The sequence below is a fragment of the Pseudomonas sp. rhizo25 genome, from assembly GCF_031931935.1.
Classification (GTDB): domain Bacteria; phylum Pseudomonadota; class Gammaproteobacteria; order Pseudomonadales; family Pseudomonadaceae; genus Aquipseudomonas; species Aquipseudomonas synxantha.
Genome location: NZ_JAUJXA010000003.1, coordinates 518,570 through 575,198, shown reverse-complemented (window position 1 = coordinate 575,198; position 56,629 = coordinate 518,570). Strand labels below are relative to the sequence as shown.

The window sequence follows — 56,629 nt, the reverse complement described above, 5'->3', positions numbered from 1 at the left end:
CTGCCAGCATCGGCGCTACCCAGTGGTTGAGCAGTGCAGTGGTGCAACTCAAGCGAATGACCCCACGCGGCTCTGACTTGTTGAACGCAATCACGTCCTCGGCCGACTCCGCCTCGGCAATCATCGCAACACAATGCCGGTAATAAGCCTGGCCGATATCGGTGACCTGGAATTGCCGGGTGGAGCGCTGTATCAGCCGGGCCCCCAGCCTTGCTTCGAGTTGGCCGACCCTGCGGCTCAAGGTCGACTTCGGCAGGTCGAGGGCACGACCGGCCGCGGCAAAGCCGCCATGTTCGACAACCTTGGCATAGAGGAAGAGTTCGTTCAGGTCGAACATCGGCAGCGTTCCAGTTTTGAGATGGTGAAGCTTAATTCAGCCACTACCGAACGGCCAGTGTGGTGACTAAGGTGGCCCCTCCACGTAAGAGGACATGCCAATGAGCGCATCAGGTAACACAGCAAACTTTAATGGGCAAAAGCCGACCATTGACGCTGCCGATACAGCCATGCTGCTGATCGACCACCAGAGCGGTCTGTTCCAGATCGTCAAGGACATCGAAGTGCCGCAACTGCGTGCCAATGCCATCGCGTTGGCCAAGGCGGCCACCTTGCTGAACATTCCGGTCATCACCACCGCTTCTGTGCCCCAAGGCCCCAACGGCCCGCTGATTCCGGAAATCCACGAAGCAGCGCCGCACGCCCAATACGTCGCCCGCCGTGGTGAAATCAATGCCTGGGATAATCCTGAGTTCCACGCCGCCGTCAAAGCCACCGGCAAGAAAACCCTGGTGATCGCCGGCACCTTGACCAGCGTTTGCCTGGCTTTTCCGTCCATTGCAGCGGTGCATGAAGGCTACAAGGTATTCGCCGTAGTGGACGCTTCGGGCAACCACTCACGCTTGGCCACCGACCTGACCGTGGCGCGCCTGGCACAAGCCGGGGTGGTGCCGATTGACATCATGGGCACGCTGTCAGAGCTGCAAGGTTCGTGGAACCGCCCGGATGCCCAGGCGTGGGCGAATGTCTATACCCAGGCCATGCCGCACTACCAGCTTTTGATCGAGAGCTACATCAAGGCCCAGGAAGTGGCAAACAACCATGAAGCACTAGACTCAGAGCGCAAGTAAACACGCTGGGTTCTTTGCGGTGCGCACATTTCGATGGGCACCCTTTCTATCAGGAGCATCATGATGTCTACACCTTACGTTCGCTTGGACAAAGACAACGCCGCTGTGCTGTTGGTCGACCACCAGGCTGGCTTGCTGTCGCTGGTCCGCGACATCGACCCGGACAAATTCAAGAACAACGTGCTGGCCCTGGCTGACTTGGCCAAGTACTTCAAGCTGCCGACCATCCTCACCACCAGTTTCGAGACCGGCCCCAACGGCCCGCTGGTGCCTGAGCTCAAGGCATTGTTCCCGGATGCGCCCTACATCGCCCGGCCCGGCCAGATCAACGCCTGGGACAACGAAGACTTCGTCAAGGCCATCAAGGCCACCGGCAAGAAGCAACTGATCATCGCTGGCGTGGTGACCGAAGTGTGCGTGGCGTTCCCGGCCCTGTCAGCCCTGGCGGAAGGCTTCGAGGTATTTGTGGTCACCGACGCCTCCGGTACCTTCAATGAACTGACCCAGCAATCGGCCTGGGCCCGCATGTCGGCCAATGGCGCGCAACTTATGACCTGGTTCGGCCTGGCCTGTGAGCTGCACCGCGACTGGCGCAATGATATTGAAGGCCTGGGGACGTTGTTCTCCAACCACATCCCGGACTACCGCAACCTGTTCACCAGCTACAACGCGCTGACCACGGGCAAATAAGCCTGGCAGGGGCTGTGCTGGCGCCCAAGCCACGCAGCCCCGCCGTCTCCAGGGCCTCCTTCTCAGGAATGCTCTATCACCATCACCGCCGTGGTATCCGCCTCGAATGCTTCGAACACATGCGGCACATTTGCCAGGTAGCTGATGTAGTCGCCAGCGTTCAGCAACACAGGCCCGCTTGCCGGGCCTATAAGGGCGCTGCCACTGCACAACACTACGTGCTCTACGGTGCCCGAAGGGTGAGGCTGAGACAGCCGCACTTCGCCGGGCTGCACCTTCAGCCGGTAGATGTCGCGTTGTACCCCCGCAGGGCAATCGGCAAGCAGTGTCGCTGCGTAATTGGCCGTCTCGGCATAGGCGGTCATGCCCTCGTTGGCGCGGATCACCCGTAGCGTCTGCTGGGGTTGCTCGAAGAACCGGGTGACTTGCAAACCCATTGCCATCGCCAGCGCCCATAAGGTCTCGATGCTGGGGTTACCGATGCCCGACTCCAATTGAGACAAGGTCGACTTGGCTACCCCGGCGCGTTTCGCCAATTCGGTCAAGGAAAGCCCGGCGGCCAGGCGCTCGCGTTTGATGGAGAGTGCGAGCAGGTCGATTCGGCTCGGGGTGTTTATGGTCATGGCGTTCGTTATGTCGGTCATTTGTTTTATAAATCATCCTTAAATGAGTTGACGCTTTTAAACGCCTTGTTCAGTATACCGTTCAATAGTTCATTATAAAGTTCGAATTTGCGGCTGTACTGCCTATGGCGGCTCAGGTTACGGCAATGTCGAGAGCAAGGAAGCAGTGAGTGATGAAGGCGCAAACCCGCGGGACCCTCGAAATGATCTCGGCCATGTTGATCTCCGGCACAGTGGGCTGGTTCGTCGTCATGTCGGGGCAGAGCCCGGAGGCCGTGGTGTTCTGGCGTTGCGTGTTCGGTGCCATGGCGATGCTGGTGACGTGCCTGGTGCTTGGGGTACTGCGCCGCTCTGTGATCAGCCTCCGGCAGTTCATGCTGGTGTGCCTGGGCGGGCTGGCGCTGATCCTCAATTGGGTGCTGCTGTTCAGTGCCTACAAACACTCCTCCATCGCCATTGCCACGGTGGTCTACCACGTCCAGCCGTTCATGCTGGTGGGCCTGGGCGTGCTGTTTTTTGCCGAACGCCTCAGCGCCGCCAAGGTCGGCTGGCTGCTGTTGGCCTTCGCCGGCCTGATGCTGATCGTATCCGCCAAGGGCAGTGGGCAGGCCACGGGTGCCGACTACGTGCTGGGCGTCTGCCTGGCCCTGGCTTCAGCCTTCTTCTACGCGGTGGCGGCAGCGATCACCAAACGCCTCAAGGACCTGCCCGCGCACCTGATCGTGCTGATCCAGATGGTGGTCGGTGCGCTGGTCCTGGCCCCGTTCGTGGATGTGGGCAGGGTCGATACGGTGGAGGGCGCCTGGACGTACCTGATCATTATCGGCGTGGTTCATACCGGGCTCATGTCCACCTTGCTGTACAGCGCCATCCAGAAAATCCCCACGGCGCTGGTGGGGGCTCTATCATTCATCTATCCGATCGTGGCCATCCTGGTCGACTGGGTTGCCTTTGCGCATCCGCTCAGCGTCCTGCAAGTGATCGGAGCGAGCGCCATCCTGCTGGCGGCTGCGGGCATGAACTTCGGTTGGTCGCTGGGTCGCGCCCCGCGTCAGGAAGTGACGTAGGGGCGCACTGAGACCCTCACGGCATCAGCTGAGTGTTGGACAGCCCGTATTCCCCCAACGAATACAGCAAGGTTCCATACCCTAACTGATCGTAGCCACCGCTGTTCGGCCCGTAATCACCGCCACCACCTTCCACCTGGACCTTCTGCGCGAAGGCTTTCACGTACGGCGCCTTGAGGCCTTTAAGCACGACGTAGTGGTTGTAGAGCAGTTCCCAGATCGGACGGATGTCGCCGCGATGTTCTGGCGAGATAACGGTTTGCTTGAAACCGTTGTTGATAAAGGGGGTGAATGGCACGTCGTGGCCCAGGTTGTACTTGGCCACGTACTCGGCGCCTTGTAGCACGCGGTTGTTCTGGTAACCGAACAAGTCCTCACCCTGACTCCAGGCCATTTGGCAGAAACTGCCGAGCAAGGCGATATCGAGCAATGTATGCGCCTGGTCACGCCCGCTTTCCTGGGTTTGGCCCAAGCCATTGCCGTAGAGCTTCCAAACCACGTGCTCAATGGCACCGTTGCCAGCGCCATGTTTGAAATAGTTGACCGCTTCATCATAGATATCGCGGCGGTCGGTCAGTACGCCAATCGCCAGCATCGAGTTCATGTTCGCCAGGTCCCAGTTCGCCCAATAGTGGTCGACCAGCGCGTTATTGTGACGTACCAGGAAATCATGATTCATCGGGTAGAAGACCGTGAGCATCATGCGCTGGAATTGATGAAAGTCCGCAGCCGTCCACCTTGAATAACCGCGCAGTAACTCTGCGGCATTGGCGAGTTGATAACCATACAAACCGGATGCCAGGAAACGATCCGATGTGCCTTCAATCGCCGTCAGGGTGGTGGACCATTGGTTCAACATCGCTACGGCTTTGTCGGCATACGCGGTATCGCCCGAAAGCTGCCAGCGCAGGGCCAAGGCGTACGCGGCGGCAGCGTCGTTGAATAACCTGGCGTAGTTTTCCGGATGTCGGCCATCTGCGCCCCGATACACCACCGCGACCGGGTTCGGGTTCCAGGCCAGGGAGGCGTGCCGGTTGGCGATCAGCTTCTGCCAGCCGGCCAGCCACGGCTGGTTATGGTTGGCCAGTTTTTCGCGGATGCGTATGAAGTCCTCCTCGGTCTGCAACAGGCCTGGGTGGACGAACGCGGAGGCTTGGACACCGATACTCAGCGGCAGCGCGGCGAGCATCAGGAGACGGCCCCAAGCACGGAACAATTGAGCAAAACCCGGCATGCCTGGCGCCTCGTTATCAGAAGGTGTAGTTGATGGCGAACATGCCCAGGCCGGCGCTCTCACGTCGGACCAGCGGGCTGTTACGGGCCTGGTCGGCGTACTGGGTCAGCGTCAGGCTGACCAGCGTCGACCAGTGTGCGTCCAGGCTGTGCTGCCAGTTCATGGCGGCGGAGTAGGCGTAGATCCCGGCATCGGCGCTGTATTTTCCATAGAGCGAACGCTGGCTCTGTGCCTGGCTGACGCCGAAGAAGGTCTGGTTGTAGCGGCCATCGCCGGCATGGGCGTCAATGTCCAGGGCCAGGGTGTCGCTGTCGGTATGCATCAGGATGCCTTCCAGGCCAAAGCGGTAACGGTTGCCACGGTGCTCGCCGGCCATGCGCAGTTCGGCTTCGCCGCTGACCGACAGCCAGTCAAGCAGTTGCTGGCTGAGGGTGAAGTCGGCCACGGTGGCGCCGTTGACATCGCCCATGCCGTTCAGCTCGCGGTCACCCGGGCGGCTGGCGCTGTCCTTCTCCTTGCGACCCAGGTCGTAGTTGATCGCCGCGCTGGCGCCAAAGCCGCTGTCGGATTGAAATTGCAGGCCCAGCCCACGGGTGGTGTCGGCGAACAGCACGCCACGCTGGATGCTGAACATCGGCAGCACAAGCGCGCGGTAGCGGTCGGCGCCCATGTAGCGCGGCGTGATCCCCATGCCAAGGCCCAGGGTAGTGGTGGTTTTGTCGGCTGCCGGGCTGGCGTCGGCCGCCTGTGCCGGGGCCGCGAGCGTGCAGGCCATCAATGCGGCGGCGCCCCATAGCGCGGTACGGGTAGGAGGAGTGGTCAAGTTCATGGTGAAACCCTTTCAGCGGAGGAAAATAGCGGTGCGCCGGACAGCGTGGCGACCAACAGCAAAACCGCGCCAAGACGTTCAGGCAGCTGGATAGGCTTGGACAGCGATGCAGTGGTCGGCATAGGATCGGCTCGCGAAAGCCGGGCGTAGGGCAATACTGCCCGCGGACTTTCAATAAACCGTTCGTGAATTATCAAGGTTTCATCAAGAGGCTTCTTTGTGTCAGGAAAACGTATCCTCATCGTCGAAGACGACGCCGACAGCGCCAACATTCTCGAAGCCTATCTGCGTCGGGACGGTTTTGAGGTCGCCCTGGCCGAAGATGGCCAGCGCGGTCTGGACCTGCACAAAAGTTGGCGGCCCGACCTGATATTGCTCGACGTAATGCTGCCGCGCTTGAGTGGCACCGAGGTGTTGTCTGCGGTGCGGCGCAGCAGTGATACGGCGGTGATCATGGTCACGGCAATGGGCGACGAGCCGGAAAAACTCGGCGCCTTGCGCTATGGCGCGGACGACTATGTGGTCAAGCCCTACAGCCCACGCGAGGTGGTGGCGCGGGTGCACGCGGTGTTGCGGCGTACCACGGGCAGCCAACCGGTGGAACAGTTACTGCGTCATGAAAACCTGCGAGTGGACCTCATCGCCTTTACCGCGGCCATTGAATACCGCGATGCGCCGTCGCAGTTGCTGGACCTGACGCCGACGGAGTTCAAACTGTTGGTCACCTTGCTGAAGACCCCCTCCAAGGCCTTCACCCGTAATGAGCTGCTGGAAATCTGCTTGCCGGAAAGCGAAGCCCTGGCCCGCGTTGTCGACGCCCATGTGCACAACCTGCGGCGCAAGCTCGAAACCCATGGCATCGTCGGGGTACTGGTGACGGTGCGTTCCATCGGCTATCGATTCAGGTGAGCACCATGCTTGAGAACTCACGGGTCAACGACAAACCCCTGTGGCGCTGGGTCGGCATGCGCATGAGCCTGTTGGCGATCGGCGCGGTGGTGGTGATCGCAATCTGCATGTGGATCAACTTCAGACTGTCGGACCAGTACTTTGTGCAGCACCTGCCGCCAGCGGCGCGCGAGGAGTTGCTGCAGCTGCGCGTCGAGCCGCAGCTCAATGAGACACGCTTGCGCCAACTGGTTGCTGAATATTATCCGGTGGAATTCTTCCTGCCGGACATGGCCAACCGCGACTGGCTGATTCTGGCTTGCCTGGTGCTGGCAGCTATTCCGATCATCATCGCCTGTGGCTTGTGGTTTTCGCGGCCCTTGTCCAGCCAGTTCTCGGCGATTGCCCAGGGCGCGCGACGGGTTGCCGGCGGTGATTTCCTGACGCGCCTGCCGGTTCATCGCGACGCACCCGATGAGCTGCAGCGACTGATTGGCGACTTCAACAGCATGACGACGCAACTGGAGCGCTATGAGCGCGATGTACGCGAGTCCAGCGCGGTCATCGCCCACGAACTGCGCACGCCGTTGAACGCCGCCATGGGCCGGGTGCAGGGCATGCTCGATGAGGTGTTCCCCAGCGATGCCGCGCAGTTGGGCATGGTCAAGCGCCAGCTCGATCAACTGCGAAAACTGGTGGATGACCTGCACCTGTTGTCGATGGCCCGGGCCGGCCGGTTGGTGCTGGAGCGCAGCGATTTTTCCTTGGCGGCCCTGGTCGCCGAACGACTGGCCTGGTTCCAGCCGCAACTGAATGAGGCCCGCGTGCGTGCGCAGGTCAGCATTGCCGATGGGTTTCGTCTGCATGCCGATCGCGATCGCCTGGGCCAGGTGATCAATATCCTGGTGGATAACCTGCTGCGTTACGCGGCTAGCGGGGGCAAATTGAGCGTCACGGCGCATAAAGTCGAAGACCGGGTGGTGTTAGAGATCGGTGACCGCGGCCCAGGTATCGAGGTTCAGCACCTGGACAGCGTATTTGACCGCTTCTGGCGGGCGGAGCGCTCCAGGGCGCGTTATTCAGGCGGCAGCGGGCTGGGCTTGTCCATCGCCCGCGCAATCTGCCATGCCCATGGCGGAGCCATTACCGCCAGCAACCGCGCCGAAGGGGGCACGCTGATCCGGGCGGAGTTTGCGCTGTAGTTTTTTCGGGCTATATGTCTATGGCTGGATAACTATTAAATAAAGGTAAATATGCCGTCGACGGCGGTCATTCGAGCGCCTGAGAAAGGAGGGGAAGCAGTGGGCAAAACAACGAGGAGTTGCTAAGGCGTAAGCCTTCCTATTGAAAGGCTTACCCATCAGGCGGCGTTCTTAGCCGACAGACTTCAAGGGAATAGGCCCTTTGATCCTTTCCATCATAGTGGCGCAATACCAATCATCGAATTGGCAGACACCGGTCTCGGCGGTTTCGGAGTACGGGCCTGGCTCATAAGAGGGTGAGGTCACACCGCGCTGCGTGCCTTCTACGAGGGTACGGTCCTGATCGTTGGTAGCGATCCATACCTTGGTCAATCGATCAATGTCGTAGTCCACGCCTTCTACGGCGGTTTTAAGCACCAGCCATTTCGTGGTCACCAAGGTTTCCGTCGCGCTGATGGGGAGCACGCGGAAGCTCAGAGCGTGGTCCCCCAGGAAGTGGTTCCACGTCGACGGATAGTTGAAGTACAGCAGTGCGCCGATATCCGCTTCGCCGGTGGTATCCAGGCGGCTGGTGACCGCGGGCTTACCGTCCATGGTATAGCTCACCGCGCCCTTGGACAATGGGATGCGGGTCATGCGGAACTGGCCGTTGATGTCCATCACCAAGCGACTTGGCAAGCCGACTTTTTCGCATTTGTTCCAGTAAGCGGAAAGCTCCGGGTCGTCGCCGCCGCTGGTACCGCCCACAGAAAGGTTGTCCACGAACGATTGCAGCAACTCGGGGTGGGAGCCGTCGCAGTGATAGCACTCACGGTTATTTTCGAAGACCAGTTTCCAATTGCCCTTCTCGACGATATTGGACTCGAAGGCCACTTTGCAATCATCGAGATTGTGCGGGGCGACAAAGGGTGTCACGGCGGTACGGAAGCTCTCGAAATCCGGTGCTTTGTTCGCGACACACACATAAATAAAGGTGTTCACGATTTCGCAATGAACGCTTTTTAGGTTGTATTCGGATTTGTCAAAATCCTGGCCCATGTTCCCGGCGAACAGCAGATTGCCGTCCAACTCGTAGGTCCACTTGTGGTAAGGGCACACCATCTTGGCGACTTTGCCATGGTCGGCTTCACAGATTTTTGCCCCGCGGTGGCGGCAAGCATTGTGAAATGCACGCACTTCGCCGTCCTTGCCACGCACTACAGCCACAGGATAGTCCCCCACTTGCAGCGTGAAGTATTGACCAGGCTTTTCCAATTCAAATGTGTGCCCCGCGAAGATCCAGTCTTTGTGCCAAATCTGCTCTAGGTCCTGGCGATAGACGCCTTCGCTGCTGTAGAGCTTTCCCGGGAGTGAGTGCCAAGGTTTACGTTGGGCAATCAGGTCAAACACAGTTTCTTTATTATCCATCTTATCCTCCCAGGATAAATAACGTGAGCGCTCACCTTTAACGGTGACTTTTATAGTGCTCTAAAAGATTGGTATCGGTTGGCAGCTTAATAAAGGTGCAACAACTTCATGTTCTTTTTAGATAGAGGACAGCCTAGGGGGCTGTCGCGACGCCCGCAAACGACATTTCGTAGGGGCAATCAATAATTTCAGGTTATCGATGAGCCCCTTCCTCGGAATGCGTAACCCTTGAAAATATAGGCTCCAGCGTCGTAATGGCTGAGTGCGCCTGACTCAATGAATGAATCGCGTGCTTCACCGCAAGGCTTCGTTCAACTCCAAGATGGCTACTGAATAGGTCGAATTTTCCATCCAGTTCAGCGGCCGTCATCGCGGTATGCGGATCACCTTTTGCCGCAGTAACAGGGCTGACGATGATCGTACCGTCTTGCAAGGTAAGGGTAAGTCTGGAAAGAATTTCATCCGGGAAACGCGCGGAAATATCCGCCGCTTCGACAATCTCGATGCGTGAACTCAGCGAGAGAATATCGGGTGCGGTGATTGAGTTCCCCGTGACCTCATCAGGCCCCACTTTGCCTCTGACAATCAGCGCTGCAAGCGGAAACGCCAACGCGTATTGGGCTTCATCTGCGTTGCGTGGGGTATGACCCTGCAGGCACATCGATTCGAAGAACGTCTCTACACGGATTGTTTCAATGGTGTCAGCGCTCAACTCGGGATGCTGGCGCTGTATTTCAAGCATCGCCGTCAAGGCGGGTTGCGCCCATCTGCACACGGGCCAGGGCTTGAAGTACTGGCTATCAATTTCCCAGTGTTCCCCCATGGCGGCCCAATGTGCCGCGACGCTTGGGTCCTCCACGGTTTCAGCGGGTGCGCCGGTCATACCCGCCTGCGCCATCAACAATGCATTCAAGCCAACGTAAACACCTGCTCCATGTGCATCGCGCAACATGGTCGGTGCCAGCACCACACGCATCATTGGGCAGCGTGCGCTGAAATACTCGGCAATGCCCAAAGCGTGCCGAAAGGTTGGCTCATCAAACTCAAGCAATCGTGCTCCAGCACACACCACCCCCATGGCGGTAAAACCACCAGAGGCGTGGTAGGTGGGCGAGGTTGCCATCAGTGCAGTGCCAGCGCGCAGCGCGGTTTCATAGCCAATGCACAGCGCCGACAGAAATTCGTGCCCGCTGATGTCCTGTCCGTTGTGGTGCAATGCATCGGTCAAGGCCAGCAACGCCGGAACCACCGTTGCGCCGGCGTGCCCTTTGGATTTGAAGTGCCCTTCGTGAGCGTCCAGGCTGTCTGCGGAAAATCCGCCAGCCCAGGCGGCTCCAAGCATACTCACGCGCTGGCCATCGAACATCAGCCGGCTGGTGTACACACCACCGGGGTAGTGGAGGCGCGCATAGCTGCGCATTATCTCGCTGGTGTCATTGGATGCCGCACCGGCCATCACACCGACGATATCCAGCAGGCTATTTCTGAGTATGGCTTGCGTGTGGGCGGGTGCTTGCTGGAGATCGAAATCGCGACAAAATTCGAACAGTGACATCCCGGGCATTCCTTACGAAAATTATTATGGTGTCGCTGCACGATGGCCCAGCGAGGGCTCACCGTTCCAGCAACATTTTCGTAGGGCAATCGATAACAAAAATGACGACTATGCTTCTAAGGCAGGCGGCGTCAGCGGGGGAACTTGGCCAGGAGCCACTCACGAAACCGGCGCAGCTCATCTTCGTTCTCGGCGTTTTCTCGGCAGCTCAAGTAGTGCGAACTGTTGCGCAGCTGAACTTGCTGCTGGATCGGTCGCACCAACACCCCACGCTCTACCAGCCGGGTAACCAGGTGATTCCAACCCAGGGCAATACCTTGGTGGGTCAGCACCATGCTGATCAGCAAGTTGTAGTCGTTGGCATTGAAAATCTGGGGGCTTTCTTGCGGGCGATCATCAATGTCAATCGACTGAAAAGCAAACCAGACACCCCAGTCAACGTGCTCGGCTACCTGGGATCGTCCGTAGGGGCTCAGGTTCAGCAGGGCTGAGTCTCTCAGACCTTCGATCGTCGAGATTTCCGGGTGTTGCTCCAAAAATTTCGGGCTGCAAACGGGATAGATCACGTCATGGCACAACGGGTAGCTTTTATAGTCGTCCCGGACACGGGCCATTTTGGTAATGAAGACGTCCGGCTGTACCCCGGGCTCCATGGTCAGGAAGTTCTGCGTCGTGACCAGGTTCAACTCAATGCCGGGGTTTTGTCTGATGAATTCGGGCAGGTGGTCTGACAGCCATAGGGCGGAAAAGGCGGGGGAGCAGCAGACGGTCAGCATTTTTTTGGAGGACTGGCTGCTGCGGATTCGCTCGGCTGCCTGGGCGATGTTTACAAATGACAGCTGCGCGGCATCAAAGAACACTGCCCCGGCAGAAGTCAGTTCGACAGCACGCCCTACGCGGTTGAAAAGCTGCGCACCCAGGTACTCCTCCAGCTCGCGAATCTGCCGGCTGATAGCCGCCTGCGAAACACAAAGCGCCTCGGCGCCAAGGGTGAAGCTCTCGTACTTTGCAGCCGCTACAAATGCTTTCACGGCCCTCAACGACGGCATTTTCAGCAGAATGCTGTCAGGGTCGACATGCTTTGACATCCTTACGTTCTCCTCATGCAGCCGCTCCCCAACGAAGCGACGCGAGAGTAACTGAAGCCAGACGGTAAAAACGGCGTGCAGGTCGTTTTTGAGACATAACGGGTCGCGCCTGGGTGCCGCAGCCAGAAAACTGTCCGCTTGAGACGACCTATAACCCGACGTTATCCAATTGTCCCCCTAAATGTAGTTGGAATTGACGGTGTGTTAATACTAAATTTGAAACATCCCTCTTTCCTAGGGGCCGAAAAATAATAAAAGGAAACCCGTCGTGAAACTCCCTATTCATTACCGCTGCCGTTTAAAACTATTTTCGATCGTTTACGTATCGCTTAAAGCGAATAGTGCTGAACACGAAGGGGCAAGGTATGACTAATTCCGACGAAATCATTTCCGTCAAAAATGTCTATAAGGTATTCGGCACTCAGCCGGACCTCGCAATGAAGTTGTTGGCTGATGGGGCCTCTAAAGAAGAGGTCTTTAAAAAAACCGGGCAAGCTATTGGCGTCTTCGATGCGAACTTCTCCGTCCGCCGCGGCGAGATCTTTGTCATCATGGGGCTGTCGGGCTCCGGCAAGTCAACCATGGTCCGCTTGTTCAACCGCTTGATTGAACCGACCAGTGGCTCGATCTTTCTGAATGGTAAGGAAATCACTGGTCTGGCGGATAAAGATCTTCTGCAAGTGCGCAGGAAAGACATGGGTATGGTCTTTCAATCCTTTGCACTGATGCCGCACATGAGCGTCATCGACAACGTCAGCTTTGGTTTGGAGATCAGCGGCGTCGCCGAGAAAGAACGCTACTGCCGCGCCATGGGTGCGCTGACCCAGGTTGGCCTTGCTGGTCAGGAATTCAGCTTTCCCCATCAGCTCTCCGGCGGCATGCAACAGCGCGTCGGCCTCGCCCGAGCCCTGGCCAATGACCCGGCGATCCTGTTGATGGACGAAGCGTTTTCGGCCCTTGACCCAATGATTCGCAGCGAGATGCAGGGCGAATTGATCAAGCTGCAGGCCGAGCAGAACCGCACCATCATCTTTATTTCCCACGACATTGAAGAGGCCGTACGGATCGGCCACCGCATCGCAATCATGGAAGGCGGTCGGGTGGTGCAAATTGGCACCCCGCGTGAGTTGTTGTGCAACCCCATCAATAAATACGTGCGCGATTTCTTTAATGGATTCGACACCAGTCGAATTCTGAAAGCGGGCGATATCGCTCAACAGGACACCAGCATTACCTATGAGCCTGGTCGTCACACCCCTTTAAGAGCAGAAGCTTCGCTCAGAGAGATTCTGCATATCGTCGCGGCCTGCGCAACGCCTATGCCGGTGGTGGATGAAGTTGGCCTGTATAAGGGCTCGATTTCCCAAGGCCATCTTCTGAGCTGCCTGAATAATAGTTAATTTGAATAATCAGAGCAGTCTCAAGTTCTGAGGGCGAGGAAGTATCATGTCGGACTTTAATTATTTGGACCCGTTCCAAAGTTTCACTGTTCCATTGGGCGCTTGGGTTGAAGCGGCACTGACTTACCTGGTGCATAATTTTCGGGAAGTCTTCCGCTCGATTCGCTGGCCGGTTGACCAAGTGCTTGATGGTGTTCAGTGGGGCCTGCTTTCCGTGCCCCCCACAGTATTCATTCTTATCGCCGGATTGGTCAGTTGGCAGATCGGCGGTAAACGAATCGCAATTTTCAGTATCGCTACATTGACCGGACTAGGCTTGATCGGTGTATGGGCCGATGCCATGGTGACTCTCGCTTTGGTCCTGACTTCATTACTCTTCTGTGCGGTTATTGGTATTCCCCTGGGCATCCTCTGTGCCCGCAGCGACCGAATGGAAGTGATCGTGCGTCCGGTGTTGGACGCGATGCAGACATTGCCTGCTTTCGTTTACCTGGTGCCTGTGGTGATGTTGTTTGGCATCGGTAACGTTCCAGGCGTCATAGTGACGATTATTTTCTCGGTTGCGCCCTTGGTGCGCCTGACCAACTTGGGCATCCGCCAGGTACCCGCCGATAAAGTCGAAGCCGCACGTGCGTTTGGCTGCACCGCCACCCAGATGCTGTTGAAGGTCCAACTGCCCCTTGCCGCGCCGACCATGATGGCCGGGTTGAACCAGACACTTATGCTTTCACTTTCGATGGTCGTCGTTGCTTCGATGATATCCGTTGGCGGGCTTGGGCTGATGGTATTGAGCGGCATCGGCCGCCTGGACATGGGGCTGGCCAGCGTCGGCGGTGCCGGCCTGGTACTCCTGGCAGTCTTCCTCGATCGTTTGACCCAAGCGATGGGCGAGCGCAGCAGTGATCTGGCAACCGGCCAGCGTTGGTACGAAACCGGGCCGGTTGGCCTAGTGATGAAACTCAAGAAGAAAAAGAACGTAGCACGCCCAGTGACTAACTAAGCACATCTGCTCACCTACTATAAATTCAAGCGTGATGAAATATGAAACTTGCAAACCTTAAGCAAACCGTCGTCGCGACGCTGATGGCCTCCATGTTGGGTGCAACTATATGTTCGGTAGCGTATGCCGCTGATGCAAACAAACCGGGTGACGGTGTTTCCATCACGCCTATTTTCCCGACCATTGCTGAAGAACGTTTTCGCGGTGAGGTGGCCATTGCAGGCTTGAAAGACCTTGGCTATGACGTAAAAGCCCCCAAGGAAGTTGACTATCCCGCGATGTTCCTGGCGCTCTCCTATGGCGATGCGGATTTCACTGTCCATGAGTGGGAGAACCTGCACGCGGGCTTTTACAAGAAAGCCGGCGGCGACGACACCATGGTGAAAGTTGGCCAGGTCATGAAGGGCGTGCTGCAGGGCTACATGATCGACAAGAAAACAGCCGAAGCCTACAACATCAAGGATCTCTCGGATTTGAAGAAACCGGAGATCGCGAAGTTGTTCGACGCCAATGGCGATGGCAAGGCGGACATGACCGGTTGCAACCCCGGCTGGGGCTGCGAAGTGATGGTTGAACACCACATGAAAGCCTATGGCCTGGGCCCAACTGTCGTGGACAACCGGGGTTCCTACTTCGCGCTGATGGCTGACACTATCGCCAGGTTCCAACAGGGCAAACCTGTGTTGTATTTCACCTGGGTGCCGCAATGGATCTCCAGCGTGCTGGTGGAAGGGCGCGACGTCGTATGGCTGCCAGTTCCATTCACCTCGTTGCCTGATGGCAAAGACAATAAAGACACCTTTTATCAGGGTAAAAATCTCGGTTTCCCAGTGGATACCGTGAATGCTGTAATGAACAAAGAGTTTGCCGAGAAGAATCCGGTGGCTCGCAAGTTTCTGTCAGAAGTCAGCATTACCACGGACGACGAAAGTGCCCAGAACCTGCGCATGCAAAAGGGTGAGAAATCACTCGCTGACATCAAGCGCCATGCCGCCGAATGGATCAAGGCTCACCAAGCGCAATACGATGGCTGGTTGAGTGACGCGCGCGCAGAAGCCAAGCAATAGAAAACAGCAAGGAAAGTACGGCCAGCTCGATTGAGCTGGCCGTAGGCGGGACCGGCTGCGTTTGTTTTACGTAATAAAATGATCAGGTGGCGAAGATAATGGATACCTTCCAAAGCGCGTTGAAGTTACAGAATATTGGATTTCAGCAAACTACCGAGTCGGTCGGTCATGAAAGAGTTGTGCGGGTGGCATTTATTTTGCTCGACCACTTTTCATTAACCTCACTCTCAACAGCGATGGACGCGCTGGCGACCGGCAACCTGATCAACAGTAAGACCGTCTACAAAGTATCGACGTATTCGCTCTTGGGCGGTTTGGTTGGAAGTGATATCGGCATACCGCTGTCTTCGGAAACTTTGAGCGTTGAAAAAATCAATCACGATGCGCTGTTTGTTATCGGTGGTCAGCGAGTAAGGCTGTCCAGCAACCCCACCATTCGCCGCGTATTGAAAAAGACGGCCGGGGGAAGGGGAGTCGTCGCTGGTGTATGGAATGCTGCGTTTTACCTGGCCGATGCGGGCCTGCTCGATGACCAGTATTGCGCCTGTCATGCCGATAGCTGTGCGTTGATCAACGAGTATTACCCCCAAGTGAAAACGGGGGAGGCCGAATACACCTTTGCCCAGCGGCGCGCGACGTGCGCCGGTGCCTCATCTGCTTTGGATATGACCCTGGCAATCATGCAGGACCTCAGCTCACAGCACGATGCTGACCTCGTGGACGAAATCAAACGTGTACATCAACCCAAAAAGCCGCCATTCAACGATGTAACCCTTGGTGCTGTCAGCCTGGTTAAACCGGTTCCTCGGCCGCTGAACGTTGCGGTCTCACTGATGGAAAACCACATTGAGGAACCCATGGAGATCGATGAGATCGCCAGTCACGTGGGGGTTTCGCGTCGGCAGCTTGAACGCAGGTTTGCGCGCTATTTAAACGCGGCGCCCAACCGCTACTATCTGGAGCTGCGACTCACCCGCGCCCGCCAACTGATTATTCAAAGTAATCGCTCGTTGACGGATGTGGCACTCGCTACCGGTTTTGTCAGCTATCCGCACTTTTATAAGCGCTTCAAGGATTTGTTCGGCCTGCCGCCAATGACGTTCAGGGATAACTATTATTCCAGCGACTTTAGCAATTCGGAACGCTATGCAATTGCGGCAGGTTTTTGAAACGCATTTGGCCGTTGTGTAGTCGGTTAGTTATTTAGTTTATTTCGTCCTGCGCATTGTGTTGTGTTGGACCCGGTAATGCATCCAACTTTACGGTCCTACTATTATGAAAGTTACCTCCCTACCCGCCGACGATAATAGCTGTGGCTGGTTTCATTTAAGCCGACCGCGCAAGCCGAAACCCGCCCACGAGGGGCACAGCACTGCCCGTTGGGTGATTGTTGGTGCGGGCTTTACCGGGCTGGCGGCAGCACGGCAACTGGCGTTGAACTTTCCCAATGTCGAGGTCGTGCTGGTTGAGGCTCAGGAGGTGGGCCTTGGGCCATCCGGCAGGAACGCCGGATTCGCTATCGATCTGCCCCATGATATCGGCGCTGAGGATTACATCGGCGACATCGCCCTTGCCAAGTCTAGTCTGAAGCTCAATCTGGCGGGGCAATCCATTCTGCGCGACTTGGTCGATCAACACGGCATCGATTGTCAGATGAAAGCCTGCGGCAAGTACCAGGCAGCCGTGGAGGACCGCGGGATCGCGGTACTCGAAGCCTATCGGCGTGGGCTGGATAAGTTGGAGCAACCCTATCAAATGATTGAGCAAGATGAGTTGCCTAATCATCTGGGTACGCACTTCTACCGTAAGGCGTTATACACACCGGGTGCCGTGTTGCTTCAGCCGTCGGCACTGGTCAAAGGGCTCGCTGACCATTTGCCAGCCAACGTGACATTGTATGAGCGTACGCCGATTCTCGAAGTTGAGTACGGTGCGAAAACCGTACTGAAACATGCCAATGGAAGTATCACCGCCGACAATCTGATCCTGGCGAACAACTCTTTTGGCATGCGCTTTGGTTTCCTCAAGGGCCGGATGTTGCCCATCTATACCTACGGCAGTATCACGCGGCAATTGACGTCAGAAGAGCAGGCACAACTCGGTGGAAAACCGTATTGGGGCGCGATCCCAGCTGATCCATTTGGGACCACCGTCAGGCGTACACCGGATAACCGCTTGCTGATCAGAAACAGCTTTAGTTTCAATCCCGACGGCCGCAGTGACAGTCGATATAACGAGCGATTCATACGCCGGCATAAAGCCTCGTTTGATAAACGCTTTCCCATGTTGCCCAACGTCAATTTTGAATACACCTGGGGCGGTGCATTGGCCATGACTCGTAACCATAACGGTTTCTTCGGTGAGTTGGCTCCCAACGTTTATGGCGCGTTGGGTTGCAATGGCCTGGGTGTGACCCGCGGCACAGTGACAGGGCAATTGCTTGCAGATTGGCTCGCTGGCCAACGTGATGAACGGATCGACTTTCTATTGAACGCACCAGGGCCGAACAGTAACCCGCCGCAGCCGTTTCTCTCGTTGGGCGTCAACGCAAACCTCAAATGGGGGCAGTACCGCGCCGGTCGAGAAAGCTGAGGTCACTTTAGCTGGCTATTGCAAGCACTAAGGATAAGGACAAGAAATGAAGAGCGCTGTTGTTTCAATTGAAGACGTCCCGCTGAATGGGTTTCATCGGCTACTGACTGTTCGTTCAGGCGGCGGTTCCTTTGTTGACGGATACGTTCTGAGTATTATCGGCGTCGCGCTGATACATATGTCAAAGTCCCTGGCGCTGGATGATTTCTGGGAGGGCATGATTGCCGCCTCCGCACTGATCGGAATTTTTTTCGGTGGCTTCCTGGGCGGTTGGTTGACCGATGTCATGGGGCGAAAGCGTCTCTTGTTTGCGGGCCCTACCTTATTCATCGTCGCGTCCTTGGCACAATATTGGGCCGAGTCGGCCGTCGTTATATTTTTCCTCCGGTTGTTGTTGGGTATTGCCGTTGGTATCGAATACCCAGTGGCGACATCGTTACTCGTCGAATTCCTTCCCAAGAAATACCGTGGCCCACGATTGGCGATGCTGACCATCCTCTGGTTCGCCGGTGCCGCGACCGCCTACATCGTCGGCGAAGTCATGTTCAACGCATTGGGTCCGGATGCCTGGCGACTGGTACTGGCCAGCGCCGCAGTGATCGGCGCCCTGTTGTTTACCGTGCGTCTGGGCACGCCGGAATCACCGCGTTGGCTGATCAAGCAGGGGCGAACAGCTGAGGCCGAGGCGATTATCAAGCAGGTGTATGGCGAGCATTTCTCGCTGGCTAATCTGCCCGAGGAACCTGCCGGCGAAAAGATCACGATCTTAAACCTTGTGCATTCCGGTTACGGTAAACGCATGTTGTTTGTGGTGGTGTTCTGGACCTGCTCCGTCGTGCCGCTGTTCGCTGTTTATGCATTCGCCCCCAAAGTGTTGGCGGCGCTGAAAATAAGCGGTGATTCAGCCTCGCTGGGCTCGGTTGCGATCACATTGTTCTTCGTCATCGGCTGCATTATCTCCACCCGGATAATCAATTCGATCGGTCGGCGAAATCTGCTTATTTACAGTTTTCTGTGTTCAGGTTTGGCGTTGTTGGGTCTGGCCATCGGCCATGCGGGCCCGAGCCTTTTGGTGCTGTTCTTTTTCGTTGTGTACGCCCTGTTTATCGGCGGCGCACAAGTGCTCACACTGGTGTATCCCAATGAACTGTTTCCCACAGAAATTCGCGCATTTGCGGTCGGCGTAGGCACGTCGCTCTCACGCATCGGTGCCGCCGCGGGCACTTACTTGGTGCCTATCTCATTGAGCAAGTTAGGGATCGCCGAGACCCTGTATGTCGCCGCCGCCATTTCGTTGGTGGGGCTCGTATTGTCTTGGGTGCTGGCGCCTGAAACACGGTCACTCAACCTGCAACAAGCCGCCTCGTTGAATTAGCAATCCCTGGATCAACCTTGGAATTACTGGAGAAAACAGCATGAACTTTGACGGCATTTTTACCCCCGCGATAACTCCGCTCTCTTCGGATGGTCAAGTTGATTATTCGGCCTTTGATGAAGTGCTTGAATACCTGGTCGAGTCCAAGGTTCACGGCATCATTATCGGCGGCTCCACGGGTGAGTATTACGCTCATACGCCTGCTGAACGTCTGGCGGTGGCTGAACGTGCAAAGAGTGTCCTGCAAGGTCGTCTGCCGCTGGTTGTCGGCACCGGCGGGATCAGAACCGAGGATTCGGTGTACTTCGCTGAACAAGCCAAGGCGATCAAGGCAGATGCGATCCTGGTGGGTTCTCCGCCTTATGCCTTGCCCACCCAAAAAGAAATCGCCGCCCATGTGCTGGCGGTAGACAAGGCAGCAGGCCTGCCCATCATGCTCTACAACTACCCGGCGCGTATGGGGGTGGCCATGGGGGATGAGTTCTTCGAAGCGATTGCGCAGTGCAAGAACATTGAAGCAATCAAAGAAAGCTCCGGGGAAATGAATCGCCTGCATCGCTTGGCCTGCGCCCATCCTTCGATCCAGATCTCGTGCGGTTGGGATGATCAAGCCCTGGAGTTCTTCGCCTGGGGCGCTCGCAGCTGGGTATGCGCCGGCTCCAATTTCATTCCTCGCGAACACGTTGCGATGTATGAGGCCTGCGTGATTGAAAAAGACTTCGACAAAGGCCGCCGCATCATGTCGGCCCTGCTGCCGTTGATGGACCTCCTTGAAGGCGGCAAGTTTGTGCAATCGATCAAGCATGGCAGTGAACTGAGCGGCTTGCGTGCCGGTGGTGTCCGTGCGCCATTGCAGGCGCTGGAAGAGTCCGAGAAGCAGGCGCTCAAAGCGGTGATCCAAACGCTTAAGCAAAACGTCGCGCACATTGTGGGAGGTGCTTGAAATGGCTGGTCTGCTGAGTAAAGAAGCCTACCGCGAACTGGCCGGCAAGCTTGAGTTTCGCACTCAGGCGTTTATCGACGGCCAGTTTCGCAGCGCGAAATCGGGCCGCACGTTCACCACCACCAATCCGGCCACCGGTGACGTACTGGCCGAGATTTCGGCCTGTGATGCCCAAGACGTAAACGTGGCGGTGGCGGCTGCCAAGGCAGCGTTTGAAGATGCACGCTGGCAGGGTCTTTCACCTGCTGCACGTAAAAGCGTGCTGCTGCGTTTTGCCCAGTTGTTGGAGGACAACTCGCACGAACTGGCGGTACTTGAAAGCCTGGACAGCGGCAAACCCATCCGCGAGTGCCAGAACGTTGATGTACCGGAGACGATCCACACGCTGCGTTGGCACGCCGAACTGATCGACAAAATCTACGACGCTACTGCGCCGGTGGGTTCGGGCGCTGTGACTATGGTGGTACGCGAGCCTATCGGCGTGGTGGGCCTGGTGCTGCCGTGGAATTTCCCGCTGCTGATGCTCGCCTGGAAAATCGGCCCGTCGTTGGCTGCAGGTTGCTCTATCGTGGTCAAGCCGGCAAAGGAAACCACCCTGAGCGCGCTACGAGTTGCTGAGCTGGCTTACCAAGCTGGCGTTCCCGCCGGCGTGTTCAACGTGGTGCCTGGTGGTGGCAAGGAGGCAGGTGAACCGTTGGGCCGGCATGGTGACGTGGCCATGGTCAGCTTTACCGGCTCGACCGAAACGGGGCGGATTTTCCTCAAGTACTCCAGTGAATCCAACCTCAAGCGCATCGTGCTGGAATGTGGCGGAAAAAACCCAGCGGTGGTGATGAATGACGCCGAGGACATCGACCAGGTTGCGCAACACGTCGTGAACGGCGCCTTTTGGAACATGGGCGAAAACTGCTCGGCATCTTCGCGCTTGCTCGTTCATACCGACATCAAGGACGTGTTGCTTGAGCGTATTCAGGTGCACCTCAAAGACTGGAAAATGGGCGACCCCCTTGACCCGGACAACCGTTTGGGTTCTATGGTCAGCAAAGCGCATTTTGAGAAAGTGCAGTCCTACATCGACCATGCCAAGGACGAAAAGCTGACTGTTCTGGCGGGCGGAAATACCGTTGATAATATCTTCGTAGAGCCGACTATCCTGGACGGAGTAGGGCGTAGCAGTCGCCTGTTCCAAGAGGAAATTTTCGGCCCTGTGCTGAGTGTCACCACCTTCAATACCCTCGATGAAGCCATCGAACTGGCCAACGATACGGCCTACGGTTTGGCTGCGTCGGCGTATACCGGCAACCTGCGCAATGCATTGAAGCTGTCACGCGGCATTCGCGCCGGCATTGTGACCGTCAACTGTTTTGGAGAGGGGGATGCGTCTACGCCCTTCGGTGGTTACAAGGAGTCGGGGTTCGGTGGGCGGGACAAATCCATCTGGGCGCACGACCAATACACCGAGATAAAAACCATCTGGATCGACGCCTCCTGAGTGCTGCAGAGGGCGTGACGGCCTTATCGCCCCAGTCGCGGGACTGGGGCAATTTCGAGGCAGTAAAGGGCTGGGGCGAGCTGGGAAGCAACCGACGGAGTTGTCGTGAAGCGCGAGCAGGGTCTCTACGAACGGCTGAAGCAACAGATCCTGACATTGCAACTGCCGCCCGATCAGTTGCTCGATGAAGTGGCGCTAAGCGCTCAGCATGGCGTTTCTCTTACGTCTATCAGGGATATCCATCTGCCGGTCAGGTGAAGGATACGGGGTTATCCGATCTCATCATGGCGCCAGAGTCAGCTCATTGGGGCAGGCAAATACGCCGCGACTTTTTGATTGGGCATTATGCTGGGGCATTCTTTTCAAACCATCCAAAGCATGCCCTCAGATGGGCCATTATCGCCAGAGGCGCACCATCCGACGTCTTTTATTCCTCCGATCAGCATACCTCGCCAGAGCGGTTACAAGGCAAGACCTCATGAGCCCGCCATTCCTTAATAAGTTGGCGCCGGGTACGACTGTAGCGCTCGGCAAGCACTTCCAGTTTTGCGATGTCGTCCATAGCAATCACGCGAAACCGGTTGTCTGCTTCACACCACGCCGACAGGAAGCGCTTTGCGTCAATAAAGCCCAGCATGATCGGCCAGACAATTTGTTTATCTGCAGGTGCGTGGGGAATTGACAAGGTCATAAGCAGTTTGCGCTGTTCGCGCAATGCAAACCGAATTTCACTCAGGTCGATTGAAGTGGGAAGGTGGGCGTGGGCGCCCACGTAGAACGTTTCGTCGTCAAAGGTGTGACGCATATCCGCAGGCAACACGGCGTCAATTTTGGCCAGCGCGTTCTTCACCGCGAAGGCAAATTTATCGTCAGTCTGACGACTGACCCACTGGGCACCGACTACAAGTGCCTGAATTTCTTCTTCTGTAAATGCAAGCGGGGGTAACAGAAAGCCAGGTTTCAAAATATAACCTAAGCCGGGCTCACCCTCGATGTCGGCGCCCATCCCCTGCAAGGTCACCACATCGCGACGTATGGTGCGTAATGAAACGCCCAACTCCAGCGCAAGTGTCTGACCCGACACCGTTCTACGATGTCGGCGCAGCACTTGCATTAGCTCAAACAAACGGTGACTCCTAGCCATGCCTACTCCATCGCGATGACACCTTTACCGCCGAGCTTACGGCCTTTCTCAAGCTCAGTGATAAGTCGAATCGCCTCGGACATCGAAACGGTTTCCGCTACTCGGACGTTGTAGTGCCTCTCGCTGGCAGCCTTGGCAAGCTTATCCAATATCTCGGCGCGCGGTGAGCCTATGATCATTTTGAGTCTGCGATCAAAAAAAGCGCGGACAAACTTGCCAGGGCCGGGGTTCAGATCAAGAAATACGCCTCCTGATTTTAGCGTCGCAACGCCTCTAGATACCGGCAGCGTTGCCGCAGTGTCGTAAACCACGTCGAATCGATTAGCAACACTCGATAGCTGCATGTTCCGATAATCATAAACATTCTGCACACCCAGCGACTTTGCTCGCTGCATGTCCCTGTCGCTGCAGCTGCCCGAGACGACGGCCCCCTGCATCAGAGCTATTTGTACAGCCGCTTCGCCTACTGCTCCGGCACATCCATTGATGAAGACATGCTGGCCGGCTCGCAGCTTGGCCTTGTCTATAAGCCCGTTCCAGGCAGTTATACCTGGGGTGCCCAGGCAGGCGGCGTGCTCGAATGACACGTCATCCGGCTTATGGGCTAAAAACGCCTCTTTTGTGATAACGGCGTGGCCGAACGCTCCGCTTTCTTTAAATTGGGCGAGTCCAAACACGGGGTCACCGACTTTAAACCGCGTCACGCCTGCGCCGAGGGATATAACCGTGCCAGAGAAGTCCATTCCCATCGCGCGAGGGAACTTCCTGCCAGTAACGATCTTCATTTGTCCAATCCGCAGCTTCCAGTCAATTGGATTGATCGCTGAATACTTGACGCTGACACCGACTTCACCTTCGCCAGGGGGAGGCAGCTCAAAGTTCTGGACCTGCATGACCTCTGGCCCGCCATAGCTGCTGTACTCAATGCGTTTCATGATGCGTCTCCAAACTCCGGCATACGATTGGGGTAGTCACGGGGCGGAATCTACAGCCCAAGGCGGTCAGTTTTTGTCACCATCCGATCAGCATTCGATTTAGTTTTACGCACGCATTGCTGAGCCACGCTCATCGTTACATCAACCGAGGAACGGGTAGTTGAATTAACCCCCGTGCATTAGTTTGGTTAGAGGGATTGGTCGTCACGACGGGGGCCGGTTGGGTTTAGCAGAAGGGGCTGAGAAACAGATGATCAAGCCTGGCGATGTGATTTGGACGCCCCCTGGGGTCAAGCATTGGCATGGGGTAAACAGCACGACCGGCATGACCCACATGGCTATTCAAGAGTCATTTGACGGCAAAAATGTCGAGTGGCTGGAGCCTGTTATCGAAGCCCAACATGAGGCTTCATTATGAGTGTACGGACCGTTTCAATAGCGGCCATCGCGATATGTTTAACTGCCTGCGCCAGCCACGAAGCGGCGCTGACCAAGGAGATTTCCAACGTGCCAACATCAGCTGACATACGCGCCACTTCACCGATAATGGCGCACAATACCGACTCGTTACTCCTCGGCGACGTCTGGAAACGCCCCGAGTTGTCGCCCCGCGACCGAAGCTTGGCAACGGTGGCTGTACTGGTTGCGCGAGGTCAAACAGCAGAGATGGCCGCGCATTTCGACCTGGCGTTGAACAATGGCGTGACGCCTTTGGAGCTGTCCGAAGCAATCAACCACCTTGCGTTCTACTCGGGCTGGGGCAATGCCGCAGGCGCAGCGCCAGCGGCCAGGGAAGTGTTCAACCGGCACGGCATAGGCGCTGATCAACTGGCGCCGGTGTCGCCCGTGCTGCTACCCATTGATCAGGTTGCCGAAAACTCACGTGCAGCGAATGTCGACAAATCCGTGGGGGCCATTTCCCCGGGGTTAGTGCAGTACACCACCAGCGCGCTATTCAAAGACCTTTGGTTACGGCCGGGGCTAGCGCCCAGGGACCGTAGCCTGATCACCGTCACTACCTTGGTGGCAAACGGTCAGGTTGCCCAGATCGGTTACCACCTCAATCGCGCGATGGACAATGGCCTGACACAGACCGAGGCTAGCGAACTGCTGACGCATCTGGCGTTCTATGCTGGCTGGCCCAACGCGTTTTCGGCGGTACCGGTGTTTGGCGACGTGTTTACTAAACGACAAGAGAGCTGACGCCGCTAGGGGAGTGGCCCCATGGGTTCCAGTTCGCGAATCAGCTCAATCAGCAGGCGAAGGCCGACAGGTACTTGCCTGGAGCTTGAGTAGTAGATGTGAAAGCCTGGGTCGTAGTGAGTCCAGTCCTCCAGCACGCGCTTCAACGAACCTTGTTCGACATGACGTTCGACAATGGATGCTGGAACATACATCAGCCCTGCGCCGCGCGCTGCCAGAGCCACACCGACGCGCGTCTCATCCAGCGTAATAGCACCCGGCGCGTTAATCTCAATCTGCTGGCCATCTTTCGCAAATTGCCAGTGATAGAGATGCGAATTCCCCAGTCGTATCCGCAGACAACGGTGCCCGTGCAAATCTTTTGGGTGCGTCGGGGTGCCGAATCGTTCAAGGTAACCCGGCGCGCCCACGACGGCCCATGCCACGTCGGGCGATAGCCGCTGAGCGATCATGTCTTCGGGAACCGTCCCGCCAAAACGAATACCTGCATCATGGCCATCGCCAATAATATCGACCATTTTATTGGTCACGGTGAGGTCGACCTCAATATCCGGGTAGCGCTCAACAAACACCGGGAGGACGGGCCCCAGTAGCAGTTTGGCACCGTCGCTCAAGACGTTTAGACGGATACGCCCGGCGGGCTCATCGCGAAGTCGATTCAGGGTCTCAAACGCCTGCCCGATAGCGTTGACAGGAGAACTGATCAGTTCTTGCAACTCCTCGCCAGCGGCCGTAAGCGTCACACTCCGGGTGGTACGATTGAGCAATCGCACGCCAAGTCGCGTCTCAAGGCCTTTCATGGCGTGACTAAGTGCTGATGCACTGATCCCTACCTCCAGGCCGGCCTTTCTGAAGCTTTGATGCCGGGCGATGGCCAGAAAGTAAATGATATCTGCCAGGTTCGTGCGGCTTAGCTGCATGGATGACTCCGAACTTTTATTTGTAGGGGCACCTCAGACGGGTGCGGGCAAATCTACTTCATCCAGGAAGATGACCTCCTGGTGGGGTATGTCGGCATACACCGGCGCTTCGTAGCCCGCCGGATCGTGAATCACAAAGAATCCCAAGCGGTGATCTCCTGAGCGTGCAGGGTAGGCCTCTTCACACTTTTCAATCCTAGGTTGGGCTCAGGCTGCCCGCGAAGCGTTTTGGGCTCATAACAGTTATCTGGTCTGCTCATGAATGCTTTTGGCGCGTGCGCTGTAGCATGACTTCGCGAATAACCATCAGAGAACTATGAATGCGGATTTCAGCCCTGCACGCCACTGTTGTTGTGAGTTGTCTTTGGATGGGATCGGTGCTCGCCGCACCGCCGGCAGAAAAAGTCGTGCGTATTGCGCAACTGGTGATTGATCCGGCGCAACTGGCGGCATATCACGCTGCAGTCAAAGAGGAAATGGCTGACTCCGTTCGTCTTGAGCCCGGCGTGTTGGCGATTTATTCGGTCGCGGAAAAGGATCATCCGAATCGGCTGCACTTCTTCGAGATATACGCCGATGAGGCGGCATATCGAAGCCATATTGCGTCCGCGCATTTTCAGAAGTATGTGACAACGACCCAGCCGATGATCCTGTCCAGAGTGCTGATTGAAACCGATCCGATTCAACTCAGCGCCCAGCCGCCTCGACGATCGATTTTCCGGAGGGGGTTGGTCGGTCTCGTTCAGCCAAGACAGATGTCTATTTGATCGAGGGGGTATCAGCGCCATAGTCAAGGAGTAGCAAAATGTTGCGTGAGAACGCCAACGACCTACTGGTCTTCATTGCGGTTGCGCGAGAAAGAAGTTTCACCAAGGCAGCTTCACAACTACGCGTGTCTCAATCTGCGATGAGCCATACCATCAAGGCATTCGAAGAACGGTTAGGGATGAGGCTTCTAACCCGCACCACACGCAGTGTCACATTGACCGATGCCGGGCAGGCGCTCTACGACGGCATGAACCCTCACTTTGAGGCTATGGAAGCCAATTTCCAGAAGCTGCTGGGGCTTCGAGAAAAGCCGGCTGGCACCCTACGGATCACTGCCGCAGACTTCAGCTTTCATACGGTGTTATGGCCAGTGTTGGAAACCTTTCTGGCTCGGTACCCAGACATCAACGTTGAGGTGAACTGTGATTACCGACTGGTCGACATTGTTGCCGACCGTTATGACGCAGGCGTTCGGTATGGCGACACGGTGGGAGAGGGGATGATTGCTACACGGATTGCCCCTGACATGCGCATGGCCGTGGTAGCAACGCCAGATTACTTCGCGGTGCATGTGCCCCCTGGAGAACCCGACGAACTTGTCGGCCATAACTGCATCAACATGCGGTTTCCCACCCATGGCGGTATCTATACCTGGGAGTTCGAGAAAGAAGGTGTCACCAAGAACGTTCAGGTCAGCGGGCAACTCGTCGTCAATGGTGTTTATCAGACACTTGATGCCTGTCGGAGCGGGGCAGGAGTAGGGTATCTGCCGGAAACACTTGTTCACCAGCATATCGCCAAGGGCGACTTGATTCGGGTGTTGCACGACTGGTGCCCGCCGTTCGCCGGATTTCACCTGTATTACCCCAGTCGCCTTCAAGCCTCTCCGGCGTTCAGCCTTTTGGTTGAAGCACTGCGCTATCCCCGACGCGCCCAAGAGGGAGATGATTGAATACCGGCGTGTCATCACTGTTATGGGAGTAGCAGCGTTGGCTGGTTCGCCCACTTTGCAGATGCTCACGGGCTGCCAGTCTGCCGGTATCTACTGATGCAGCTCCGTCACGGACATGGTGAACACCAACTTGGATCTGCCAGGGTTGGAATAGGAGTGAGGCACATCGGTTTTCGCCACTGCCGAGCTTCCCGAAGGGATGACCAACTCTGTTTCTCCTACCACGCATTTCAGCGTGCCTTTTTCCACATGAAACAGTTCAAGCGTGCCCTGAGGATGCCCCTGTGAAGCGAAAGATTCGCCTGGGTGCATTTCCCAACGCCACAGCTCGATCATATTTGGTCCGGAGGTTCCCGCCAGAAGGCGCGCTGTGCCTCCCTGATCCCCGGTCCAGAGGGTGGGAATATCTTTACTGTCGATGATATGGGCGGATGGGGCTTCGGTCACATTGACGAAGTCTGCAACAGACAGGCCCAACGCTGCGGCGATTTTGCAAAGGATGCCGATACTGGGGTTCGCCGTACATTTCTCTATTTCGACAACCATTCCTTTGCTCACGCCAGCGCGGCGGGAAAGCTCATCCAACGTGATCTTCTGGGCTTTGCGCGCCTGTTTGAGCGTGCGCGCAACGGCTAGGCTGACAGCTTGAGCATCAGCACCTAGGGTAGTCGACAAGCTGGTATTCGCGGTCATTGATGAGGGTTATGGGAAAAATGTGCTGGGATTCTCGACCTTTGTCAGCAGCTCCGTCAATCGGCTCAGCCGTTATAGCAGATGATAATGGTCATTATATTGACTTTATTGGTCGTCGCTGACTAGCATGAAATGACATTTAGGTTCCTGGAGGTTTTTGATGCTGTCCGTACTGCCGTTAATCGATCAAGCCGTTGCCGAGCTGGCGCCGGAGTTCAGGGCCCTGAGTATCGTGGTGGAAGCTGCACCACTGGCTCATCCTGAGGTGGCCCAGGCTGCGCTGGACCGTGCTTGCAAGGCTGTGCAGGAAGGCGGGCCGAGCTGGGGAGAAGCCCATTTGGTCGCATGGGCTGACACGTTCCGAAAGTTTGGCGCCAAGCCGCAGCGCACGCCTTGTTCAGCAGAGGCGCTGCGCAAACGAGTTTTACGTGACGGCAGCTTGCCTAGCCTGGATCCCATCGTCGATCTCTACAACGCAATCAGCATTGAGTACGCCATCCCGGTTGGCGGGGAAAACATTGAAGCCTATGTGGGCTCCCCACGACTGGTAGTCGCCGATGGCACCGAACCTTTTGACACTATGAAAGAGGGTGCTCCTGCTTTCGAGTATCCAGATGCCGGCGAGGTTGTCTGGCGCGATGACCAAGGCGTGACCTGCCGTCGCTGGAATTGGCGGCAAGGTGTCAGGACCCGTCTCGGTGCTGACGCGAAGAGCATGTGGTTCATTCTGGAGAGTCTGCCAGCGATGCCGCTTGAAGCTTTGACGGAAGCGGGGGACAGGCTGATCGAAGGATTGCAGCAAATGATGCCAGGTGTTCAGATCGAAAGCTCACTGATTGGTCCTGGGGCCAAATAGTCGATAGACAACCGTATGATCCGGCTGGTTACGCTGGCCTGAAGGATGGTGTCGATTGGCACTGGGATCGCATCTTTGCAGGTGCCGCGTTGACGACATTGCTGGGTGTCGGCGCGGAGTTGGCTGCACCGGAGAATCGCCAAAACGGTGGTCGCGTCATCATCGCAGGGCGTGACAGCATGCAGGACAGCGTGAATGACGTCGGGCAGGAAATGACCCGACGCAACCTCCGCATCCAGCCAGCGCTCACTGAGCGTCCCGGATTGCCGATCCGCGTCATTATCAATCGCGATTTGATTCTGAGGCCGTATCAGCCTCTGTTCTTTGATCGGGGAATCTCAAGATGAGCACGTCGCCCAAGCTCCGACTGGGGCCGCTCCCTAAGACCGAGAGCGTCAAGCACCATCTTGTGTCCAGCGAGATTGAAAGCCGACTTGGACCGCTATGCGGCATTGCACGGTCAAGCGTATGGCGAGACTGTCGATGCGGCGACTCTCATTCCGTACATGCTGGAGGCCTTTATGGCAGGGGGGCAGGGGATTTAGAAGGGCGACCCGAAATAGCCACGCTGGACACACTAGGCTTACGGTACCCCGCTGCGCATTCGGGGGTCCTAAAGCCTGGATCGAGCGCGGGGGCTGGTTCAACTTGGCTAGGAAACGGTCCTCAAGGACGGCTGGACTCTTAGCCAAGCCGGCCATGGCGTTCGAGTATTCGCATCAAAACGCTGTTCGCATGACTGAAGTTCTCTTTCTGATCGCGAAGCTCATAGGCCCATTTTTCGCCGTGGAAGAGATTGTTGCGTAGGCGCCAGACGATCATCAGGAGAGCCAACATTCGGTCGAGTGGAGTGTCGTTCACCCCTTCAATAACTGCCTGAACGAGATCAAGGTGGTCTGAGGGCCGGAGTTGCAGGTGAGGGAAACGGTCACTCAATTCACCGTCGGCATAGTAACGACTCCGAAAATAGGCAAGCTCCGCCTCGTAGAGCTCAGCTCGATAAAGTGTCGATGGGCAGACAAGCTAAATTAGCACGTTATTTTTGGGTCAGGGTTGCTATCGAAAGACCGGAAACAACGAAGGTCAATCCTGCCCCCACGTTTAACCCGTTGATCACTTTGGGCTTGCGTTGCAGCCACGTCGAAAGGCTCGTCGCGAAAATCCCCATGAGGGCGAAGCCCAGTGCGGTTATACCCGCGAACCAGGCGCCGTATACCATCATTTGCAACGTGACCGAGCCCAGCTTTGGGTTGACGAACTGAGGAATGAATGCGAGTACAAAGAGGCCCGGCTTGGGATTCAGTGCTGCAGACAGAAAACCGGTGAGGAATATTTTTTTCAAGGGCTGGCGCGCGGCAGGCTGAAAGTTGATCAGGCTACGCGAGCGCAAGACTTTGATACCGAGCCAAAGCAAGTAGCTGGCCCCGATCACCTTGACGATCCAGAAGGCCAGCACTGAGGTCTGCATCAAGAGCGTCAACCCCAGGGAGGCGGTTGTCACGTGAAAGAGGATTCCGGTGCCCGAAGCCATGCCTGAGATGGCAGCCGCCAGTCTTCCCTGGCTGAGCCCCCTGGCGATTGCCAGCAGGTTATCTGGCCCTGGGGAAAGCACCAGTAAAAGACAGGCGGCGGTATAGGTCAGCCAAATATCCAATGGGAACACAATTATTCTCCTTTTGTGTTTGGGAGCCCGCCCCGGGGCTTTCGGGATGAGCGCCATGCGGCCTGATGATAGGATAGCAGGCTCTTTAGCCCAGCACGCCCAGAACGGTCGCTCTCACCACGGCTGCGGTTTTATTGGTAGTGCCCAGCTTGGCGATAGCATTTTTACTGTGAAACTTCACAGTGTCGAAAGATACCGAGAGAATTTGTGAGATCTCGCACTGGGTTTTTCCGTCGGCTGTCCAGCGCAGGATCTCGATTTTCCGGGCGGTCAACCGCCAGTAGGATTCCTCGAGTTCCTGCGGTTTGAACAGGCGGCTCAGTGCAACGTGAGTGGCATCGGCCCGCCAGCGCATTTTCAGCTCTTTGTCATTCAATTCGCTGAAGGTGAGCGGCTCCTCGTTGCGGGCGAGCGTCAACATGCTGAAGGTGCCGCTGCTGCTGATACTGGAACATGTCCAGCCCACCCTCAGGCCCGCGTCACCCGCTTCCTTCCAGAAGCAGGGTTCCTGTTCGAGCAGTGTACTTTCCCAGACAAAGGGCAGTTGGGTCAGCCGCGCCTTTTTGACGACCGGGTCCAATTGCACATAGTCCTTTTCATCGTATAAGTCGGTCGGGAAATGCTCTCTCGTAACAGAGCGCTGCACTGAGGACGTCTGAGTCCGCTCCACGTGATCCAATGATTTGCAAACCAATTGGCAGCCCCTCCTTGCTCAAGCCACATGGCACAGAACAGGCTGGCTGCTGACTGAGATTGATGGGGAAGCTAAATGAGCACCATTCAGTCCAACTTTTTGCATCGCTGGACCGAGGGACGTCTCTACCCACCTCAAAGGGAAGGATTGGGACGGATGGAGACATGATAAAGTCGAAATCAGAAAGTAAATTATCCATCGCCGAGCCATATCTGTTCCGCCAAACCTCTGCCTCCAGCCTCTCGACCCCACTGTATCTGCGCCCAACGATAGCGGCCCGGACGAGTCCTGGGTCAAGGTTGGCATGGTTTCGCGTGCTGATTGATGTCAGAAGATTTGCCGCCCCGATATACCAGTGTCGGTTGTACATCTCGAGGAGCTCATCCTGATAAGGGAGCCGCATCTCAGTCACCGACGCCCCTGCCGCTTCCAAACCTACGAGTGTTGCTTCAATAGCCGTCGCCACTTGTCCATCCACGTTTCCGATGCAGGGTGTACGCCAGTATCCAATTCGTTTGCCTCTCCATGTGAATGGCGCCAAAGAAACGTTCGGGAACGCCATCGGCGGTTGCGTCCAATCACGTAAATCTCGACCTGATAGAACCCCAAGCATCGCCGCAGCGTCAGCGACAGTACGCGTAATTGGACCGATGTGCGCTACTGTGCCGAACGAACTAGGTGGGTAGACAGGAACGCGGCCGTGACTGGGCTTTAGCCCAAAAACTCCGGTGAAGGACGCTGGTATCCGGATGGAGCCACCACCGTCCGTACCGAGGTGTAACACACCCGCCCCGCAGGCGGCCGCTACAGCCGCCCCTCCCGAAGAGCCACCTGGTGTACATGTTGGATCCCACGGATTACGCGTCACACCGAACGCTGCGCTGTCAGTAACCGTTTTCCAGCTGTATTCCGGAGCGGCAGTTTGGCCGATGAACACTGCCCCGGCTTCGCGCAGCCGAGAAACGGACGGTGCATCTTGATTGCTCGGCGTTCCCGGCGTTGTCATACTTCCATAGCGGACGCTCCATCCCTCAACGTGGAAGATGTCCTTAAGGGTCGTCGGGATACCATCGATAAGCGAAAGCGGCTTCCCATTCCGCCAACGCTTTTCAGACGCCTTGGCTGCTGTCAGCGCACCATCGAAATCAATATATGTAAAGGCGTTCAACGCATCTTGAACTTTTGTGCAACGATCAAGCGCCGCACGCACAACGTCAACAGGTGACAGATGCCGACTTTTATAAGCTGCCAATAGCGTCGCGCTGTCCAGCTCACACAGATCCGGCCAATCAATGTCCATTCTCAAATTCCCGTACTCAAATGCTTCTTTACGCTTCGAGCGCACGACCCTCACCCATTTGGGGGGGCAAAAAACTTAATACATTCTGTTATTGGCCTTGCATGGCATTGGTGTCTTGGCACGAGCCAGTATGCGCAATTACTTCGGCACTACAGCCAGCACTGGAAACCTATAAATTTTATTACCTGGTCGATAAGTACAGAGTAGCCTTTGAGTCTCGAATTGAAGCGCCTCGTTAACAGATGAGTTTAAGAGCGCTTGAGACACTGCCCTGTCTATTATCAAATTATTACGCCAAATGCGCTTGCCAACGATTGATAAATTCCAAAGTAAGCTTATTAACTTCGTTGGGGTTCGTGGCGCTCAAAAAATGGTGTCCACCTTCTACAGAAGCCAGTTCTGCGTTGCGCGAACGAGAGAACATCTTGATTTCCTTTTCAGCATGCGAGACAGAGTATACGACGTCGTTTGTGCCATGCAGCCACAAGACTGGGCAAGTTATCGAATCCAGACGACCCCGCAAACTATCTCGGTCGCGCAAGTTGATTGTGCACATGCGTAGGCGCGCTCTACCATCGTCGCCCTTGTAATTCTCTTTCAAGCGAGCCGTCCAAAATGAACGCATATCCGCATCTACGGTTGCGCCGAACGCTGGATCAATGAGGTCATTGCAGTATTGGTCGGACAACGCCCAGTCAGTACCGACTTGCTCAGCTAACTCCGATATCCACGGACTGCAGAATTGATCTGCGTTCCAGCAGCCGATCTCTCGGCTTTCGGCGCTTTCATAATCCATTGAGGTGCCAAGCAAAATAATCCCGTTGATTTTGGTTGGCGCGAGCAGTGCCATGCGCGCCGCAATCCATCCGCCCTGCGATGTGCCTAGGGCAAATGCTGAGCGAATTTCGAGGTTTTCCAGAACTTGAAGGTTAGCGGCTGCACTATCCCAATAGGTGAACTGCTCGCTGTTTGTACGAGTCGCTCCATGTCCATAAGGCTCAATGGCGAGCAAGTTTGTGCTGCCGCTCAAGCTACTATCTGAAAACTGCGCGCAAAAAAGCTCCGATGAAGTAGTAAAGGAGTTTATAAGCACAAGGGTTGGAAGAGCTGGATCAAAGTTTGCGCTTAGCCTGTATCCTATTTGGGAGCCGCCCAAATGAGTAATATCCATCGTCTTCAAAGTCGTCATCGTTGGTTTCCTTAATTTGTTCGAGGTACGGAACGTAATCTTAGTCCGCCAAAAAAACGCACGCCACACTAAAATTGCTGAGTTATGCAGCGAATCTTGCGGTTCTGCGTTCTCTTGCCAAAAGTTACCGGTCCGAGCAGTATGATGGTAGCCGCTTACGGATTCATTAATTGTCGGCTATTCCAAAGAGCGAATCTGCGTTACTTAATGGGCCCGTCGTAGCCTCACTGTCTACACGTCGGCGTCACTCAGCCAAGAGGTTGATAAGCCGCCTTCAGTGACTGCTGATCTCGAATGGAATAGCCTTCTTTACGGTGCTTACAGTCTCGTGACTTTAATGGCGAATCACTTAACACGGAATTCGGGGGGGGCAGAATGAAACTTAAGGAGGATAATGGCTCAATATCCGCGCTGACGGAGCTAATTAAGAGCGGTGCTACGACGGCGACCGACATCGCTCATGCCACATTTCACGCGATCGCCAATTGCGCCGACACCGCAATATTCACTTCAGTTACTCCCGAGAGGGCTTTCAGAGAGGCTGAAGCGTCTTCCAAGCGAATCTTAGAAGGTCGTTCCCTTGGAGTCCTTGATGGCATCCCTGTGGCGTGGAAGGATCTCTATGATTTGAAGGGAATGGTCACGCGCGCGGGGTCTCGCATTCTAGACCAAGGCCCGGCTCTGGTTGACGCTGAATTGGTGCGTCGCTTAACACATGCGGGCGCGGTGACGGTGGGGAAGCTGAATATGACTGAGTTCGCTTTTTCAGGGCTAGGGCTCAATCCTCATTATGGCACGCCAAGGAACCCTTGGGACCGGAAAGAACCACGCATTCCGAGGGGATCTTCATCAGGGTGTGGAGTCGCCGTAGCGCTTGGCCTTGTATCCGCAGCTATCGGAACAGACACAAGTGGCTCAGTGCGGATACCCGCTGCGCTCAATGGCATCATTGGATTTAAGACTTCGAGCGGGCGGTGGCCTCTTAATGGTTGTTACCCTCTTTCGCGCACTCTTGATACGGCTGGAGTCTTGACACAAACGGTCGTAGATGCAGCCGTTATTGATGCTGCTGCTCGTGGACTCGCCATAGCCGAGCGACCCCGCCGAACCGTTCGAGGCATACGGCTGGTTGTTCCCACAAACGCGGTTTGGGATGGCGTGGAGCCGGCCGTCCTCAGTAACTTTGAATCCGCGATCGGCCGTCTAAGTGATGAAGGTGCCGTTATAGAACGTCGGCGGTTGCCAGTTTTGGACGATGTGCTGTCACTAGGGGCTAGATACGGCACACTCGTTGCCATTGAAGCCTATGAGCTTCACGGCCACCGCTTGCTTACAACCGCAGCCAACCTGATGGATAGAAGAGTGAAGTCACGTCTAGTAGAGGGGGGCAGCAACAGCACTGAATCGGCGGCAGCACTGCGTACCTCGCGTGGATGCTTAATTGAATCTTTCGCTGCGCTATTTGATGGCAATACATTTGTCGCATTTCCAACAGTCCCCATTGTCGCTCCCCTCCTAGTGCTCCTTGAGAACGATGACGAAGCATTTGCCGCGACGAATGCGCTTATGCTCAGAAACACGATGATCGGCAGCTTTTTGAATTGGTGTGGCGTGGCCATTCCTAGCGGATTCGATGCGACTGGTCTTCCGACGTCTGTTCTTTTCTCAGGTGGGCCGGACGATGACAGCCAATTGTTGTTGGCGACAATCGCCATGGAGCCCTTGGTCCGTTCTAGCAGTTATCACTAACTGGGCTTGACAAAAGATAGGAAATAGAGACAGCGTGGTCAGTCGGATTGATAAGGTATGTCAAATTCAAGCGGGTACTTTGTCAAAATCCTTAATGGATGCATAGATTTGCAAACCCAAACCTTATCCATCATTAGCGCTAGAAGTTTTGTGTAGTCAGGGGAGAACTCATGAGTGGAGGTTTTGGAAGCAAATACCTAGATGGCGGAAGTAATCTGTTGAAGTCATCGGCGGATCTAGGGTGGACTAGCGTACTGACGGCAGAAATGTATCGGCATGTAACGCTTGAATGCTCCGATTTTCTGCAGCCAGTGACGGAAGTCGTTGTCAATATTGCCGGCACAGCATATTTTCGCAGAAGGGCAGCGGGAACTGAACAGAGATTCGTTTCTCATACAGGTTCTGCCAGCATCTGTCCCCAGGGCGTCGCCGTTAGATATTTACACCTTAATTCTGGTCCCGTGGACTTGCTTCACATTTATATGCCGCCAGATCTCTTTGGAACTCTACGTCAGCGAGAAGAAAGTACAATGAACCCTAGCTTTGAATATGTAGGGGGGCTCCATGACCCACTCATTCAAGGCATTGGTTTTGCTGTGGCCGAGGAACTTGCAAGAAGAGACTCACAGGAAGCGACCAGCCGATTAATGTTGGATTCGTTAGCCGTCGGGCTGGCGGCACGACTACTGCAGCGATACCGTATTGATGACCGTAAAAACTTTACTGAATCATATTTTGATGCTAATTCGGGGAGAGGCTTAGACCGAACGCGGCTCAAACGTGTACTAGAGTATATACAACACAACCTGGACAGAGATATTTCGCTCGACGATCTGGCTAACGCAGCCTGCCTTAGTGTTTTCCATTTTTCGAGGTCATTCAAAGTTGCGACTGGCGCATCTCCTATCAGATATATATTAGACCTGCGCATTAAGCGCGCGCAATCTTTGCTTATTGATAAAGATGTAAGCATCAGCGAAATTGCGATGCAATCTGGCTTTACCTCTGCAGCTAATCTTGCTCGATCTTTCAGAAAAACTGTTGGCGTATCGCCGAGCGAATACCGATTGCAGCGCACGTGCAGATAGGACGGGCCGCTGGCCGGTAAGATGACGCATCTAAATATTGTAGATTGCTTCAATGCTGCAAGGCAGTAGACGACATCGGCGCGCCCCCCATGGCGTGGCCCAACAGTCATCACGAGGGCTCGTGGCCGATAACTGCCTATCGATCTATGCTGCAATCATGGACGCAGCCCGTCGTCGTCTATTGACCATTTGTTGTCACATTACGCGCCTGACGACTGCCTGAGCCTGACGTTCGCGGGGTTGCTCGTCCTTGCGCGATGGCGGACATCATATCCACCAACATTGAGTTGATGGCTCCCAGCATCCGCCCGGAGAACTCGTCGCCCTCCGGGGGCATCGGTGGGGGCATCCTTTTCAAGGAACCGAAATTTGCCCCCAACTATGTCCCCATGAGTCGTGGAATCCATTGGATTTAGACAGGCGGCAATGGATTGAAATTGCAAATAACCTATTGTTATAAAACAGTTTTATGGAATTCACTGGAACTCCATTACAGGCTATCGGGGTCCCCAAAAAACATCTGAATCCGCGACCTCAACCACCGCTCACCCGGGTCATTGTCCTGCGACCCACGCCAGGCCATGTGCAGCTCAAACGAACGCACTGGCAGCGGCGGGTCTTCGGCGCGTAATCCGCCCGCCGAGGTCAGCGCCTCAGCGGCGTAATCCGGCACAGTGGCCAGAATGTCCGTACCCGCCAGCAACGTGCCCAACCCGTTGAACTGAGGTACAGCCAACACCACATGGCGTTTGCGGCCGAGCTTCTCCAGCTCTTCATCAATAAACCCGCTCAGGTCGCCGGCGAAGGACACCAAGGCATGGGGGCGTGAGCAGAAGTCGTCCAGGCTCAATGAGCCGGGCACGCTGTCGGCACGCAGCAGCTTCGGCAGGCTGCGGCGCAGCACCTTGCGCTTGGCGTTGGCCGGCAGATCGGCGGTGTAGCTGACGCCGATGGAGATTTCACCCGAAGCGAGCAAGCCAGGCATCAGGATGTAGTTGACGCGGCGCACCACCAGCACGATGCCCGGGGCTTCGGCGCGCAGACGCTTGAGCAATTGCGGCAGCAGGGCGAATTCCACGTCGTCGGACAGGCCGATACGAAACACCGCAGTGCTGGTGGCCGGGTCAAACTCGGCAGCGCGGCTGACGGCGGTGGAAATCGAGTCCAGGGCCGGGGAGAGCAGGGCGAAGATCTCTACGGCGCGGGCCGAGGGTTCCATGCTGCGTCCGGTACGCACAAACAGCGGGTCATCGAACAGCCCGCGCAGGCGCGACAAAGCCGCGCTGATGGCCGGCTGGCCGAGGAACAATTTCTCTGCGGCGCGGGTCACACTGCGCTCATGCATCAAGGTTTCGAATACGATCAAGAGGTTAAGGTCGACACGACGCAGGTCGTTACGGTTCATCTTGTGTCCTGGAAGAGTCTGTAAACTTGACGTGAGCGGCCATATCGCACGATTCAGCAGCATGACCGGCATGAATCTTACGGGGAAAGGCTGGTACTCTGCACCGGCTAATTGATTTTTCCTACGATAGTTGAGGTCTGCTCCTCCTTCGCGAAATCAATGACAGGCATGTCGACTATTAATGGCGACCGGTGGCCTTACCTGGAAAGCCCAGATAAAGTTCATGGCATTAGAGGTTACTTTGACGAGGTTTGCGATGTCCCGCACGATCCGTTTTCACAAGTTTGGTCCGGCCGAGGTGCTCAAATGCGAAGAGCATGCAGCCGCGCAGCCCGCACCGGGCGAAGTGCAGGTGCGTGTCGAGGCGATTGGCATCAGCTGGTACGACATCCTATGGCGCCAGAACCTGGCGTCTTCCCATGCTCGCCTGCCTTCGGGCCTGGGGCATGAAATGGCGGGTGTGGTAGTCGCCTTGGGTGACGGCGTTGATGACTTGGCTGTGGGCGACAAGGTGGCCAGTTTTCCGGCCGAAAGCCCCAACGATTACCCGGTGTATGGCGAGCAGATCATCTTGCCGCGTTCGGCCCTGACCCGTTACCCGGATGTCTTGAGCCCGATTGAAGCCAGCGTGCACTACACGCCGTTGCTGATTGCGTATTTCGCTTATATGGACCTGGCGCGGGTCAAGCCTGGGCAGTTTGCCCTGGTGACCGATGCCAGCCACTGTTCCGGCCCTTCGTTTGTGCAACTGGGCAAGGCCCTGGGTGTGCGGGTGATTGCCGCGACGAAAAACAGCGCCGAACGCGAATACCTGCTCTCCCTCGGGGCGGAAAAAGTCATTGTCACCGAAGAACAAGACCTGCTGATGCAGATCAACAAGTTCACTGACAACCGTGGTGTCGACGTCGTATTCGATGGCCTGGGCGGCCCGCAGATGTCGTTGCTGGGGGACGTCCTGGCGCCCCGTGGCAGCCTGGTGTTGTATGGCTTGCAAGGTGGCAACCAGACGCCATTTCCGGCCTGTGCAGCGTTCCAGAAGAATATTCAGTTCTTCGTTCACTGTATCGGCAACTTCACCGGCAAGCCGGAGCTGGGCATCGTCCAAGATCAGGTGGCACTGCAGCGGGCCTTGCGTGATATCAACCAGTTGACGGCCGACCGTGTGCTTGTCCCACTGAAAACCACGGTATTTGCGTTCGATCAATTTGTTGAAGCCCACCGCTATATGGACGAATGCCCATGTCGCGAGCGTGTCGCCTTGCAGGTTGAAGCTGTTTGAGCTGTAGGAGTATTCGCAAATGAATACGCTGGCGTCTGAGCCGATGAGGCAAATGCGCCATTTGACAGGGCTTAACCCACTCCCGGGTTGAGCCTGACCAGGGGGGCTCCACCCCGCAAACAATACCTTTTTCCCCTTACGCCGCCCTGAAACCCAGTGCGGCGCTGTCGTGTGGGCGCCATTAATGTCTCGGGCCTGGCGAATCTGAACGGGTTTTCGGTGATCGTCTGTATCTGTTAATCATTACTTGAGCGCCGATAATTGTGCCTACCCTGTCATCTCAAGGATTGAGCAATGATTGATTGCCTGATATTCCCGCCGCGTACTTCAGGAACTAAGCAAGGCGCCTCTGTGCATCCTGAAAGTGTACTGAAGGCGCCCGGTTGTTTTGCAAGGAGCAGATTAAAATGGGTGATTAATATTCGTCAGATGTGTCCCTCGTTTTTTAGTTAAAACAGTGTAGGAAGTTGTCGGAGTATTCCTAGGGTCGGTAATTCGACGCGTCTATATTCAAGCTGGAGCGCGATTTTCCCGGGGTTTGGCCACAGTAGGAAGGCATGAGGTTGCCGATGCTTTTATTGCAAAGTGCTAATGTACAACTGTCTTTGCGCCGTGTGGCACCCGACACACCTACAGTCGTAATGGGTCGAGCAATTCATATTGATAGTTGCTTGAAACTGACACTTCAACTCAGGTAGTAGAATAATGAGCGCAATTCATGAGCAAGCCATGAACTATGTTTACCAACAAGTTCTGCAGCGTATGATCGGGCATTTCACGCGGTCCGAGCGGACTGTACTTCAATTGTTGGTCCAGCGAATTGTGGTGGCAGCCGGTGGCATGGAGCAAGTGGGCCACTACAAAGTGCTGATCACCCACGGCGGCGGTGAGGTCAGCAGTTACACGCTGGCAATGCTGCGAGCCGCGCAACTGACCATCGCGGGCCGCGCGCCCAAGACGTTTCACCTGCGGGTTGCTACCCTGCGCTATGCCGGCATGACCCAGGCCACCCTCGACAACTTGAACCAAGGCTATAGCGCGCTGTTTTTTCATGACGACCCGCGTGTGGAGCTGTTGATGGTCGAGAACCGCGACGTCCAGCCCTTCAATCCGCAACGCCCGGCTTCCAGCGCCGGGCGTGAGGTCAGTCAGCGCAATATGCTACTGCTGGGCCACCTGACGTCCGGCGATATCCGCGCCACGCTGTGCAACGACACCTACCTGGCCTTCGGTGAGTTCTACCAGTGCGTCGCCACCTGGAACGGCGGTGTGCATGCCATGGTCAGCGGTGACTCGCCACGCAAGCAAAGCCAATACCTGGCGTGGCTGAAAAAAACCGCGCTGGCAACCGGCCTTGATTTCGCGCGTGGCAAACCGATGTCGCTCAACCGGCTGTTTGCACGCATGGAGGAGTGGAGTATCGCTTGCTACCGTGATCTCTATGGCGAGCATTATGTGGGTACAGAGGAGCTGGGCCGGGGCGGGTACCGTCATCTGGCCTATATCGGCATTGCCGACTTGCTCGATGATGTGGATGTATCCCGATCCACGCTGCTGACTGACTTCCTGGCGCACAAGCAGGACCCGTTTGATTTTCACTTCAGCCATCCTGCCGCCCCCAATCCATTACTCATGGCTCACTTGCACGGCTTGCAGGCCCAGTGCCTGCGTGAGCTTTCTTATGAGCATGGCGTCGAGAGTTTTATTCGCCAGGCGATGGACTATATGCGCCGTAGGAAAATCCCAAATGAATTGATCGCCGAGGCGTCAAGCGAGGATGGGCGCATCCTGTCCACCACCTATGCCCAAGAATTCTTCGGCTTGGACGAGGGTCAGTTGACCTGCCTGCTGTTCGCACCCTTCATTGAGCACGGCGAGCGGCTGGAGGGCTTCTTGCGTCAATGCCATCCCGGCATGCTGGTGGCGCTCCCCGAGCTGCACAAGGCGCTCCAAGGCAAGCCCGCAGCAGACATGCTGCAACAGTGGCTGGTGGATACCAGCGGGTTGCCGCTGCCGATATTGCAGCACGTGTACCGCAAGCGCCCGCTGCAGGTCGAGCGTGGCATCCTGGCACGCAAGCCGCGATTCACGCAGTCCGAAGCACCGACTGCACGGTTATCGGTGCGTTAACGTGTATTCGTCTGTACAGGCCGGTGAGCGGCCATGAACCTGCGGGGAGAGCGACAGGCAGACTTTGCCTATCAGGCGGTGTACCGCTACATGATCAACCTGATCAACGAAGTCAGCCTGGAAACACCGGTCAAGTTGCCATCCTTGCGGCAGCTGTCGACACGCTTGAACGTGTCAATCTCGACGATCCAATACGCCTACTCGCTGCTGGAGAAGGAAGGGCGGGTGTACTCGGTGGCCAAGTCGGGATACTTCGCCTGGCCGGTAGCTGCCAACCCACAGCTGATGGCGGGTGCTGACCTGCTCGAAAGGCTCTACGCGGCGGCGCGGCGGCCGGCCATGGTTGTGCTCAGTGGGGATGAGCCCGCGCTGCTGGGCTCGCTGGATGGTGACTTGCTGACGCTGGAGCGTAAATTGGTGCGCCGCTACGCGAACCAACTGCAGCCCTGGTCGCAACCCTGTGGCGTGTGGGAGCTGCGCGCAGCGTTGGCGGCACGTTATACCTCGTCGCCTACACGCTGCTGGCAGGCCGACGAGGTGTATATCGGTGCCGATCTACAGGGTGTCCTGGAGATACTGATTGACGCCCTGGGTCTCAAGGGCACCGTATTGGTGACCGAATCACCCTGTGATTATCGGGTCTTGCGCCTGTTGCAGGCTGCTGGTGTACGGGTGATCGAATTGCCCTGGCTAGCCGATGGCCGGTTCGACCTCGCGATGTTCGAGCACTTGTTGCTTCACGAACCCGTGCACCTGGTGCTGTTGTCATCGGTAGTGAGCATGCCATCAGGTACGGCGTTATCGGTTCCGGAGCGGCTGCAGATTGCGCATTTGCTTGACCAACACGGTTGCTGGCTACTGGAGAACGATACCTTTGGTGAACTGAGCTATACGCCATCCCAGGCAGCCCTGCGTCATCTGGTCAACCCGGAGCGGCTGCTGGTGTTCTCGTCGTTCGAGAAGGTGTTGGGTCCGGAAGCGCCCTTTGGCTATTTACTGTCGCATCAAATGAGCAGTGAATTGCAGCGCCAGTTTTTACTGCGCTCATTTCGTTTGTCGTCAATCCGTCAGCGGGCCATTGCCCGGCTTTATCAGAGCGGGCGCTTTGATCAGCACCTGCAGGCATTGCGCCAACTTCTACAGGAGCAAGCGCAGGCCATGAGCCTGCGGTTGGACGCACGCATGCAAGGGCGCGTGAGCTACCGGATGCCCATCGCCGGGGCGAGCTTCTGGTTGCAGTCGGTGGCGCCAGTGGATATGCGCTTGATCTTTCAACGGATGCTCACGCAACAGGTCGTGATAGCGCCGGGTGAGTTATTCAGCCTCAGCGGCTTGCACCATCAGCATATGCGCTTGAGCCATACGTTTACGGGGCAGCCCAATCTGGATGTCACCCTGGATGCGCTGGCTCAGGCGTTGCTCGAGGCGCAGACTGTCTAGCGTATGAAATTTCTCTGTGCGCTGTAGGATCGATACCGTCGCACAGTAGTCCAAGTCCCAGTAAACTGACACTTTTCCGAATCCTTCTTTTCGAGGTTTATGCATGACTATCAGTCCTTTTGCGGGCAAACCGGCGCCGGCCCAGTTGCTGGTGGATATCCCGCGACTGGTCACGGCCTATTACACCGGCCAGCCTGATGCAGCAATCTCTACCCAGCGTGTGGCCTTTGGCACCTCCGGGCACCGGGGCAGCTCGTTCGAGCTGAGCTTCAACGAATGGCATGTACTCGCGATCAGCCAGGCCATCTGCCTGTACCGCGAAGCTCAAGGCATCAACGGGCCGTTGTTCGTGGGCCTGGATACCCATGCGCTGTCCACACCTGCCGGTGCCAGTGCCCTGGAGGTATTGGCCGCCAATGGCGTACACGTCATGCTGGCCGAAGGCGACGAGTACACGCCGACCCCGGCGATTTCCCACGCGATCATCTGCTACAACCGTGGCCGCACCAGCGGCCTGGCGGACGGTATCGTGATTACACCGTCCCACAACCCGCCGCAGAGTGGCGGCTACAAATACAACCCGCCTAATGGGGGCCCGGCCGATACTCACGTCACCAAGTGGATCGAAGCCAAGGCCAATGAACTGCTTGCCAACAAGCTGGCCGGGGTCAAGCGCATCACCCACGCCCAGGCGCTCAAGGCGGACACCACCCATCGTCATGACTACCTCAACAGCTATGTGGCTGACCTGGTCAATGTGATCGACATGGATACGATCCGCAGCGCCGACCTGCGCCTGGGCGTGGACCCATTGGGCGGAGCCGGGGTGCGCTACTGGTCGGCGATTGCCGAGCACTACCGTCTGAACCTGGAGGTAGTGAACACCGAAGTCGATGCGACTTTCCGCTTCATGAGCGTCGACTGGGATGGCCAGATTCGCATGGACCCGTCGTCCAGCTACGCCATGCAGGGCCTGATCGGCCTCAAGGAACGATTCGACGTCGCGTTCGCCTGTGACCCTGACCATGACCGCCACGGCATCGTCACCCCGTCCGGCGGCCTGTTGGCGCCGAACAACTACCTGGCGGTGTCCATCGATTACCTGTTCCAGAACCGCCCTGACTGGCGCGCCGATGCTGCCGTGGGCAAGACCGTGGTCAGCAGCGGCTTGATTGATCGCGTCGCTGCGCGTATCGGTCGCCGTTTGTACGAAGTGCCAGTGGGCTTCAAATGGTTCGCCGATGGCTTGTTCGAAGGTTCGTTGGGCTTTGGTGGTGAAGAAAGCGCCGGTGCCTCGTTCCTGCGCAAGGACGGCACGGTTTGGAGCACTGACAAGGACGGCTTGATCCCGGCTTTGCTGGCGGCGGAAATGACCTCGCGCAAAGGCCAGGACCCGAGCCAGATCTACCGCGGCCTGACCGACGCGCTGGGCGAGCCGTTTGCCATTCGCGTCGATGCCAAGGCGACCCCGGCGCAGAAAGCGTTGCTGGGCAAGCTCTCGCCGGAGCAGGTGACGTCCACGCAATTGGCCGGGGAGAGCATCCAGCAGATTCTCAGCCATGCGCCGGGCAATAACCAGGCAATTGGCGGCTTGAAGGTCATGACCGAAAACGGTTGGTTTGCCGCACGGCCATCGGGCACCGAGGACATCTACAAGATCTATGCCGAGAGCTTTATCGGCGAAGATCACCTCAAGCGGCTGGTGGAAGAGGCGCAGGTACTTGTAGACGGTGCAATCGCACAGTAGTCACACCGAACCCAATGTGGGAGGGGGCTTGCCCCCTCACATATTTCAGCTGCCCGCAGAATTCAAGCTCAGGCCAGGTCGACCAACACGATCTCGCTGTCCTCGATCGCCGTCACCCGTAATACCTGCTCGTCTTCAACCGCCACGCCATCTCGCGCCTGTGCCCGCAAACCATTGACGTCAATCACACCCGTGGCCGGCACCAGGTACGCCCGGCGGCCGCTGTCCAGTCGGTACTCAGCGCTTTCCCCGGCTTTCAGGTTCGCTGCCACCAAGCGTGCATCGGCACGAATGCTCAGGCTTTCACTGTCGCCAGCCTTACCACTGGCAAGCGTCACAAATCCTTCACGGTTACCTTGTGGAAACGGTTTGGCGCCCCAGGACGGCGGTAGCCCAGCCTGATTCGGGATAATCCAGATCTGGAAAATCTTGGTCGGCGTAGCCTCCAGGTTGTATTCGCTATGGGCGATCCCGGTGCCCGCACTCATCACCTGCACATCACCCGCCTCGGTGCGGCCTTTGTTGCCCAGGTTATCGGCATGACTGATCGCGCCTTCACGCACGTAGGTGATGATTTCCATGTCGCGGTGCGGGTGCTGGGGAAAACCACTGCCTGGGGCGATGATGTCGTCGTTCCATACCCGCAGGTTGCCCCAGTGCATGCGCTCGGGGTCGTGGTATTCGGCGAAGGAAAAGTGGTGATGGGCGTCAAGCCAGCCGTGATGGGCGCCGCCCAGCATGTGGAAAGGTCGAAGTTCAAGCATGGTCGTCTCCTGTTGATGGGCCTATCATCCAGCAGCCGATCATCTATAAAAAGCGTAAAAAATACCTGATTTCTATCTATTTATTCGATTGGTTTTGTCTGTAACAACTTTCACTTCATCGCCTAACTGCATGACAGCAAAGCAATTGGCTGGAACTGAGCGCCGATTCCGGCGACCATGACGCCCTCATCAAAGCCAATCTCATCGCAGGAGTCCGCGTGCCGCAACACAAGCCTGATCTGCCCCCTGAACTGCGCCCCTTGGCCGAGATGCCGCTATTGAAACGACTGGCCGCTCGCCTGTTCGGCCATGGCCTTACTCGTTTACGCGCGCAGCACCGGTTCTCCTGGTTGCATGGCCAAGCCGACGGCTTTCGCAGTGGGCACGAGGCGGGTGTGGAATATGGTTATCGCGAGGGCAAGGCCGATGGCATTGAGGAGGGCCGACAGGTCCTGTTGATCCGCGACTTCCGCCCCGACGAACACCCTGCGCCGGGGGTGGATGACAGCCTGTTCGATGACTGGCGGTTGCCGCTCACGGCGGATGTGAAAAAACGCATGAAGGCGGATGTGGCGCGGCTGCTGCCGCCCCATGCGCAGCCAAGTGCGGCGCAGTGGAAGATGATTTTCAGCGATACGCCCTCGACTTCGGTGATCGCCGGGGCCGGCGCGGGTAAATCCACATCCCTGGTGCTGCGCATCCTGCTGCTGACCCATTACCTGGGCTTTGAGCTGAGTTCGATGACGGTGGTGACCTTTACTCGCGAGTCGCGTAAAGACTTTATTCACAAGCTCATGGATATTCTCAGCTTGTGGGGCCAACCCCTTGGTATGAAGGAAGCCCAGGCTGTGGTGCGTACCTTCCACTCGCGCATCCTGCCAATGGTGCGCAGCCTGCCGGGCTTCGAGCGTCTGCAGGCCTTTGAAAACCTCAGCGACGGTTTTGCGGACGCCGACAGCAATCCCTTCGACCTGCGCATCGGCGACGCCCAGCGTCAACAGATGAATGCCTGCTATCACCGCCTGTATGGCCGCCACCAGCGTTTTCGCGAGCTGATTGCGCCGTTGGCCCGCCAAGGCCTGCAACTCAAGGAGCTGGAGCGTGATCATCCGGACGTGCAAAAACGCATCGCAGTGACAGACCTGGCAGCCAAACGTGATGACGAACTTTGCGATGTGATCGAAGACCTGTGGTTTCGCGCCGGGGCATGGCCGATCAAGGGCATAGAGCCCAGCCGCCAGACCTTTGAAATCAACGGTGCGCAATTTCATTGCCACGGTTATATCCCGGCGCTGGATGCGTGGGTGGTGCTAGGTTTTGATGCGCGGGAAAACCCCCAGCTCAGCCGGCCGAACTCGAAACTATCCGTGCGTGCAGAGTGGGCGGTCAAGCGCACCTTGTTTCAAGCTTTTTGTCGTAAGCCTATGATATGGATGGACAATTATGAGGCTTCAAAGCGCTTGATCAGCAGCCTTGCCGGCGATGCAATGGCCGGGCCTGGCTTTGATTACAAGGTCAAGGGCGAACTGGCCTCGGCGCCGCTGTTGGATGGTTTTGTGATGGCTGCCGGGTTTATCGAGAACCTCGGTTTGGACGTACCGACGGCCGTGGGCCAGATGCGCTTTGCCAAGGACGATCCGGATCGGTTGTTCTTCGAGGCCCTGAGCATTTTCTGGAAGGCCCTGGAAGACCACCTGCTGGATCAATCGCCGCCGATTATGACCTACAACCGGATGTTCTCCCTGTTCGGTGAAAACACCCCGGAAAACCTCAAGCTGCTCAGCGATCCATTGCTGCGGCCTATGTCGCACCTGATGATCGACGAATTCCAGGATGTTTCTCCACAAATTGTCTCGTGGATACGTGCAAGCCTCAGGGAGATCCGCAGTCGCGGGCCGGCGATGCATGTGGGGCGCGGCGCACAGCGTTCTTCTTTGCTATGCGTAGGGGACGACTGGCAATCGATCTATGGTTGGCGTGGCAGTTCGCCCAAGTTCTTCATGCACTTCAATAACGAATTTTCCTCGCCAAGTACCACCCGCGTGATGCTGGCGGAGAACTACCGTAGCCACCAGCACATCATCGATGCGGCCGAACACGTGGTACGCAGTGCTCCGGCGATTCCCGGCAAGAAGGCCAAGGCCAGTGGTGCGCCCAAGGCACTCGTGCCTGTGATGGTACTCGAGCGCGACGATGCGGCGCTGGGCCAGCGATTGCTGGAGCACTATCAACGGGGCCAGAGCGTATTGATGCTGTATCGAAAAAGTAGCGATAAACTACTGATTCAAGAGCATATTCAGGCTGTAGTTAATGTGGATTCTAGCTTGCCGCCCCACGAGCGCAGGTTGAAACAGCTGACCTATCACAGCGCCAAGGGCCTGCAGGCGGATGTGGTATTTTTACTGGGGGACTGTCAGCATCTCACCAGCTCGCCGTACAAGAATCAGGTCTACCGCATGGCGGGCCTGGGCAAGGACGGTGATAGCGAACCTTATGACACTGCGCAAAAAGAAGAAATATTGCGCCTGGCCTATGTTGGCATTACCCGAGCGGTCAGCCATTGCTATTGGTATGTGGAAAAGCCGGAAGGCCAGGGCGTGAATGTGCCCAGGGCCTCAGAGCGGGTGGATGGCAAGAAAGCCTTTTTCGATGATCAGCGCTGACCTTACAGCTGATACACAGCGAATGTGGGAGAGGGCTGACAAATAGTGTTCAGGCCCTCAAAGACAACGGCGGCACAAAACACTCCAGCTCATCCTCTACCGCCTCGATGATGCGCTCCACATCTGCAGCGTTCATTACGGTGGCGCAAGGGATACCGGCGATGGCGATCAATGTCTCGCCGCTGGCCCGGTCAAACAGGCGCGCGACCATGCTACCGGGGGCGTCCATGCTGCCCTCGAAGCCCATTGGATGAAAATGCCAGCGCATCAGCTGGCAGGCGTTGGGAAACGTCACTTTGTTCATGTTGCCCACCTTGTTCATTGAGCGCTTCCTTTAGCTCGCGGCAGGGGTCAAGACCTTCGCTGGTCATGACAGTGAAGACCTTAAAAATAGCATTCGTTCGTAAGTACACGTGGAGTTTTTTAGCCCCGTTCGGCGGTTCTTTTCGCTAATTTTGACATGGGTCATGTCCTACGCAAGATTAGGCAAAAGGCCATCACTCCGCGGGCGCACCTGACCATTGAAGGGGCGGGTAAACTTCGGCATCTTCAAGTATTTTTTTTCCGCTGCAGAGCCCTTTATGCCTGACATGACACCAGACGATGATTGTCGGAACACCCGAGTCACCCGTGAGCTGGTGCTGCGCCATCACCTGTGCTGGCGCCATCGCGATCTGGACGGGGTCATGACTTATTACCACCCTGAGATCCAATACCACGACTTCTTCCAGAACCGCGTGGTGGGTTATGCCGAACTGCGTGAGTACCTGCAGGCCAGCATGCCCCGAGAAGCAGACGAGGCGATCGAGCATACCGACCGTATCCGTGCCGATGGCGACACCGCGTTTATCCAGTACCGCATCACTTTACGGGGCGGCCAGGGCCTTGTGTCGTTTCGCACCAGCGAAGCCATCACCGTGCGCGACGGATTGATCTGGCGAGTCAATGAATATGCATCCCTGGTGCATGAGCAGCCTGCCCAGTCCACGCGCCCCACGGTCAGTCGCCTGGGCTTGTCGCCCCAGCAATTGGGGCATATGGCGAACGACCTGCAGCAGTACTTTGAATCCAGGCAACCCTATCTGGATCCGGACCTGGACCTGCAACGGGTCGCCAAGGAAGTTGGCTACAGCCGCAATCAGATCTCCTACCTGCTCAATCAGGTGCTGGGGCAGAGCTTCTACCGCTACGTCAATCAGGCGCGGCTCCAGCATTTACTGGCCGCGTTGGACAGTGCCGCTGCCCCTGTCAAAGTCGATGACCTGGCCTTTGCCGCCGGGTTCAATTCACTCTCGGCGTTCTACAGTGCTTTCCGCCAGCACACCGGGCAGTCGCCCAAGGCTTACGTCAAGCAAATTTCCCTGCGTGCACGCGCGCAAGACAGCCCCTGACGCCGCGCTCTAGGATCGACCCTATCGAAACGAGGTAGGGGAACCTGGCATGCCGGCATGGCGCAATATCAGTCTATGGATGGACCAGCTGGACGACCCGCTGGAGGCGCGGCCGTCCCTGGAGCATGACCTGGATGTCAACGTGGCGATCATCGGCGCCGGCTATACCGGCCTATGGACCGCCTATTACCTGAAACGCCAGGCCCCGGAGCTGAAAATCGCCATCATCGAGGCGCAGACCGCCGGCTTTGGCGCATCCGGGCGCAACGGTGGGTGGCTGATGGGCAATCTGCTGGGCGAGGACCGCCTGCTGGCCAGCCTCGCGCCGCAGCAACGACGTGCTTCGTTTGACCTGCTGCACGGCATCCCTGATGAAGTGGCGCAGGTGCTGGTCCGTGAAGGCATCGACTGCGACTATCGCAAAGGTGGCGCGCTGTATTGTGCCGCACGCTACCCCGAGCAGGAGGCCAGCCTGCGCCAGTACCTGGACAAGCTGTATGCCCAGGGCCTTACCGAAGATGACTACCGTTGGCTCAGCCCGCAGCAGTTGGCCGAGCAGGTCCGTATCGCCAAGCCCTATGGCGGTATCTATGCACCTCATGTCGCGACCATCAACCCGGCCAAGCTGGTGCGCGGCCTGGCGCGGGCCGTTGAAAACCTGGGTGTGAGCATCTACGAGAACAGCCCGGTGACCCATTGGCAATCCGGCAGCCTGCGCACGGCCAAGGCCAGTGTGCGTGCCGCATGGGTAGTACCGGCAGTGGAGGGTTACGCCACTACCTTGCCGCCCCTGGGGCGTTACCAGTTGCCGGTACAGAGCCTGATCGTCGCCACCGAGCCGTTGCCGGCCAGCACTTGGGATGACATCGGCCTCAGTCGTGGCCAGGCATTTGGCGAGAGCAGCCGACAAGTCACCTACGGCCAGCGCACGGCAGACAACCGCTTGGTGTTCGGCGCCAGAGGCGGCTATCAATTTGCCGGTAAGTTGCGCCACAACTTTGATCTCACCGACAGCGAAGTACAGCTGCGTCGCTACCTGTTTGGCGAACTCTTCCCACAGTTGAAGAGGGTAAGGATTACCCATTCCTGGGGCGGCAACCTCGGCATGTCGCGCAATTTCCGTCCGCACATGCTCTGCGACCATAAAACCGGCGTTGCGCTTTCCGGCGGCTATGGCGGGGAGGGCGTAGGCGCCACCAACCTTGGCGGCCGCACCTTGGCCGATCTGATACTGGGCCTTGAAACGCCCCTGACCCGTCAACCCTGGGTGATTCGCGAACGCGGCCTGCAAGCCCTCAAGGCCTGGGAGCCCGAGCCGTGCCGTTGGCTGGGCTATAACGCGATCATCCGCAGCTTTGTCCATGAGGACCAGGTATTGGCCAACCCCAATACCGCGCCCTGGCGCCGCAGGCTGGCAACCGGCATCGCCGGGTTCATGGAAGGCTTCATGCATTAAGTCGTTCCACTCACACGGGAAAACCCCATGAGCATCACGCAATTCAAAGACGCACTGAACACCCGTCTGCCGGACTCATCTCCGGTCGCCGCGCCCTTGGGCGAGCCTATCGCTGTGGCCTCGACCTTGAGCGTGGAGCGCACTGATGGGGTCGAGGCCGGTATCTGGGAATGCACCCCGGGGCGCTGGCGCCGGCAGATCAAGTCCCAGGAGTTTTGCCATTTCATCCAGGGCCGCTGCACCTTCACCCCCGATAACGGTGAACCCCTCCATATACAAGCCGGCGACGCACTGATGTTGCCGGCCAACAGCACCGGCACCTGGGATATCCATGAAACCGTGCGCAAGACCTACGTATTGATCCTGTAACGCTTTGATCCTTGATCGCCTGCCATAACAACAGCCCTAAAACCGCCAGGAAATCGAACCATGAAAGCCATTGCCCTGTTGCCCTTGATGTTGCTGGCCTCCATCAGCCAGGCCGCCGAGACCGTGAAGATCTACAACTGGTCGGACTACATTGCGCCGGACACCACCAAGAACTTCCAGAAAGACACCGGCATCGGTTTCACCTACGACCTGTACGACAGCAACGAAACCCTCGACGGCAAGTTGATGACCGGTAAATCCGGCTACGACGTGGTGTTCCCGTCCAATCACTTCATGGCCCGTCAAATCCAGGGCGGCGCCCTGAAAAAGCTCGACAAGAGCCAGTTACCGAACTGGAAGAACCTCAACCCGGTGCTGCTAAAGGCCGTGGAAAACAACGACCCGGGCAACGAGCACGGCTTCCCGTACCTGTGGGGCAGCACCGGCATCGGCTATAATATCGACAAGATCAAGGCCGTGTTGGGCGATAACGCGCCGGTGGATTCCTGGGACCTGATCTTCAAGCCGGAAAACATGTCCAAGCTGCAAAAATGTGGGGTGGCCATCCTCGACAATGGCCCGGAGCTGCTGCCGGCAGCGCTGAACTACCTGGGCTTGCCGCACCATAGCAAAAAGCCCGAGGACTACAAAAAAGCCGAAGACCTGCTGATGAAAGTGCGACCTTACGTGGCGTATTTCCACTCCTCGAAATACACCGCTGACTTGGCCAACGGCGATATCTGCGTGGCGGTCGGCTTTTCCGGCGATATCCTGCAGGCCGAAAGCCGCGCCAAGGAGGCCAGGAACGGCGTGAACATCGGCTACAACATTCCCAAGGAAGGCGCGGCCATCTGGTTCGATATGGTCGCCATGCCCGCCGACGCGCCCGATGAAAGAGCCGGCTATGCCTTCATGAACTACCTGCTTCGCCCGGAAGTGATGGCCAGCATTACCAACTACGTGCATTACGCCAACGGCAACGCGGCGGCCGATAGCTTGGTGGATCCGGCGATCAAGGCGGACACCAAGGTGTATCCGAGCCCGGATATGATGGGTAAGTTGTTTGCACTGGAAGCCATGCCGTTGAATATTGATCGAATTCGCACGCGCGTGTGGAATACCGTTCGCACCGGACGCTGATTAAGTTGGCTGGCTCACACTGTAAGCCAGCCTTTTTCCCATCCAGAGTGGCAAATAAGTCCGCGGCGAAAGCACTTGAATAGATAATGACGTCATATTTAAGACATTTGATGTCAAATATTACGCATGGAAAGTGTTGTTTGCAGTGTGAGAAATTCGGTCCGTTGCACGTAACACTTTCACATGAACGCATAATCTAAAAGGTGATTTAAATGTCCTCCATACAAAGCCTTCCACCAGGTGGCACCTGGACCCAACCCGAAAACAGTCCTCCCGTCTTGCGCGGCACAGACCAGCGTGAGCGCCTGGAGGCCAATCGCGGCGAGGCCTCAGTGCTGATCGGCGGCGGCGCTGCCGACCAGCTGGTGGGCCGGCAAGGTGAAAATACATTCAAATATGAGCAAAGTACCGACTCCCTCAGCAATGATCCGGACACGATCTTGAACTTCAATCCCAAGGAAGACGAGATCGATGTGTCATTAGTACTAAAAGACCACAATATATCGGCTATTAACATTCAACCGGGCCCACCCGTGGACGTCGGTGATGTGCAGTTGAGTCATGAGTTTGGTGTGAGTACCTTGAATATCAAGGTCACCCCTGAGGGGCCGAACTTTTCTGTGCGCGTTGACGGTGTAAATCTATTGCCGGAGCATATCAACTTCTTTCATTCGGACTAAACCTACGGATTATCCAGGTCGTGCCCCAATGATTGGATGAATAAAGAAAACAACTCGGGCTGGGACGAGATGTCCAGCTTGGCGTACAAATGCCTGCGGTGCACTTTCACGGTGTCCGGCGAGATCTTGAGGCGTTCGGCCATGGCCTTGGAAGAAAAACCGCGCAATACCAGGCGGGCGATTTCCAGTTCGCGATCCGAGAGCACACCACTGCCAAAGTGGCTCAATGCGTCTCGGATCTGGCTGTCCATCGCCGGAGCCCGCTGAGTGCTTTGTTGCCAGTGCTGCTGCATCAGCGGCAGCACCCAGGCCGCCAGCGTGGTCAACAGCCCGGTTTCCTCGAAACTGAACCGTCGCTGCATGCCCAGCGACAGTGACAGCGTGCCCGCGCCGGGCAATTGCAGGATAAATTGCACCTCGTCTTCCAGCACGTTGTCGTGGAAGTAGTTGAGAAAGTACTCACTCTGGCGGAAATGGTCCGGCGCCACTTCCTCCAGGCGGTAAACGCCGCTGGCATATTGCTCGCGGCACGCCTGGTAAAACGGATCGAGCAGGTACAGGCCATTGAGGTACACCAGCATCGAAGCAGGTTTGCTGCTGGGTTGGGCGTCGTATTCCTCCAGGGCCTGGGGCGGGCCATCCAGCGGGTAGAAAATCGCCAGGGCGTTATCGAAGGGCAGGCATTGGTGCAGCAACAGCACCAGCTGTTTCCAGAACCGTTCGGTGCCGATCTGTGACAGGGTGCGGCCCAACCCCGCGTGCATGCCGATTTCCCTGAACAAACTCATGTAGCAGGCTCCCACCATCAAAAGGTCGGCCAAGGGTTCGGCTTTTAGCGGGCATCGTCAAGGGGAGTACGCCAATAGGGGAATTGGCTGATAGATCCAGGGCCGATAACGTCGTAGTCATCCAGCGGGAAGCATATCCCGCAAAAACATCATTTTTCGTTTCTGCCTCACACCAAAAACAACGACAGAGGATAACGATATGAGTGCTACCCCCGCGCCCGATGGCGTGCTAAAGCCCACCCTGAGCGTCTTTGATGTAGTGGCCATTACCGTTTCCGCGGTAACGCCAGCCAGTTCCGTATTCGTGATTGCCCCGTTTGCCATCCAGCAGGCGGGCAGCGGCGTGTTCCTCGCTTTTGTGATGGCCGCGTTGCTGGCGCTGATGTTCGCCTTCTGTTACGCGGAGCTGGGCCGTGCCCATAACAGCGCCGGGGGTGAGTATGTGTATGCCAAGCGGGTGTTCGGCGGCATGGCCGGCTACGCGACGTTTCTGACCGTGCTGGTGATGTTGCTGTTTATCCCGCCGGTATTGGCGACCGGTGCGGCGACTTACCTGAATAACGCCCTGGGCACGAACTTCGATTCACAGACCGTCGCCCTGGTGATCGTGGTATCCAGCTACGCCCTGGGTATTCTCAATATCAAGCTCAACGCCTGGATCACCGGCACGTGCCTGCTGCTGGAAGTGGCGGCCTTGCTGGTGATCGTGGTGATCGGCTTTGGCAACCCGGTGCAGCCGGCCAGTGTGTTGTTCCAGCCGCAGATCGTCGAAAACGGCGTGTTGCACTTGGCGCCCTGGGCCCTGGTGATCGGCGCGGTTGGTATCGGCCTGTTCTCGTTCAATGGTTACGGCCCGGCGGTGTTGCTGGCCGAAGACATGAAATGCGGCGGCAAGGGCGTACACAAGGCGGTGTTGTGGTCCCTGGGCCTGGTGGTGGTGATCGAGCTGGTGCCGATCACGGCATTGTTGATTGGCGCGCCGTCCCTGAGCGCGATGATCAGCAGCCCCGATCCCATCGGTTACCTGTTGACCAGCCATGGCAATGAAACCCTGTCGCGACTGGTCAGTGCCGGGATTTTCCTGTCAGTGTTCAATGCCATTGTCGCCATCGTCATCCAGATTGGCCGCGTGGTGTTCAGCAGCGGTCGTGATGCGTTGTGGACGCCGAGCATCAACAAGCTGTTCACGCGCATTCACCCGCGCTGGGATTCGCCGTGGCTGGCGACGCTGTTCCTGGCGATTCCTTCGGCGCTGTTGAGTTTCAGCTCGAACCTGGCCGACCTGACCTCGTTCAGCGTCTTGCTGATCATGCTGGTGTACCTGGTGGTGGCGCTGAGTGCGCTGATGAGCCGGGTACTGCTGCGTGATCGCGAGCATCCCTATCGCATGCCGTTGTGGCCGCTGCCGGCCTTGCTGGCGGTGCTCGGCGCGGGGTACCTGCTGGTGACCTTGATCCTGGAGGCATCGGTGCGCGACATCATGATCATCATCGGCTTGCTGGCCCTGTCGGTGATTCTGTATTGCATCAGTGGCCGGTTGAGCCCGGCGTTCCAGAAATTGTAAGGAGTGGGTATGCGAGCACGTCAATTGGGCATCACGTTGGGGCTGGGCACGCCCGGCGAATTGAATGCCATCACCGATGTTCCCGGGGTTCGCGTGGGTCACACCACGCTTAAGGCAGAGATCGACGGCAAGCAGGTCCGAACCGGGGTCACATTGATCCAACCGCGTGCCGGGGAAGCGCGGCACCAACCTTGTTTCGCCGGCTACCACGTGCTCAATGGCAACGGCGACGCCACCGGCCTGGAGTGGATCGGCGAGGCGGGGCTGTTGACCACGCCGATGGCGATTACCAACACCCACAGCATCGGGATTGTGCGTGACACCTTGATCGCCCTGGAGCGCGAGCGCCTGGCGGACCCGGCAGTGTACTGGTGCATGCCGGTGGTCATGGAAACCTACGACGGCTTGCTCAACGATATCTGGGGCCAGCATGTGCAACCTGAGCATGTACGCCAGGCCCTGGAAAACGCTGAAAGCGGACCGGTGCAGGAGGGCGCGGTGGGCGGCGGCACCGGCATGATCTGCCACGAGTTCAAGGGCGGTATCGGCACGGCGTCACGGCGTTTGCCGGCGGAGCAGGGCGGCTGGACCGTCGGCGTACTGGTGCAGGCCAACCATGGCAAGCGCCAGGAGCTGCGGGTTGATGGTTATCCCGTAGGACGTCACTTGGTGGACATTGCGTCGCCTTTCGCTGAGCGGGGTACGCCCGGCATGGGGTCTATCGTGGTGATTATCGCCACCGACGCACCCTTGCTGCCCCACCAATGCCAACGCCTGGCGCAGCGTGCATCCATTGGCATCGCGCGCACCGGGGGTGGCACCGAGGATTCCAGCGGCGACCTGTTTTTGGCCTTTGCCACCGGTAATCAGGATTTGCCGCCGGCAGACTACGGGCGTAGAGACCTGCCACTGCAAACGGCGCTGCACATGGTCAATAACGATCATATCTCGCCGCTGTTCAGCGCTGCGGCCGAGGCAGTGGAAGAGGCGATCATCAACGCGATACTGGCGGGCGAAGACATGAGCACGCAAGAGGGCGTCAAAGTGCCTGGGCTGACCGGCGAGACGCTCTTTGAAGCA

52 protein-coding genes and 4 pseudogenes (2 of these 56 cut by a window edge) are annotated in these 56,629 nt (G+C 57.0%); 35 read left to right on the top strand and 21 right to left on the bottom strand.

Annotated elements, in window-relative coordinates; translation table 11 throughout:
* Positions 1–337, bottom strand: the start of a protein-coding gene (locus QZR30_RS09595; protein WP_046068031.1) for a LysR substrate-binding domain-containing protein. The gene continues 581 nt to the left of window position 1, outside the view; the window shows 337 of its 918 coding nt (coding positions 1–337); it begins with the start codon at positions 335–337; its stop codon lies off the left edge, out of view.
* Positions 338–437: 100 nt separating this feature from the next.
* On the opposite strand from QZR30_RS09595, the gene QZR30_RS09590 reads away from it, so the two are divergent.
* Both QZR30_RS09590 and ycaC read left to right on the top strand, forming a co-directional pair.
* Complete coding sequence (locus QZR30_RS09590) at positions 438–1,127, top strand: isochorismatase family protein (RefSeq protein WP_046068032.1); 690 nt, start codon at positions 438–440, stop codon at positions 1,125–1,127.
* Positions 1,128–1,190: 63 nt separating this feature from the next.
* On the top strand, positions 1,191–1,817 hold the full coding sequence (gene ycaC, locus QZR30_RS09585) for an isochorismate family cysteine hydrolase YcaC (RefSeq protein ID WP_046068033.1): 627 nt from the start codon (positions 1,191–1,193) through the stop codon (positions 1,815–1,817).
* Between the two features lie 62 nt (positions 1,818–1,879).
* Here the strand turns inward: ycaC and QZR30_RS09580 are convergent, their stop codons facing one another.
* Entirely contained in the window at positions 1,880–2,461 is a 582-nt protein-coding gene (locus QZR30_RS09580) for a helix-turn-helix domain-containing protein (protein ID WP_046068034.1), read from the bottom strand.
* 152 nt (positions 2,462–2,613) lie between these two features.
* On the opposite strand from QZR30_RS09580, the gene QZR30_RS09575 reads away from it, so the two are divergent.
* Positions 2,614–3,507, top strand: coding sequence for a DMT family transporter (locus tag QZR30_RS09575; RefSeq protein ID WP_059397403.1), 894 nt, complete (start codon positions 2,614–2,616; stop codon positions 3,505–3,507).
* A gap of 16 nt (positions 3,508–3,523) precedes the next feature.
* Here the strand turns inward: QZR30_RS09575 and QZR30_RS09570 are convergent, their stop codons facing one another.
* On the bottom strand, positions 3,524–4,696 hold the full coding sequence (locus QZR30_RS09570) for an alginate lyase family protein (protein WP_199525541.1): 1,173 nt from the start codon (positions 4,694–4,696) through the stop codon (positions 3,524–3,526).
* 61 nt (positions 4,697–4,757) lie between these two features.
* Positions 4,758–5,570: a MipA/OmpV family protein gene (locus QZR30_RS09565; RefSeq protein ID WP_046068037.1), complete on the bottom strand. Its 813-nt coding sequence runs from the start codon at positions 5,568–5,570 to the stop codon at positions 4,758–4,760.
* Between the two features lie 219 nt (positions 5,571–5,789).
* Between QZR30_RS09565 and QZR30_RS09560 the strand changes: the two genes are divergently transcribed.
* Both QZR30_RS09560 and QZR30_RS09555 read left to right on the top strand, forming a co-directional pair.
* The gene (locus QZR30_RS09560) at positions 5,790–6,479 is read left to right on the top strand and encodes a response regulator (RefSeq protein ID WP_046068038.1); all 690 of its coding nucleotides are present in this window, start codon (positions 5,790–5,792) and stop codon (positions 6,477–6,479) included.
* Positions 6,480–6,484: 5 nt separating this feature from the next.
* Positions 6,485–7,660 (top strand): sensor histidine kinase, encoded by a 1,176-nt coding sequence (locus tag QZR30_RS09555; protein WP_311903241.1) that lies wholly within the window; start codon positions 6,485–6,487, stop codon positions 7,658–7,660.
* 171 nt (positions 7,661–7,831) lie between these two features.
* Here QZR30_RS09555 and QZR30_RS09550 read toward each other — a convergent pair whose 3' ends face one another.
* The 3 genes from QZR30_RS09550 to QZR30_RS09540 all read right to left on the bottom strand — a co-directional run bounded on the left by QZR30_RS09550 (position 7,832) and on the right by QZR30_RS09540 (position 11,710).
* Complete coding sequence (locus QZR30_RS09550; RefSeq protein WP_059397401.1) at positions 7,832–9,067, bottom strand: aromatic ring-hydroxylating oxygenase subunit alpha; 1,236 nt, start codon at positions 9,065–9,067, stop codon at positions 7,832–7,834.
* Between the two features lie 193 nt (positions 9,068–9,260).
* Positions 9,261–10,622, bottom strand: a complete 1,362-nt coding sequence (locus tag QZR30_RS09545) for an MmgE/PrpD family protein (protein WP_046068041.1) — start codon at positions 10,620–10,622, stop codon at positions 9,261–9,263.
* A 131-nt stretch (positions 10,623–10,753) separates the two neighbouring features.
* Positions 10,754–11,710, bottom strand: coding sequence for a LysR substrate-binding domain-containing protein (locus QZR30_RS09540; protein WP_046068042.1), 957 nt, complete (start codon positions 11,708–11,710; stop codon positions 10,754–10,756).
* Positions 11,711–12,075: 365 nt separating this feature from the next.
* Between QZR30_RS09540 and QZR30_RS09535 the strand changes: the two genes are divergently transcribed.
* The 9 genes from QZR30_RS09535 (at position 12,076) to QZR30_RS09495 (ending at position 21,837) form a co-directional block, all read left to right on the top strand.
* On the top strand, positions 12,076–13,110 hold the full coding sequence (locus QZR30_RS09535; RefSeq protein WP_046068043.1) for a quaternary amine ABC transporter ATP-binding protein: 1,035 nt from the start codon (positions 12,076–12,078) through the stop codon (positions 13,108–13,110).
* Positions 13,111–13,156: 46 nt separating this feature from the next.
* The gene (gene proW, locus QZR30_RS09530) at positions 13,157–14,110 is read left to right on the top strand and encodes a glycine betaine/L-proline ABC transporter permease ProW (protein WP_046068044.1); all 954 of its coding nucleotides are present in this window, start codon (positions 13,157–13,159) and stop codon (positions 14,108–14,110) included.
* Between the two features lie 41 nt (positions 14,111–14,151).
* Positions 14,152–15,177 carry a glycine betaine/L-proline ABC transporter substrate-binding protein ProX gene (proX, locus tag QZR30_RS09525; protein WP_046068045.1) on the top strand — a complete coding sequence of 342 codons (1,026 nt, stop codon included), beginning with the start codon at positions 14,152–14,154 and terminating at the stop codon, positions 15,175–15,177.
* 98 nt (positions 15,178–15,275) lie between these two features.
* Entirely contained in the window at positions 15,276–16,346 is a 1,071-nt protein-coding gene (locus QZR30_RS09520; protein ID WP_056845896.1) for a GlxA family transcriptional regulator, read from the top strand.
* 103 nt (positions 16,347–16,449) lie between these two features.
* Positions 16,450–17,769, top strand: a complete 1,320-nt coding sequence (locus tag QZR30_RS09515) for an NAD(P)/FAD-dependent oxidoreductase (RefSeq protein ID WP_046068047.1) — start codon at positions 16,450–16,452, stop codon at positions 17,767–17,769.
* A gap of 46 nt (positions 17,770–17,815) precedes the next feature.
* Complete coding sequence (locus tag QZR30_RS09510; protein WP_046068048.1) at positions 17,816–19,144, top strand: MFS transporter; 1,329 nt, start codon at positions 17,816–17,818, stop codon at positions 19,142–19,144.
* A 40-nt stretch (positions 19,145–19,184) separates the two neighbouring features.
* Positions 19,185–20,087 (top strand): dihydrodipicolinate synthase family protein, encoded by a 903-nt coding sequence (locus tag QZR30_RS09505; protein ID WP_046068049.1) that lies wholly within the window; start codon positions 19,185–19,187, stop codon positions 20,085–20,087.
* A gap of 1 nt (position 20,088) precedes the next feature.
* Positions 20,089–21,579, top strand: coding sequence for an aldehyde dehydrogenase (locus QZR30_RS09500; RefSeq protein WP_056845900.1), 1,491 nt, complete (start codon positions 20,089–20,091; stop codon positions 21,577–21,579).
* Positions 21,580–21,684: 105 nt separating this feature from the next.
* Entirely contained in the window at positions 21,685–21,837 is a 153-nt protein-coding gene (locus QZR30_RS09495) for a GntR family transcriptional regulator (RefSeq protein WP_080944608.1), read from the top strand.
* A gap of 181 nt (positions 21,838–22,018) precedes the next feature.
* Here QZR30_RS09495 and QZR30_RS09490 read toward each other — a convergent pair whose 3' ends face one another.
* Positions 22,019–22,723, bottom strand: a complete 705-nt coding sequence (locus tag QZR30_RS09490; protein WP_046068051.1) for a helix-turn-helix transcriptional regulator — start codon at positions 22,721–22,723, stop codon at positions 22,019–22,021.
* A gap of 2 nt (positions 22,724–22,725) precedes the next feature.
* A complete protein-coding gene (locus QZR30_RS09485) occupies positions 22,726–23,658 on the bottom strand; it encodes an NAD(P)-dependent alcohol dehydrogenase (protein WP_311903240.1) in 933 nt (310 codons plus the stop codon).
* A gap of 197 nt (positions 23,659–23,855) precedes the next feature.
* Here QZR30_RS09485 and QZR30_RS09480 point away from each other — a divergent pair.
* Together QZR30_RS09480 and QZR30_RS09475 are read left to right on the top strand one after the other, a co-directional pair.
* A pseudogene (locus QZR30_RS09480) lies at positions 23,856–24,076 on the top strand (AraC family ligand binding domain-containing protein); the annotation flags it as partial.
* On the top strand, positions 24,073–24,861 hold the full coding sequence (locus tag QZR30_RS09475) for a carboxymuconolactone decarboxylase family protein (protein WP_046068053.1): 789 nt from the start codon (positions 24,073–24,075) through the stop codon (positions 24,859–24,861). The pseudogene QZR30_RS09480 and the gene QZR30_RS09475, both read left to right, overlap by 4 nt.
* Before the next feature lie 5 nt (positions 24,862–24,866).
* Here the strand turns inward: QZR30_RS09475 and QZR30_RS09470 are convergent, their stop codons facing one another.
* Positions 24,867–25,781 (bottom strand): LysR family transcriptional regulator, encoded by a 915-nt coding sequence (locus QZR30_RS09470; protein WP_311903239.1) that lies wholly within the window; start codon positions 25,779–25,781, stop codon positions 24,867–24,869.
* Positions 25,782–26,101: 320 nt separating this feature from the next.
* On the opposite strand from QZR30_RS09470, the gene QZR30_RS09465 reads away from it, so the two are divergent.
* The gene (locus QZR30_RS09465) at positions 26,102–26,548 is read left to right on the top strand and encodes a putative quinol monooxygenase (protein WP_311903238.1); all 447 of its coding nucleotides are present in this window, start codon (positions 26,102–26,104) and stop codon (positions 26,546–26,548) included.
* 38 nt (positions 26,549–26,586) lie between these two features.
* Positions 26,587–27,501 carry a LysR family transcriptional regulator gene (locus QZR30_RS09460; protein ID WP_311903237.1) on the top strand — a complete coding sequence of 305 codons (915 nt, stop codon included), beginning with the start codon at positions 26,587–26,589 and terminating at the stop codon, positions 27,499–27,501.
* Between the two features lie 90 nt (positions 27,502–27,591).
* Here the strand turns inward: QZR30_RS09460 and QZR30_RS09455 are convergent, their stop codons facing one another.
* Complete coding sequence (locus QZR30_RS09455) at positions 27,592–28,194, bottom strand: XRE family transcriptional regulator (RefSeq protein ID WP_311903236.1); 603 nt, start codon at positions 28,192–28,194, stop codon at positions 27,592–27,594.
* Between the two features lie 160 nt (positions 28,195–28,354).
* Here QZR30_RS09455 and QZR30_RS09450 point away from each other — a divergent pair, with 160 nt between their 5' ends.
* The 3 genes and pseudogenes from QZR30_RS09450 (at position 28,355) to QZR30_RS09440 (ending at position 29,595) form a co-directional block, all read left to right on the top strand.
* Positions 28,355–29,050 carry a B3/B4 domain-containing protein gene (locus tag QZR30_RS09450; RefSeq protein WP_311903235.1) on the top strand — a complete coding sequence of 232 codons (696 nt, stop codon included), beginning with the start codon at positions 28,355–28,357 and terminating at the stop codon, positions 29,048–29,050.
* 17 nt (positions 29,051–29,067) lie between these two features.
* A pseudogene (locus QZR30_RS09445) lies at positions 29,068–29,397 on the top strand (TrbI/VirB10 family protein); the annotation flags it as partial.
* A pseudogene (locus QZR30_RS09440) lies at positions 29,394–29,595 on the top strand (DUF2274 domain-containing protein). The pseudogenes QZR30_RS09445 and QZR30_RS09440, both read left to right, overlap by 4 nt.
* 139 nt (positions 29,596–29,734) lie before the next feature.
* Here QZR30_RS09440 and QZR30_RS09435 read toward each other — a convergent pair.
* The 5 genes from QZR30_RS09435 to QZR30_RS09415 form a co-directional block, all read right to left on the bottom strand.
* Positions 29,735–29,986, bottom strand: a complete 252-nt coding sequence (locus QZR30_RS09435; protein WP_311903234.1) for a hypothetical protein — start codon at positions 29,984–29,986, stop codon at positions 29,735–29,737.
* Positions 29,987–30,086: 100 nt separating this feature from the next.
* Positions 30,087–30,713, bottom strand: a complete 627-nt coding sequence (locus QZR30_RS09430) for a LysE family translocator (RefSeq protein ID WP_311903233.1) — start codon at positions 30,711–30,713, stop codon at positions 30,087–30,089.
* 85 nt (positions 30,714–30,798) lie between these two features.
* The gene (locus QZR30_RS09425; protein WP_311903232.1) at positions 30,799–31,293 is read right to left on the bottom strand and encodes a LuxR C-terminal-related transcriptional regulator; all 495 of its coding nucleotides are present in this window, start codon (positions 31,291–31,293) and stop codon (positions 30,799–30,801) included.
* Positions 31,294–31,309: 16 nt separating this feature from the next.
* On the bottom strand, positions 31,310–32,752 hold the full coding sequence (locus QZR30_RS09420) for an amidase (protein WP_311903231.1): 1,443 nt from the start codon (positions 32,750–32,752) through the stop codon (positions 31,310–31,312).
* Positions 32,753–32,996: 244 nt separating this feature from the next.
* Entirely contained in the window at positions 32,997–33,896 is a 900-nt protein-coding gene (locus tag QZR30_RS09415) for an alpha/beta fold hydrolase (protein ID WP_311903230.1), read from the bottom strand.
* 375 nt (positions 33,897–34,271) lie between these two features.
* Between QZR30_RS09415 and QZR30_RS09410 the strand changes: the two genes are divergently transcribed.
* Both QZR30_RS09410 and QZR30_RS09405 read left to right on the top strand, forming a co-directional pair.
* Positions 34,272–35,645 carry an amidase family protein gene (locus QZR30_RS09410; protein ID WP_311903229.1) on the top strand — a complete coding sequence of 458 codons (1,374 nt, stop codon included), beginning with the start codon at positions 34,272–34,274 and terminating at the stop codon, positions 35,643–35,645.
* A gap of 170 nt (positions 35,646–35,815) precedes the next feature.
* Entirely contained in the window at positions 35,816–36,733 is a 918-nt protein-coding gene (locus QZR30_RS09405) for a helix-turn-helix domain-containing protein (protein WP_311903228.1), read from the top strand.
* Positions 36,734–36,946: 213 nt separating this feature from the next.
* Here QZR30_RS09405 and QZR30_RS09400 read toward each other — a convergent pair.
* Together QZR30_RS09400 and QZR30_RS09395 are read right to left on the bottom strand one after the other, a co-directional pair.
* Positions 36,947–37,061: pseudogene (locus QZR30_RS09400) on the bottom strand (recombinase family protein); the annotation flags it as partial.
* A 162-nt stretch (positions 37,062–37,223) separates the two neighbouring features.
* Entirely contained in the window at positions 37,224–38,138 is a 915-nt protein-coding gene (locus QZR30_RS09395; protein ID WP_056845912.1) for a LysR substrate-binding domain-containing protein, read from the bottom strand.
* A 256-nt stretch (positions 38,139–38,394) separates the two neighbouring features.
* Here QZR30_RS09395 and QZR30_RS09390 point away from each other — a divergent pair, with 256 nt between their 5' ends.
* The 4 genes from QZR30_RS09390 to pgm all read left to right on the top strand — a co-directional run bounded on the left by QZR30_RS09390 (position 38,395) and on the right by pgm (position 44,734).
* Positions 38,395–39,417 carry a zinc-dependent alcohol dehydrogenase family protein gene (locus QZR30_RS09390; protein ID WP_043049405.1) on the top strand — a complete coding sequence of 341 codons (1,023 nt, stop codon included), beginning with the start codon at positions 38,395–38,397 and terminating at the stop codon, positions 39,415–39,417.
* Between the two features lie 705 nt (positions 39,418–40,122).
* Positions 40,123–41,547: a hypothetical protein gene (locus QZR30_RS09385; RefSeq protein WP_311903227.1), complete on the top strand. Its 1,425-nt coding sequence runs from the start codon at positions 40,123–40,125 to the stop codon at positions 41,545–41,547.
* A gap of 33 nt (positions 41,548–41,580) precedes the next feature.
* On the top strand, positions 41,581–42,987 hold the full coding sequence (locus QZR30_RS09380; RefSeq protein ID WP_059397393.1) for an aminotransferase-like domain-containing protein: 1,407 nt from the start codon (positions 41,581–41,583) through the stop codon (positions 42,985–42,987).
* Positions 42,988–43,090: 103 nt separating this feature from the next.
* Entirely contained in the window at positions 43,091–44,734 is a 1,644-nt protein-coding gene (gene pgm / locus QZR30_RS09375; RefSeq protein WP_056845914.1) for a phosphoglucomutase (alpha-D-glucose-1,6-bisphosphate-dependent), read from the top strand.
* Positions 44,735–44,802: 68 nt separating this feature from the next.
* Here the strand turns inward: pgm and QZR30_RS09370 are convergent, their stop codons facing one another.
* Complete coding sequence (locus QZR30_RS09370) at positions 44,803–45,498, bottom strand: pirin family protein (RefSeq protein ID WP_046068074.1); 696 nt, start codon at positions 45,496–45,498, stop codon at positions 44,803–44,805.
* Between the two features lie 218 nt (positions 45,499–45,716).
* Here QZR30_RS09370 and QZR30_RS09365 point away from each other — a divergent pair, with 218 nt between their 5' ends.
* Complete coding sequence (locus tag QZR30_RS09365) at positions 45,717–48,161, top strand: UvrD-helicase domain-containing protein (protein ID WP_311903226.1); 2,445 nt, start codon at positions 45,717–45,719, stop codon at positions 48,159–48,161.
* A gap of 49 nt (positions 48,162–48,210) precedes the next feature.
* Here the strand turns inward: QZR30_RS09365 and QZR30_RS09360 are convergent, their stop codons facing one another.
* Positions 48,211–48,483, bottom strand: coding sequence for a DUF1652 domain-containing protein (locus tag QZR30_RS09360; protein WP_026013572.1), 273 nt, complete (start codon positions 48,481–48,483; stop codon positions 48,211–48,213).
* 259 nt (positions 48,484–48,742) lie between these two features.
* Here QZR30_RS09360 and QZR30_RS09355 point away from each other — a divergent pair, with 259 nt between their 5' ends.
* The 5 genes from QZR30_RS09355 (at position 48,743) to QZR30_RS09335 (ending at position 53,197) form a co-directional block, all read left to right on the top strand.
* Entirely contained in the window at positions 48,743–49,552 is an 810-nt protein-coding gene (locus QZR30_RS09355) for a helix-turn-helix transcriptional regulator (RefSeq protein ID WP_311903225.1), read from the top strand.
* 49 nt (positions 49,553–49,601) lie between these two features.
* The gene (locus QZR30_RS09350; protein WP_056845918.1) at positions 49,602–51,008 is read left to right on the top strand and encodes an NAD(P)/FAD-dependent oxidoreductase; all 1,407 of its coding nucleotides are present in this window, start codon (positions 49,602–49,604) and stop codon (positions 51,006–51,008) included.
* Between the two features lie 27 nt (positions 51,009–51,035).
* Complete coding sequence (locus tag QZR30_RS09345; RefSeq protein WP_274354710.1) at positions 51,036–51,377, top strand: cupin domain-containing protein; 342 nt, start codon at positions 51,036–51,038, stop codon at positions 51,375–51,377.
* A 60-nt stretch (positions 51,378–51,437) separates the two neighbouring features.
* Entirely contained in the window at positions 51,438–52,517 is a 1,080-nt protein-coding gene (locus QZR30_RS09340) for a polyamine ABC transporter substrate-binding protein (RefSeq protein WP_056845919.1), read from the top strand.
* A gap of 212 nt (positions 52,518–52,729) precedes the next feature.
* Positions 52,730–53,197 carry a M10 family metallopeptidase C-terminal domain-containing protein gene (locus QZR30_RS09335; protein WP_059397386.1) on the top strand — a complete coding sequence of 156 codons (468 nt, stop codon included), beginning with the start codon at positions 52,730–52,732 and terminating at the stop codon, positions 53,195–53,197.
* A gap of 2 nt (positions 53,198–53,199) precedes the next feature.
* Here the strand turns inward: QZR30_RS09335 and QZR30_RS09330 are convergent, their stop codons facing one another.
* A complete protein-coding gene (locus QZR30_RS09330) occupies positions 53,200–53,985 on the bottom strand; it encodes a helix-turn-helix transcriptional regulator (protein ID WP_046068081.1) in 786 nt (261 codons plus the stop codon).
* Positions 53,986–54,184: 199 nt separating this feature from the next.
* On the opposite strand from QZR30_RS09330, the gene QZR30_RS09325 reads away from it, so the two are divergent.
* Together QZR30_RS09325 and QZR30_RS09320 are read left to right on the top strand one after the other, a co-directional pair.
* Positions 54,185–55,549, top strand: coding sequence for an APC family permease (locus QZR30_RS09325; protein ID WP_043049392.1), 1,365 nt, complete (start codon positions 54,185–54,187; stop codon positions 55,547–55,549).
* Positions 55,550–55,558: 9 nt separating this feature from the next.
* Positions 55,559–56,629, top strand: partial view of a DmpA family aminopeptidase gene (locus tag QZR30_RS09320; RefSeq protein ID WP_046068082.1) — the 5' portion only. Its footprint extends 33 nt past the window's final position; the window shows 1,071 of its 1,104 coding nt (coding positions 1–1,071); it begins with the start codon at positions 55,559–55,561; the stop codon falls past the right edge of the window.

What these genes read in the sequence shown, in the direction of transcription:
- QZR30_RS09590 (WP_046068032.1), top strand. Translation starts at nt 438, where the DNA reads ATGAGCGCATCAGGTAACACAGCAAACTTTAATGGGCAAAAGCCGACC.
- ycaC (WP_046068033.1), top strand. Translation starts at nt 1,191, where the DNA reads ATGTCTACACCTTACGTTCGCTTGGACAAAGACAACGCCGCTGTGCTG.
- QZR30_RS09580 (WP_046068034.1), bottom strand. Translation starts at nt 2,461, where the DNA reads ATGACCGACATAACGAACGCCATGACCATAAACACCCCGAGCCGAATC.
- QZR30_RS09575 (WP_059397403.1), top strand. Translation starts at nt 2,614, where the DNA reads ATGAAGGCGCAAACCCGCGGGACCCTCGAAATGATCTCGGCCATGTTG.
- QZR30_RS09570 (WP_199525541.1), bottom strand. Translation starts at nt 4,696, where the DNA reads ATGCTCGCCGCGCTGCCGCTGAGTATCGGTGTCCAAGCCTCCGCGTTC.
- QZR30_RS09565 (WP_046068037.1), bottom strand. Translation starts at nt 5,570, where the DNA reads ATGAACTTGACCACTCCTCCTACCCGTACCGCGCTATGGGGCGCCGCC.
- QZR30_RS09555 (WP_311903241.1), top strand. Translation starts at nt 6,485, where the DNA reads ATGCTTGAGAACTCACGGGTCAACGACAAACCCCTGTGGCGCTGGGTC.
- QZR30_RS09550 (WP_059397401.1), bottom strand. Translation starts at nt 9,067, where the DNA reads ATGGATAATAAAGAAACTGTGTTTGACCTGATTGCCCAACGTAAACCT.
- QZR30_RS09545 (WP_046068041.1), bottom strand. Translation starts at nt 10,622, where the DNA reads ATGTCACTGTTCGAATTTTGTCGCGATTTCGATCTCCAGCAAGCACCC.
- QZR30_RS09540 (WP_046068042.1), bottom strand. Translation starts at nt 11,710, where the DNA reads ATGTCAAAGCATGTCGACCCTGACAGCATTCTGCTGAAAATGCCGTCG.
- QZR30_RS09535 (WP_046068043.1), top strand. Translation starts at nt 12,076, where the DNA reads ATGACTAATTCCGACGAAATCATTTCCGTCAAAAATGTCTATAAGGTA.
- proW (WP_046068044.1), top strand. Translation starts at nt 13,157, where the DNA reads ATGTCGGACTTTAATTATTTGGACCCGTTCCAAAGTTTCACTGTTCCA.
- proX (WP_046068045.1), top strand. Translation starts at nt 14,152, where the DNA reads ATGAAACTTGCAAACCTTAAGCAAACCGTCGTCGCGACGCTGATGGCC.
- QZR30_RS09520 (WP_056845896.1), top strand. Translation starts at nt 15,276, where the DNA reads ATGGATACCTTCCAAAGCGCGTTGAAGTTACAGAATATTGGATTTCAG.
- QZR30_RS09510 (WP_046068048.1), top strand. Translation starts at nt 17,816, where the DNA reads ATGAAGAGCGCTGTTGTTTCAATTGAAGACGTCCCGCTGAATGGGTTT.
- QZR30_RS09505 (WP_046068049.1), top strand. Translation starts at nt 19,185, where the DNA reads ATGAACTTTGACGGCATTTTTACCCCCGCGATAACTCCGCTCTCTTCG.
- QZR30_RS09500 (WP_056845900.1), top strand. Translation starts at nt 20,089, where the DNA reads ATGGCTGGTCTGCTGAGTAAAGAAGCCTACCGCGAACTGGCCGGCAAG.
- QZR30_RS09490 (WP_046068051.1), bottom strand. Translation starts at nt 22,723, where the DNA reads ATGGCTAGGAGTCACCGTTTGTTTGAGCTAATGCAAGTGCTGCGCCGA.
- QZR30_RS09485 (WP_311903240.1), bottom strand. Translation starts at nt 23,658, where the DNA reads ATGAAACGCATTGAGTACAGCAGCTATGGCGGGCCAGAGGTCATGCAG.
- QZR30_RS09475 (WP_046068053.1), top strand. Translation starts at nt 24,073, where the DNA reads ATGAGTGTACGGACCGTTTCAATAGCGGCCATCGCGATATGTTTAACT.
- QZR30_RS09470 (WP_311903239.1), bottom strand. Translation starts at nt 25,781, where the DNA reads ATGCAGCTAAGCCGCACGAACCTGGCAGATATCATTTACTTTCTGGCC.
- QZR30_RS09465 (WP_311903238.1), top strand. Translation starts at nt 26,102, where the DNA reads ATGCGGATTTCAGCCCTGCACGCCACTGTTGTTGTGAGTTGTCTTTGG.
- QZR30_RS09460 (WP_311903237.1), top strand. Translation starts at nt 26,587, where the DNA reads ATGTTGCGTGAGAACGCCAACGACCTACTGGTCTTCATTGCGGTTGCG.
- QZR30_RS09455 (WP_311903236.1), bottom strand. Translation starts at nt 28,194, where the DNA reads ATGACCGCGAATACCAGCTTGTCGACTACCCTAGGTGCTGATGCTCAA.
- QZR30_RS09450 (WP_311903235.1), top strand. Translation starts at nt 28,355, where the DNA reads ATGCTGTCCGTACTGCCGTTAATCGATCAAGCCGTTGCCGAGCTGGCG.
- QZR30_RS09415 (WP_311903230.1), bottom strand. Translation starts at nt 33,896, where the DNA reads ATGACGACTTTGAAGACGATGGATATTACTCATTTGGGCGGCTCCCAA.
- QZR30_RS09410 (WP_311903229.1), top strand. Translation starts at nt 34,272, where the DNA reads ATGAAACTTAAGGAGGATAATGGCTCAATATCCGCGCTGACGGAGCTA.
- QZR30_RS09405 (WP_311903228.1), top strand. Translation starts at nt 35,816, where the DNA reads ATGAGTGGAGGTTTTGGAAGCAAATACCTAGATGGCGGAAGTAATCTG.
- QZR30_RS09395 (WP_056845912.1), bottom strand. Translation starts at nt 38,138, where the DNA reads ATGAACCGTAACGACCTGCGTCGTGTCGACCTTAACCTCTTGATCGTA.
- QZR30_RS09390 (WP_043049405.1), top strand. Translation starts at nt 38,395, where the DNA reads ATGTCCCGCACGATCCGTTTTCACAAGTTTGGTCCGGCCGAGGTGCTC.
- QZR30_RS09385 (WP_311903227.1), top strand. Translation starts at nt 40,123, where the DNA reads ATGAGCGCAATTCATGAGCAAGCCATGAACTATGTTTACCAACAAGTT.
- QZR30_RS09380 (WP_059397393.1), top strand. Translation starts at nt 41,581, where the DNA reads ATGAACCTGCGGGGAGAGCGACAGGCAGACTTTGCCTATCAGGCGGTG.
- pgm (WP_056845914.1), top strand. Translation starts at nt 43,091, where the DNA reads ATGACTATCAGTCCTTTTGCGGGCAAACCGGCGCCGGCCCAGTTGCTG.
- QZR30_RS09370 (WP_046068074.1), bottom strand. Translation starts at nt 45,498, where the DNA reads ATGCTTGAACTTCGACCTTTCCACATGCTGGGCGGCGCCCATCACGGC.
- QZR30_RS09360 (WP_026013572.1), bottom strand. Translation starts at nt 48,483, where the DNA reads ATGAACAAGGTGGGCAACATGAACAAAGTGACGTTTCCCAACGCCTGC.
- QZR30_RS09355 (WP_311903225.1), top strand. Translation starts at nt 48,743, where the DNA reads ATGCCTGACATGACACCAGACGATGATTGTCGGAACACCCGAGTCACC.
- QZR30_RS09350 (WP_056845918.1), top strand. Translation starts at nt 49,602, where the DNA reads ATGCCGGCATGGCGCAATATCAGTCTATGGATGGACCAGCTGGACGAC.
- QZR30_RS09345 (WP_274354710.1), top strand. Translation starts at nt 51,036, where the DNA reads ATGAGCATCACGCAATTCAAAGACGCACTGAACACCCGTCTGCCGGAC.
- QZR30_RS09340 (WP_056845919.1), top strand. Translation starts at nt 51,438, where the DNA reads ATGAAAGCCATTGCCCTGTTGCCCTTGATGTTGCTGGCCTCCATCAGC.
- QZR30_RS09335 (WP_059397386.1), top strand. Translation starts at nt 52,730, where the DNA reads ATGTCCTCCATACAAAGCCTTCCACCAGGTGGCACCTGGACCCAACCC.
- QZR30_RS09330 (WP_046068081.1), bottom strand. Translation starts at nt 53,985, where the DNA reads ATGAGTTTGTTCAGGGAAATCGGCATGCACGCGGGGTTGGGCCGCACC.
- QZR30_RS09325 (WP_043049392.1), top strand. Translation starts at nt 54,185, where the DNA reads ATGAGTGCTACCCCCGCGCCCGATGGCGTGCTAAAGCCCACCCTGAGC.